The organism is Eximiradius sp., from assembly GCA_937127445.1.
Lineage (GTDB): Bacteria > Bacteroidota > Ignavibacteria > Kapaibacteriales > UBA2268 > JAKIZO01.
Window position 1 is genome coordinate 57,672 of the sequence record CAKZLY010000021.1, and the last position, 46,561, is coordinate 104,232.

The 46,561-nt window shown below is 38.3% G+C and carries 43 protein-coding genes, 3 tRNA genes and 2 rRNA genes (1 of these 48 running past the window's edge); 18 read left to right on the forward strand and 30 right to left on the reverse strand.

Annotated elements, in window-relative coordinates; translation table 11 throughout:
• The 4 genes from AC6QZF_RS07100 to AC6QZF_RS07115 form a co-directional block, all read right to left on the reverse strand.
• Window positions 1–88: the start of a TRM11 family SAM-dependent methyltransferase gene (locus AC6QZF_RS07100; RefSeq protein WP_499799184.1), read on the reverse strand. The gene continues 524 nt to the left of window position 1, outside the view; only the first 88 of its 612 coding nucleotides appear in the window; it begins with the start codon at window positions 86–88; its stop codon lies off the left edge, out of view.
• Complete coding sequence (locus tag AC6QZF_RS07105; protein WP_499799185.1) at window positions 82–624, reverse strand: hypothetical protein; 543 nt, start codon at window positions 622–624, stop codon at window positions 82–84. The genes AC6QZF_RS07100 and AC6QZF_RS07105 overlap by 7 nt, the downstream gene beginning before the upstream one ends.
• Window positions 625–776: 152 nt before the next feature.
• Entirely contained in the window at window positions 777–3,710 is a 2,934-nt protein-coding gene (locus AC6QZF_RS07110; protein WP_499799187.1) for an FtsK/SpoIIIE family DNA translocase, read from the reverse strand.
• A complete protein-coding gene (locus AC6QZF_RS07115) occupies window positions 3,703–4,464 on the reverse strand; it encodes a 2-phosphosulfolactate phosphatase (RefSeq protein WP_499799188.1) in 762 nt (253 codons plus the stop codon). Before AC6QZF_RS07115 ends, AC6QZF_RS07110 begins: the two co-directional genes overlap by 8 nt.
• Window positions 4,465–4,813: 349 nt before the next feature.
• Here AC6QZF_RS07115 and AC6QZF_RS07120 point away from each other — a divergent pair, with 349 nt between their 5' ends.
• Window positions 4,814–5,221 carry a bacteriohemerythrin gene (locus tag AC6QZF_RS07120; protein WP_499799189.1) on the forward strand — a complete coding sequence of 136 codons (408 nt, stop codon included), beginning with the start codon at window positions 4,814–4,816 and terminating at the stop codon, window positions 5,219–5,221.
• A gap of 79 nt (window positions 5,222–5,300) precedes the next feature.
• Here the strand turns inward: AC6QZF_RS07120 and AC6QZF_RS07125 are convergent, their stop codons facing one another.
• Window positions 5,301–6,677, reverse strand: a complete 1,377-nt coding sequence (locus AC6QZF_RS07125) for an NAD-dependent succinate-semialdehyde dehydrogenase (protein WP_499799190.1) — start codon at window positions 6,675–6,677, stop codon at window positions 5,301–5,303.
• 75 nt (window positions 6,678–6,752) lie between these two features.
• Here AC6QZF_RS07125 and AC6QZF_RS07130 point away from each other — a divergent pair, with 75 nt between their 5' ends.
• Window positions 6,753–7,187 carry a hypothetical protein gene (locus AC6QZF_RS07130; RefSeq protein WP_499799191.1) on the forward strand — a complete coding sequence of 145 codons (435 nt, stop codon included), beginning with the start codon at window positions 6,753–6,755 and terminating at the stop codon, window positions 7,185–7,187.
• Window positions 7,188–7,243: 56 nt separating this feature from the next.
• On the opposite strand, the gene dapA is transcribed toward AC6QZF_RS07130, so the two are convergent.
• On the reverse strand, window positions 7,244–8,137 hold the full coding sequence (gene dapA / locus AC6QZF_RS07135; RefSeq protein ID WP_499799192.1) for a 4-hydroxy-tetrahydrodipicolinate synthase: 894 nt from the start codon (window positions 8,135–8,137) through the stop codon (window positions 7,244–7,246).
• A gap of 115 nt (window positions 8,138–8,252) precedes the next feature.
• On the opposite strand from dapA, the gene rsgA reads away from it, so the two are divergent.
• Window positions 8,253–9,275: a ribosome small subunit-dependent GTPase A gene (gene rsgA, locus AC6QZF_RS07140; RefSeq protein ID WP_499799193.1), complete on the forward strand. Its 1,023-nt coding sequence runs from the start codon at window positions 8,253–8,255 to the stop codon at window positions 9,273–9,275.
• Here rsgA and AC6QZF_RS07145 read toward each other — a convergent pair.
• From AC6QZF_RS07145 to AC6QZF_RS07160, 4 genes are all read right to left on the reverse strand, one after another.
• A tRNA-Gln gene (locus tag AC6QZF_RS07145) sits at window positions 9,276–9,348 on the reverse strand.
• A gap of 47 nt (window positions 9,349–9,395) precedes the next feature.
• Window positions 9,396–10,037, reverse strand: a complete 642-nt coding sequence (locus tag AC6QZF_RS07150) for a S24 family peptidase (RefSeq protein WP_499799194.1) — start codon at window positions 10,035–10,037, stop codon at window positions 9,396–9,398.
• On the reverse strand, window positions 10,003–10,395 hold the full coding sequence (locus AC6QZF_RS07155; protein ID WP_499799195.1) for a helix-turn-helix domain-containing protein: 393 nt from the start codon (window positions 10,393–10,395) through the stop codon (window positions 10,003–10,005). Before AC6QZF_RS07155 ends, AC6QZF_RS07150 begins: the two co-directional genes overlap by 35 nt.
• Before the next feature lie 17 nt (window positions 10,396–10,412).
• Entirely contained in the window at window positions 10,413–10,718 is a 306-nt protein-coding gene (locus AC6QZF_RS07160; protein ID WP_499799196.1) for a hypothetical protein, read from the reverse strand.
• Between the two features lie 150 nt (window positions 10,719–10,868).
• On the opposite strand from AC6QZF_RS07160, the gene AC6QZF_RS07165 reads away from it, so the two are divergent.
• From AC6QZF_RS07165 to yidC, 7 genes are all read left to right on the forward strand, one after another.
• Entirely contained in the window at window positions 10,869–11,048 is a 180-nt protein-coding gene (locus tag AC6QZF_RS07165; protein ID WP_499799197.1) for a hypothetical protein, read from the forward strand.
• A gap of 85 nt (window positions 11,049–11,133) precedes the next feature.
• Complete coding sequence (gene rlmN / locus AC6QZF_RS07170; protein WP_499799198.1) at window positions 11,134–12,240, forward strand: dual-specificity RNA methyltransferase RlmN; 1,107 nt, start codon at window positions 11,134–11,136, stop codon at window positions 12,238–12,240.
• Window positions 12,185–12,802, forward strand: a complete 618-nt coding sequence (locus AC6QZF_RS07175; protein WP_499799199.1) for a hypothetical protein — start codon at window positions 12,185–12,187, stop codon at window positions 12,800–12,802. The genes rlmN and AC6QZF_RS07175 overlap by 56 nt, the downstream gene beginning before the upstream one ends.
• A gap of 236 nt (window positions 12,803–13,038) precedes the next feature.
• The gene (gene rpmH / locus AC6QZF_RS07180; RefSeq protein WP_499799200.1) at window positions 13,039–13,185 is read left to right on the forward strand and encodes a 50S ribosomal protein L34; all 147 of its coding nucleotides are present in this window, start codon (window positions 13,039–13,041) and stop codon (window positions 13,183–13,185) included.
• A 71-nt stretch (window positions 13,186–13,256) separates the two neighbouring features.
• Window positions 13,257–13,670 carry a ribonuclease P protein component gene (rnpA, locus tag AC6QZF_RS07185; protein WP_499799201.1) on the forward strand — a complete coding sequence of 138 codons (414 nt, stop codon included), beginning with the start codon at window positions 13,257–13,259 and terminating at the stop codon, window positions 13,668–13,670.
• Window positions 13,642–13,878, forward strand: a complete 237-nt coding sequence (gene yidD / locus AC6QZF_RS07190) for a membrane protein insertion efficiency factor YidD (protein ID WP_499799202.1) — start codon at window positions 13,642–13,644, stop codon at window positions 13,876–13,878. The genes rnpA and yidD overlap by 29 nt, the downstream gene beginning before the upstream one ends.
• Before the next feature lie 16 nt (window positions 13,879–13,894).
• Window positions 13,895–15,754 carry a membrane protein insertase YidC gene (yidC, locus tag AC6QZF_RS07195; RefSeq protein ID WP_499799203.1) on the forward strand — a complete coding sequence of 620 codons (1,860 nt, stop codon included), beginning with the start codon at window positions 13,895–13,897 and terminating at the stop codon, window positions 15,752–15,754.
• A 205-nt stretch (window positions 15,755–15,959) separates the two neighbouring features.
• On the opposite strand, the gene AC6QZF_RS07200 is transcribed toward yidC, so the two are convergent.
• The gene (locus tag AC6QZF_RS07200; protein WP_499799204.1) at window positions 15,960–16,298 is read right to left on the reverse strand and encodes an STAS domain-containing protein; all 339 of its coding nucleotides are present in this window, start codon (window positions 16,296–16,298) and stop codon (window positions 15,960–15,962) included.
• Window positions 16,299–16,426: 128 nt separating this feature from the next.
• Here AC6QZF_RS07200 and AC6QZF_RS07205 point away from each other — a divergent pair, with 128 nt between their 5' ends.
• From AC6QZF_RS07205 to AC6QZF_RS07215, 3 genes are read left to right on the forward strand one after another with little or no spacing between them, the layout of a single operon-like run.
• Window positions 16,427–17,899 carry a lipopolysaccharide biosynthesis protein gene (locus tag AC6QZF_RS07205; protein WP_499799205.1) on the forward strand — a complete coding sequence of 491 codons (1,473 nt, stop codon included), beginning with the start codon at window positions 16,427–16,429 and terminating at the stop codon, window positions 17,897–17,899.
• Window positions 17,900–17,902: 3 nt separating this feature from the next.
• A complete protein-coding gene (locus AC6QZF_RS07210; RefSeq protein ID WP_499799206.1) occupies window positions 17,903–18,643 on the forward strand; it encodes a M50 family metallopeptidase in 741 nt (246 codons plus the stop codon).
• The gene (locus AC6QZF_RS07215; RefSeq protein ID WP_499799207.1) at window positions 18,640–19,746 is read left to right on the forward strand and encodes a mannose-1-phosphate guanylyltransferase; all 1,107 of its coding nucleotides are present in this window, start codon (window positions 18,640–18,642) and stop codon (window positions 19,744–19,746) included. Before AC6QZF_RS07210 ends, AC6QZF_RS07215 begins: the two co-directional genes overlap by 4 nt.
• 101 nt (window positions 19,747–19,847) lie before the next feature.
• Here the strand turns inward: AC6QZF_RS07215 and AC6QZF_RS07220 are convergent.
• Window positions 19,848–19,934, reverse strand: a tRNA-Ser gene (locus AC6QZF_RS07220).
• A gap of 85 nt (window positions 19,935–20,019) precedes the next feature.
• Here AC6QZF_RS07220 and AC6QZF_RS07225 point away from each other — a divergent pair.
• Together AC6QZF_RS07225 and AC6QZF_RS07230 are read left to right on the forward strand one after the other, a co-directional pair.
• Window positions 20,020–20,094, forward strand: a tRNA-Lys gene (locus AC6QZF_RS07225).
• Between the two features lie 101 nt (window positions 20,095–20,195).
• Window positions 20,196–20,633, forward strand: coding sequence for a nucleoside deaminase (locus tag AC6QZF_RS07230; RefSeq protein ID WP_499799208.1), 438 nt, complete (start codon window positions 20,196–20,198; stop codon window positions 20,631–20,633).
• Window positions 20,634–20,674: 41 nt separating this feature from the next.
• Here the strand turns inward: AC6QZF_RS07230 and AC6QZF_RS07235 are convergent, their stop codons facing one another.
• From AC6QZF_RS07235 to AC6QZF_RS07250, 4 genes are all read right to left on the reverse strand, one after another.
• The gene (locus AC6QZF_RS07235) at window positions 20,675–22,072 is read right to left on the reverse strand and encodes a sigma-54-dependent transcriptional regulator (protein ID WP_499799209.1); all 1,398 of its coding nucleotides are present in this window, start codon (window positions 22,070–22,072) and stop codon (window positions 20,675–20,677) included.
• A 1-nt stretch (window position 22,073) separates the two neighbouring features.
• Entirely contained in the window at window positions 22,074–24,413 is a 2,340-nt protein-coding gene (locus AC6QZF_RS07240; RefSeq protein ID WP_499799210.1) for a PAS domain S-box protein, read from the reverse strand.
• Window positions 24,414–24,615: 202 nt separating this feature from the next.
• On the reverse strand, window positions 24,616–26,262 hold the full coding sequence (lnt, locus tag AC6QZF_RS07245) for an apolipoprotein N-acyltransferase (RefSeq protein WP_499799211.1): 1,647 nt from the start codon (window positions 26,260–26,262) through the stop codon (window positions 24,616–24,618).
• Window positions 26,255–27,040, reverse strand: a complete 786-nt coding sequence (locus AC6QZF_RS07250; protein WP_499799212.1) for a ribonuclease H-like domain-containing protein — start codon at window positions 27,038–27,040, stop codon at window positions 26,255–26,257. Before AC6QZF_RS07250 ends, lnt begins: the two co-directional genes overlap by 8 nt.
• A gap of 80 nt (window positions 27,041–27,120) precedes the next feature.
• On the opposite strand from AC6QZF_RS07250, the gene AC6QZF_RS07255 reads away from it, so the two are divergent.
• The gene (locus tag AC6QZF_RS07255) at window positions 27,121–27,813 is read left to right on the forward strand and encodes a DNA alkylation repair protein (protein WP_499799213.1); all 693 of its coding nucleotides are present in this window, start codon (window positions 27,121–27,123) and stop codon (window positions 27,811–27,813) included.
• 34 nt (window positions 27,814–27,847) lie between these two features.
• Here the strand turns inward: AC6QZF_RS07255 and AC6QZF_RS07260 are convergent, their stop codons facing one another.
• The 3 genes from AC6QZF_RS07260 to AC6QZF_RS07270 all read right to left on the reverse strand — a co-directional run bounded on the left by AC6QZF_RS07260 (window position 27,848) and on the right by AC6QZF_RS07270 (window position 32,331).
• Window positions 27,848–30,397, reverse strand: coding sequence for a peptide-N-glycosidase F-related protein (locus tag AC6QZF_RS07260; RefSeq protein ID WP_499799214.1), 2,550 nt, complete (start codon window positions 30,395–30,397; stop codon window positions 27,848–27,850).
• Window positions 30,398–30,560: 163 nt separating this feature from the next.
• Window positions 30,561–31,499, reverse strand: a complete 939-nt coding sequence (mdh, locus tag AC6QZF_RS07265) for a malate dehydrogenase (protein WP_499799215.1) — start codon at window positions 31,497–31,499, stop codon at window positions 30,561–30,563.
• 97 nt (window positions 31,500–31,596) lie between these two features.
• Window positions 31,597–32,331: a DUF5714 domain-containing protein gene (locus tag AC6QZF_RS07270; protein WP_499799216.1), complete on the reverse strand. Its 735-nt coding sequence runs from the start codon at window positions 32,329–32,331 to the stop codon at window positions 31,597–31,599.
• Window positions 32,332–32,486: 155 nt separating this feature from the next.
• Here AC6QZF_RS07270 and AC6QZF_RS07275 point away from each other — a divergent pair, with 155 nt between their 5' ends.
• Entirely contained in the window at window positions 32,487–32,882 is a 396-nt protein-coding gene (locus AC6QZF_RS07275) for an OsmC family protein (protein WP_499799217.1), read from the forward strand.
• Between the two features lie 171 nt (window positions 32,883–33,053).
• Here the strand turns inward: AC6QZF_RS07275 and AC6QZF_RS07280 are convergent, their stop codons facing one another.
• Together AC6QZF_RS07280 and AC6QZF_RS07285 are read right to left on the reverse strand one after the other, a co-directional pair.
• A complete protein-coding gene (locus tag AC6QZF_RS07280; protein WP_499799218.1) occupies window positions 33,054–35,120 on the reverse strand; it encodes an agmatine deiminase family protein in 2,067 nt (688 codons plus the stop codon).
• A gap of 190 nt (window positions 35,121–35,310) precedes the next feature.
• The gene (locus AC6QZF_RS07285) at window positions 35,311–37,251 is read right to left on the reverse strand and encodes a S9 family peptidase (protein ID WP_499799219.1); all 1,941 of its coding nucleotides are present in this window, start codon (window positions 37,249–37,251) and stop codon (window positions 35,311–35,313) included.
• A gap of 93 nt (window positions 37,252–37,344) precedes the next feature.
• Between AC6QZF_RS07285 and def the strand changes: the two genes are divergently transcribed.
• Window positions 37,345–37,911: a peptide deformylase gene (gene def / locus AC6QZF_RS07290; RefSeq protein WP_499799220.1), complete on the forward strand. Its 567-nt coding sequence runs from the start codon at window positions 37,345–37,347 to the stop codon at window positions 37,909–37,911.
• 105 nt (window positions 37,912–38,016) lie between these two features.
• Here the strand turns inward: def and AC6QZF_RS07295 are convergent, their stop codons facing one another.
• The 9 genes from AC6QZF_RS07295 to AC6QZF_RS07335 all read right to left on the reverse strand — a co-directional run.
• Complete coding sequence (locus tag AC6QZF_RS07295) at window positions 38,017–41,559, reverse strand: vitamin B12-dependent ribonucleotide reductase (RefSeq protein ID WP_499799221.1); 3,543 nt, start codon at window positions 41,557–41,559, stop codon at window positions 38,017–38,019.
• Window positions 41,560–41,597: 38 nt separating this feature from the next.
• Window positions 41,598–42,335, reverse strand: a complete 738-nt coding sequence (locus tag AC6QZF_RS07300; protein ID WP_499799222.1) for an SIMPL domain-containing protein — start codon at window positions 42,333–42,335, stop codon at window positions 41,598–41,600.
• Window positions 42,336–42,435: 100 nt separating this feature from the next.
• Entirely contained in the window at window positions 42,436–42,960 is a 525-nt protein-coding gene (locus tag AC6QZF_RS07305; protein ID WP_499799223.1) for a hypothetical protein, read from the reverse strand.
• An 84-nt stretch (window positions 42,961–43,044) separates the two neighbouring features.
• On the reverse strand, window positions 43,045–44,166 hold the full coding sequence (locus AC6QZF_RS07310; RefSeq protein ID WP_499799224.1) for an FIST N-terminal domain-containing protein: 1,122 nt from the start codon (window positions 44,164–44,166) through the stop codon (window positions 43,045–43,047).
• 300 nt (window positions 44,167–44,466) lie between these two features.
• The gene (locus tag AC6QZF_RS07315) at window positions 44,467–44,889 is read right to left on the reverse strand and encodes a hypothetical protein (RefSeq protein ID WP_499799225.1); all 423 of its coding nucleotides are present in this window, start codon (window positions 44,887–44,889) and stop codon (window positions 44,467–44,469) included.
• Window positions 44,890–44,926: 37 nt separating this feature from the next.
• Window positions 44,927–45,445: a hypothetical protein gene (locus tag AC6QZF_RS07320; protein WP_499799226.1), complete on the reverse strand. Its 519-nt coding sequence runs from the start codon at window positions 45,443–45,445 to the stop codon at window positions 44,927–44,929.
• Entirely contained in the window at window positions 45,432–45,821 is a 390-nt protein-coding gene (locus tag AC6QZF_RS07325; protein ID WP_499799227.1) for a hypothetical protein, read from the reverse strand. The genes AC6QZF_RS07320 and AC6QZF_RS07325 overlap by 14 nt, the downstream gene beginning before the upstream one ends.
• A 223-nt stretch (window positions 45,822–46,044) precedes the next feature.
• Window positions 46,045–46,153 (reverse strand): 5S ribosomal RNA (gene rrf, locus AC6QZF_RS07330).
• A gap of 61 nt (window positions 46,154–46,214) precedes the next feature.
• Window positions 46,215–46,561, reverse strand: a 23S ribosomal RNA gene (locus tag AC6QZF_RS07335); the annotation flags it as partial.

The window sequence follows — 46,561 nt, forward strand, 5'->3', positions numbered from 1 at the left end:
TTTGTTGAAGTTCTACTCCAATTCCATTTCTCCCTAATCTTCTACACTCAATTAGCGTCGTTCCACTACCCAAAAATGGATCTAACACCCATTCTCACCTTGTTTAGTATATCTTCGTAAAAATTGATTAGGGATTTGTGGTATAAAATTGCCCCAATACCCAGCATTGTGCGCACCAGAATTATCCCTATTTTCTAATATCCATAAGCTATCTGTAATTATATCATCATATTCTTTCCATCGATTTAAGTTTATATCATTAATTTTACTTGTTTTAATCTCTATTAGACTTTTTTTAAGGCGAGATATATAATACTTCGCTCTTTCAACGGTTTGAGCTTCGACAATTTGGCTTAAATCTTCAAGCAGCGTATTTCTTTTTATTTTCAGAATATCCCCGTCAATTGAAATCTTCAGTAGTTCTAATTCATCCTTTCTTATATTTTTTACAATTTCTAATACTTTTTGAACTTCTAACTTAATTTTACTTGTCTCGTGTAATGTTTCAATATTCGACAAAACTTCAAGAAAGATCTTCTTATTGATAATTAAATCTATTTTATTATCAAACTTTTTATAAGAATCATCACTAAATTCAAATAAAGTAAAATTTTCGTTTTTCATTGCAACCGCAATAATTAGAAAAATGCAAAATATATTAACATAAAAAATAATTTTGTCTATTGCAAAAATTTTGATTTTTTTTACAATAGCACTTTTTTACCAAAATTACCTTCTGCTCAGAAAATTCATATACAGCATTTATTAGTTTGCTCTTACAATATTCTTTCTAAATCTGCTTCGCTTTCTAATAGAACTGTTCGGGCTTTGCTGCCTTCGTTCGGACCGACTATTCCCGCATCTTCTAATTCATCGATAATACGACCCGCACGAGCATAACCGACTTTCAAACGCCTCTGGATTAACGACACAGAAGCCTGTTGCAGTTGCACAACAAGACGCGCCGCTTCCTCGAAAAGCGGATCGCGGTCCTCCGCTGCAATGCTTCCCGACGACGATTTTTCTTCCAGAAAGCTCGGAAGCATATACGGCTTGCTGTATCCAGACTGCTTCCCTATAAAATTGCATACATTTTCAACTTCATCTGTCGAAATGAAGGCGTTCTGTATTCTTATTGGTTTTGGCGAACCGCTCGGCAAAAACAACATATCACCGTTGCCAAGCAATTGCTCTGCACCTGAAATATCAAGTATTGTTCGGCTATCAATCTTCGATGCAACAAGATAAGCAATACGCGCAGGGAAATTCGCTTTGATTATACCTGTAATTACATCTACTGACGGTCTTTGTGTTGCAATAATTAGATGAATACCAACAGCACGAGCCATCTGTGCCAAACGAATTATAGGTTCTTCGACTTCACGCGATGCTGTTAGCATCAAGTCTGCTAATTCATCAACTACCACAACAATATACGGCATTGGCCTGTGGTCAAATTCTTTGATATGCTTGTAAGCACCCGCCCTAACTTTAGCATTATAGTCAGCAATGTTTCGTTGCCCAACCATCGCCAAAATATTATATCTATTTTCCATTTCTAAAACTGTTGATTTGAGTATAGCAACTGCATCTTGCGGATTTGTTACAATTGCATCTTGTATATCAGGCGACATCGCAAGAAAATGATAACGTAATCGGCTATATTGCTGTAATTCCACTTTCTTTGGGTCTATAATCACAAATTTCAAGTCTCGCGGATGCATCCTGAAAAGCAAAGAATTAATTATTGTGTTTATCCCAACAGATTTTCCCGACCCAGTTGAACCAGCAATTAGCAAGTGCGGAGCTTTTGTAAGGTCGGCAACAACAACTTCGCCCGAAATCGTCTTGCCCAAAGCGATTGGTAAGTGTGCCTTCGATTCGTAAAATTTTGCAGTATTCACAACATTGCTGAACCGAACAATTGATGGATGTTGGTTCGGTATCTCCACTCCGATTGTCCCGCGTCCGGGAATTGGAGCGATAATTCTGATGCCACGAGCCTTTAATGCCATTGCAAGATCATCGGCAAGGCTCTCTATGCGACTAATTTTTATACCAGCAGCGGGCACAAATTCATATTGAGTTACGACAGGTCCGGGTGTTACAGTAAGATTTTCTATATAAATTTTGAATGTTTCAAGTTTTTCTTGCAAAATTCTGGCGTTCATCCTCAATTCTTCGTCGCTTACTCTAATTTCCTCGGCGCTGGTATCGAGCAGATTAACACTTGGCGGAGTGTAGAGAATATCCTCGTCGTGAATTGCCACACCGAGCGGAGTGTTGAGGACGGGTTCGTCTTCTGGTGCAGGCTCTTCGACTTCTATGATTAAAGGTTTTGGTCTATCCGTCTCAGACGGTTTAATTTCAATTGGTTTTGGGCGAATAACTGCTTCATCTATTCCCTCTTTAATTGGCTGTGTTGGCTTCGGCTTCACAATTAGGGCTTCGTCGATTTCTGGGATTTCAGAGTTATCCTCAACTGGGAAATATTCATTAGTCGGGCTTTCTTGCTGCTTTATTTCAAGTTTTGTCTCCGTTCTTTCAGTTGCAATTTTCTGCGAAATAGTATAATCTTTCTGCTCTTGCTTTTCAGCTTTGGTAAATTCTTCATTCTGTTGAATTATCTCATTTCCCAGATTATGTTCATTTTGTTCAGATTGTATATTAAGCTCGCTTTCCTCACTTTGCTTGATTTTCGAAATTGATTTATCAACAAACTGACTTTCAACGTCAATTTTACGCAATCCAAGCGGTGCAATTGGTGGTGCTTGCTCTTTGAACGGGTTTTTTATGTTGATTTTCAGCTCAGGCTGTCTGGGTTGCTCTTGCTTGCTTTCGGTTGCAACAAGATTCTCCTGAACTGTTGCTTGTTCGATATTTTTGTTTTCTCGGATACTTTCGTTAGATAATTCGTCGCTTTGTTGCTGAATGTCTTGTGGTAATTCCTCCGAAAGCAGTTCTTTGTTGATTTTTTCAAAATCTTTTACTTTCACAAATAGAAATTTGAAAAGGGCAATGCTTTTTTTGTAAATTAAAAGCAAAATCTCCCAAATTTTAGCAAAAATTGGCTTCCAATTTATATTTGTCCCGAAATACACAAGCAAAAACAAAGCAATCAGGAAAAACAAAGTCGCACCGAACGGACTAAGCAATTTCGACATCACCGAACCAGCAAACAAACCAATTGCCCCGAGCCATTCTTTATCTATTTTGCTAAACGCTTCAAAATTTCTCAATGAGCCAAGCAAGGATGAAAACGAAATCCCAAACAGTAAGTAAATAATTGTGTTGCGTATAAGTCGGTCAGGGATTTCGAATGATTTGTAAACATTCAATCCCCAGACAAATAGAAACACAGGCAAGAAAACAATTATGTAACCGATGGTGCCATTTATCATCAGGTCCGAAAGCACCGCCCCCGTAAGCCCAAGCCAATTTTGCGTTGTTTCTGCTTTTATTCGTATCATTGAATCCGACGAAAATATCGTCAGCAGCTCTGAAAGCGTAATTTTAGCATTTAATTCATCTTTTTGCGTGTATGAAACAATCGAAAGGAACAACAAAATAGAAAAAATCATCAGCAGCACAGCAAAAATTCTGGAATAAAGCGAAAAATTCATCTCTTTGGGCGATTTGTCGGGTTTGCTTTTGGGTTGCTCTTTTTTGCTGCTGCGTTTAATCACTATTTCGTCGTTGCTTTCAGCCATTTTTTACCTCGGTTGCTTTGAGCATTTTGATACTATTGCCCTCAATATACGGAATAATTGGATAAAGGTCAATTGTCGAGGCAATTTGAATATCACTATCAAATCCCAAGCTTTCAAGCAATTTAGCATGTTCGGTGGTTCTTATGAAGTCTGTGATATTGCCTTTGTACATCTCGTAGATAGATTTAGCTAAATGAGCAGCATCGGTGAGTTTGCAGTTTAGTTCATTGTGGAAATGTCTCACAAACGCCCCCGCTGCAAGAGTATCCTCGTAGGATATTCTTCCTTTGTTGCCCGCAGCGAACAAAATTATTGAATGCACCGCCGGGTCGTTCTTAACACGGTTTAGCACATACTCGCAAACAGCGGACAAATTCACAAACGAAGCAACTATACGACAGGGCGATTCTTTCGCACGGGTAAATATTTGCGTGCCGTTCGTTGTTGTGAGAATAACGATTTTACTCTCGACTTTTTCTTTTGTAAATTCGGTGGGTGAGTTGCCTGCACCGAACCCATCGGGTTTCATTCCATTGCGTTCGCCGGCAAGAATAGCATTTTGTTTATCTATTGTGTTGTAGAGCTTTACTGCTTTTTCGGTTGTATCGGTGATAATGATTTCGCGGGCATTGTTGCTAAGTGCGGTAACTATCGTTGTGCTTGCCCTCAGAACATCAATCATAATCACAACAGAATTCGAAAAATAGGTGTTCTCGTCTATTGCAGTTGGCACCAAAAATGCATCAATAATCATAAACAATTCGAACCATTATATTTTACACATTATTTAAATTTAAGTAATTTTTTTGAATTATGTAAATTTTGATAATTATATTTTTAATAAATGCGTTTGGGTATGGAATTTTTGTAAGGGCACAGAATGACTTGCCCCCACCCTATATTTCTAAGCATTTCGAAGGTTAAAGTTATCATTATCCCATTTATGTAAATACATCTAAGTTGTGGCATATTCTAATATGCGACTATCCCTTCTTCACCTTTACACATTTGTAATTTCATTAATTTTTTTTAATTATTTTGTATTTTTAAATTCACGGTAAAACTGATATTTTTACAATGTAAAATTTTCAAAAAGGGGAAAAATGGCATTTATTAACTGGAACGATGGCCTAAAAGTGAACGTAAATACCATCGACGTTCAGCACCAGAAGCTCATTGATATTGTTAATTCTTTGTTCGATGCGATGAGCGAAGGCAAAGGTAACGATGTACTGAACGATGTTTTCAACGGTTTGCTAAATTATACTGTAGAGCATTTTTCAACAGAAGAAAAATTAATGGAGCAACACAATTATCCCAAAACTGAATTTCACAAAGTTGAGCATTCCGATCTTACTCGCCAAGCAAAAGATCTTTACGACAAATTTAAATCTGGACAGGCAACTATTAGTGTTCCAACTCTTAATTTTCTACGTTCATGGCTGAATAACCATATTTTGTCGTCCGATAAGCAATTTGGTGACTACTTAAATAATATTGGAGTTAAATAATCCAACTTTCAAAAATCAAAAGGCTGCCACATTGATATGAGGCAGCCTTTATTTTCGTATTCAAAATAATCAATTCAAACTATTCTACAACAACAGTTTTGATATTTACAAACTCTTTGATACCCTCCTCGGAAAGTTCTCTGCCGTAGCCCGATTCTTTGATACCACCAAATGGCAACCGTGGATCGCTTTTCACTTGTCCGTTAACATGAACAGTTCCTGCATTGAGCACATTTTTAGCTAAATATTCTGCTTTTTCCATATCTTCGGTAAATACAGCAGCGCCGAGCCCATAATTAGTGAAGTTGCAAAGCGAAATAGCAAGATCTTCACGTTCAGCACGAGTAACCGCCGCAACAGGTCCGAAAGTTTCTTGGTCGAAAATTGGCATTCCCGGCATTACCCCCGTAACTATTGTAGCAGGATAATAGAATCCCGCACCGTCGGGAATTTCTCCGCCAAGGTGCAGTTTTGCACCAAAATCAAGCGCTCTCTCCACCAGTGAATGCAATTCATCGCGCAAGTCAGCTCTTGCTTGCGGGCCAATGTCAGTATCTTTTTCAAGTGGATTGCCCATTTTGTATGATTGCATTTCGTGGGTAAATTTTTCGAGGAATTCGTCGTAAACTTCTGCTTCGACGATAAATCTTTTTGCAGCGATGCAGCTTTGACCGCTATTTACAAGGCGAGCAGCCGCGCAAACCTTTGCAGCTTTATCGATGTTTGCGTCTTTTAGCACTAAATATGGATCGCTGCCGCCAAGTTCCATAACACATTTTTTCATATATTTCCCAGCAACAGTAGTAACACGTCGTCCAACTTCCGTGCTCCCTGTTAGCGAGACAGCAGCAACATTGATATTACCAATCAATTCTTCTACTTCGTTGCCCGAAATAACAAGCGAAGTAAAGACGTTTTCCGGCAGTCCTGCATCGAGCAAAAGATATTCGATTGCCAGCGAACAACCCATAACATTGCTTGAATGTTTGAGCAGAACAGCATTGCCTGCCATCAATGTAGGGACGGCAAATCTAAACACTTGCCAGAATGGAAAGTTCCACGGCATAATTCCCAATATTATTCCGAGTGGATTGTATGTTACGTATGATTTCTTTGCTTCTGTTTCGATCGTCTTATCCGAAAGGAAACGCTCCGAATTTTCTACGTAGTATTTGCAAACTTTTGCACATTTTTCGATTTCAGCAAGTCCCTGTGAAATTGGCTTACCCATTTCTTCTGCCATCAATTTTGCATATTGTTCCCTACGTTTCATTAATAAATCTGCAACAGTAAGAAACATTTCTGCACGAGCCGAAAACGGGCGCCGCGCCCATTCAATTTGTCGTTTTGTGGTAGTTGAAATAATTCGCTCAATTTCGTTGTGAGTGTGCTTGTTATACTCCTTGATAACTTCCCCATTATGAGGATTAACAGTTGTTATTTTGTCGCTGCTCATAAAATTTCCTTTAATTATTTTATATATTTGTTTTATTTACGTTTTGCATTTGTAATAATTTTAAAGTGTAAAATTATGAAAATATTCATTACAAAAATACTCGACTCCAAAATATTTTCTATAATCGCAGCACTTCTGATTATCTCTTTCGGTCTATACAAATGGAGTAATTTTTCTCATAAAGTTGATGAAATTGGTGCAAGTGCTCTTCGAAAAAGTACCGTTAAAACAATTTCTATTTCATCAGGCATATCAAGCAACGATTTTCAAAAATTTCTCACAAATTATTACAACGAAAATGTGTATGAATTCAAGAAATATTCGGGCTATTATCAGTCGCGGGAATTTTCCGAAAGCGATAGCCTTTCCTACTTTTTCTCTGTTGCGGACGAACCAAACAAGCCACTTACCCTGCAAGTGAACTACACAAAATTGCCCAACAACTTCGACATCAAATCACACTCAGCAAATTGCCTTACAGCAGTTGAAAGAATAATTTACAATAAATAAAAACTGCTTGCATTTTTGCAAGCAGTTGCTAAATATCTAATCAAGATAAAATTATCTTACTTCACCATCTTATGTTTTTTCAGTGCTTTTTGCAGCAATTTCTTGTTTTCGGGACGCATCGGAATAAGCGGCAATCTGTAATACTCCTCAATCATTCCCATAAGAACAAGGGCGGCTTTGACGGGAATCGGATTTGTCTCGATAAAGTTCAATGCAAACAAATCGAGCAAATCATAATGAATATTCATTGCACTTTCATAGTCGCCATCAAGAGCTAAATTTACCATTTGTGAGAAAATTTTCGGAGCATAGTTTGAAATCACCGAAACCACGCCTTTCCCACCAAACAAAATTGTTGGCACAGCAAGAGAGTCGTCGCCCGCAAGCACAATAAATTTGCTCGGCGAATACTTGATAATCTCAGATATTTGGTCTAAATCGCCCGATGCTTCTTTGGTGGCAACTATATTTTTGTAGCTTTTTGCAAGTTTAATTTGTGTTTCGGCAGAAATATTGACACCTGCACGTGATGGTACATTATAGATAATCAGTGGCAAATCAACATTTTCAGCAATTGTAGCGTAATGCTGGTAGAGCCCTTCCTGGCTTGGCTTGTTATAATATGGAGCAACAAGCAAGGCTGCATCGGCTCCTGCTTCTTTCGCCAAAATTGTCAAATCAATTGTCGCACGAGTATCGTTACTGCCTGTCCCAGCAATAATAGTTGCGTCTTTTCCAACGTGTTCGACCGCTGCTACAATCAAAGACACTTTTTCTTTTGCCGTCATTGTTGCCGATTCGCCTGTCGAACCACAAACGCAAATGTTTTTCACTCCATTTTTCAACTGAAAATCAAGCAACCGCTTAAATGCGTCGTAATCAATCGTTAAGTCGCTTTTGAATGGAGTTACTATTGCCGTTGTTGTGCCACTTAGGAAATTTTTTTCCATATACTTCCCTTTATTTATTTGCAGGTTGTTTATTTATTTGCTAACTTGTAATTATTAATAATACTTTGACTATTACAAAATAAAACATAAATTTTGAAAATAAAAAGTTTTTTTTATGAGAAACAAGCAAAATTTTGACGAACCCAAAAAAGAATACATCAGAAAAAGCAAAACTTTTAGAAAAACTTTAATCAAAGATGTCCCCAAAAACATTAATAATTTCCTGCAAGGTCGTGTAATTGAGGTTAAACCCAAATATTACGTCGTCGAGCAACTGCAAACGAAATCACTTTATTCGTGTTTTGTTGCGGGACGAATTTCTTCGCCGCATAAATATTCCAATCTCATTGCCTGCGGTGATTACGTTAATTTCACAATTGATGACAATTCTTCGAACGAACAAAGCGGGTTGATTTTTCAAGTTGAGGAACGCAAAACTAAACTTTCCCGCCGCGACCCTGCCAATCCAAATCGTGAACAAGTTATTTCATCAAACAATTCTCATTTGCTTATCTTTATGTCTATTGATGAGCCAATAATTAATCTGCGCCTCATTGATAGAATTCTTGTTGCCGCCGAACTCGGCAAATTAGATCCTATTATTTGCATAAACAAGATTGATTTAGTTGATTTCGACGAAATTTTCGACATGTTCGACACATACAAAGCGTTGAAAATTCCGTTTTTCCCTGTATCAGTAGCCGAGGAGTTAGGTCTGGACTTTCTTTATTCTTTTATAAAAGGCAAGGACATTGTAATCGTTGGAATGAGCGGAGTCGGTAAATCATCTCTAATCAATAAAATTTTCGGCTATGAAGTACAGCGAATTGCTGATGTGAGCGAATGGAGCGGCAAAGGTCGCCACACAACAAGCATTGTCCGGCGATTCGAACTTCCTTTCGGTGGCTACTTGACAGACACGCCTGGACTGCGTGAATTTGCACTGTGGGACGTTTCAAAAGATGAGCTTTGCTTGCTTTTCCCGGATTTCCGCCAGTATATAAATGATTGCAAATTTGCTGCCTGCACTCACACTCACGAACCCGGTTGCAGCGTAAAATGGGCTGTCGAAAAAAATAAAATTAGCTTTGAAAGATATCAAAGCTACTTGAATATTTACTATACTTTGAATGATTAGCTGCCCCGCCAGGGCTCGAACCTGGACTTTTCTGATCCAGAGTCAGACGTGTTGCCAATTACACCACAGGGCAATCTCGCTACAAAACTAATAATTAATTCTCGAACTTGCAAGGAAAATTTAAACTGAACGCATAATTCTTTTGACAACCCCGAAAATCTCGAACGAGTAATCTTCGCTTACTTTAATTGGCTCGAATGCAGGATTGTCCGAATGCAACCACACAGTCCCATTTTCCTGCACAAAACGTTTAACAAGCAGATTCCCATCGATATTGACAACCACAATTTTGTTGTTTGTAGGTTTTTCGGCTGTATCAACAAAAATCATATCCCCAGACTCGATTACACCCGTCATCGAAGCACCATCAACAGAGCAAATAATCAAGTTCTCGCTGGAAATTCCAACAATATCCAGCAGTGTTCGTTTCTCGATAAGTTCGTCCGAAACCACAGGTTGCTTGCGAGCAGCCCCAATTTTCTGAATTAACTCATTAATTTCATCGGCAGACATCAAATCGATGCGTTTGATGTCTGCTACAAACAGTTCTCTCATACCATATCTCATTGAATTAATTGTCCACAAAGCATCTTTCAGTGCAAACGAAACAATACGCTTGTCTCGCAATGAAGCCGTGTCAAAAATCAGGTCGCGATTTTTGTAAGGCTTTTTCTTGAAATATTCGTAAACAGTGCATTTGCGAACAAGCAAATAAAGTTCGTAGTTGCTAAGAGCCTCTATTTTTGATTTTTCCTGCCGCAACTTTAAGCACCTTCACTTCTTTATGTTCTTCGAATTCCACCAATGCCATTTGTTTGATTCCGTTCAGGTCGATGTTGTGTTCTTTCAGCAGTTTTCGTCTTTGTTTGCCCTGGGAATTATTTGCAAAAATATCGCCGTCGCCGGTAAGCACCCAGGTTGGATTAATCCCACGCCTGTAAAGTTCGATTAGCACTCTTGCAGGAACAGAGGCACGAGCAAGCTCGTAGTTTGCAATATTATCTCGACTTTCGCCAAGCAGGTGTGCAAACTGTTCTGTGCTAAGCTTCTTCCCTTCATTAAAAATGCTTCTTACCAGCCGAAGCCGTCGCCCGATATTTTTCAAATAATCGTTTCCCATCAAATAAAAATAATAAATTATACACATTTTGACAATTTCTTTTCGGCACGCCGCTCTTCGATAATTTTTTTTCGCATTCGTCGCACGTGAACCAGCGACACATTCAAATCTTTTGCCAATTCGCTTGTGGGTTTCTCCCAATTTTCCTTTATATATCGCTCAACAAACTTATCAAGATGAGAAATGCGAGGTACATAGAACATTCCACCGTTGAGGTTTAGCAGCATATTTTGCACAGCATCGAGCCCACAGTATTCTGCAAGCATACTCAAATTATCGGGAAGCTCATCTAATCGAATTTGTCGAACAACTTCCTCTTTCATACTTACCTCCAAAAAAATCAATGTTCGCAATCAAATTTACGTAACATTTACATAATTAACAAGTAAATTTTACTTGAATTTTAATTATCTCAAAAATACAATATAAGTATATTTTAATCATCGGTAGGTTAAGAAATTAACATCGCCAGCGTGGACAAAGCTTTTCTGCCCTTCACTATCGAAGAATTAAAGGATGTGGATTTTTTCATTCATTTCTTTGTAATAATCACAAAATTAATTTTCATCTCTATTGTTTGTTTTTTACCTCCATTTACTTCTCAGATGCCTCCGTCATCGTATGGTAATTTAGCACCTTCGGCAAATGCGTGACCCCACCGAATAATTTTCTCTTACAACTTCATAACTATTAATAATTTCTTCACTTATTCGTTATAAAAAATAAAATGGAAACAATATGTTTGAATATCCTGAAAATAGATTTCAAATTAAGCCCTCAACAAAAAAGCAAATAAAAAGCATCTCTTACGATGAGCTTATTGATTATTTGCGTGCGGCGGGCGAGGAAAAATATCGTGCCGACCAAATTCTATATGAGATATTTGTCAATCGGGCAAGCGATTTCAACCAAATGACGCAGATACCGAAGCATTTGCGTAAAATGCTTGCCGATGTTTTCGATATTACTTCAATTTCATTGGAAGAAAAACGTGTTTCTGCTGATGGTTCAATTAAATTTTTGTTTTCACTTGCCGACCGCCAATTCATCGAAGCAGTTTATATGCCCTGGGCAAACGATGAGGGTGAAGTGGAACGCTCAACCTTGTGCATTTCCACAATGTCTGGCTGCCCTGTTGGGTGTGCATTTTGTGCTACTGGAACTCTCGGATTTAAGAAAAACTTAACACCTTCGGAAATAATAGACCAAATCTTCATTGTCGAACAGGAGTTAGGCAAAAAAACAAATAACATTGTTCTAATGGGAATGGGCGAGCCGTTACTTAATTTCGAAAACGTTGCACGTGCTATATCCTTGCTTGTCGATGAAAAAACTAAAGTTATCAGCCGTAGGAAAATCACTTTATCAACTTCGGGAATAGTTCCTCGCATTCGTCAGCTTGCCCACACTGAATATCCGCCAAAGCTTGCAATCTCGCTTCATGCTACAACAAACGGCACACGTAACAAAATCATGCCAATTTCTCAATCTTTTGATTTATCGTCACTTATGGATGCTGTAGAATATTATTACCGACAAACCAAAATGAAAATCACATATGAATATATCCCATTCGACGGAATAAACGACACGATGGAAGATGCCGAGCGGCTACGCAAAATTGCTCAAAGAGTGCCCTCGCGCGTTAATTTCATTCCCTTCAACGATATTTCATTCACTAAGCCGCAAGGGATATCGCTCGAATTAAAGCCTTCGCCTCCCGAAAGAGTTGCCCAAATTGTCGAATACCTGCGTTCGCATAAAATCGCAGTGATTGTGCGGAACTCATTTGGATGGGACATCGAAGCGGCTTGCGGTCAGCTTGCACTATCGCGAGAACACTGAGATGGGAAAGTTTTTTCTTCTCTCGTTTCTCCTGCTTCTACCGCAAATTTCTTTGGCTGATTTTGGTCGTCTTGCTTATGTCAAAACTAAAAGCGACACCCTTTGTTACGGTGAAATTATCACTGCTCGTGATAGCTTTATTGTGCTGTCAAAAATCCCGTTTGCAGACGATAGACAAATTTTCAGGCAATTCGACAGCCTGCTTCTGGTTCGATGCAACGAAATTGACTACGTAAAAATCCTTGAAAGACCTGCAAATTTTTCTCAACGCATTAAGTTTTCGACCATTGGTGCTCTTATTGGCGGTGGACTTGTGGCTGCTCAATACAAGCAAAATAGCAAAATCAACTCTTCCGATTGGTTGCTTGTGCCACTTTCCATTGCTCTGGGCTATTTATTAGGCGCTTATTTCGATATTTCCAACTACAAAGATAAAATTATTGTTTTCCCCGAATGTTCAAATAAATTTTATTCTGTTTTTTCTGAGCATTCCCGCTATAAAAATGCCGAACCAAAAAGTTTCACCCGAAAATTAACCCAACTGATTGAAAACAAAAATTAATAAGTATTGAGGAAGCGAACCCTTTTCCAAATGCAGATACAATATGTACAAATCCAAAATATTTGCCTGTGATTTTTCCAACGTACGCATTACGTTTTTCGTCTTTACTGTAACAATATAATTTCTTTTTATTCATTCAGATAAATAATTTTATAAATCTAAAAAAATTCTTATATTTGTAGTTCATTTTTTCGTAAAACTATAATTTATAATAAATTATCGGATCAAGGTGATTTATGAAAAGAACGTATCAGCCAAGTCGTCGTAAAAGAGTTAACAAGCACGGTTTCCGTGCACGTATGGCAACAAAAAATGGCCGCAAAGTGCTTTCTAACCGCCGAGCAAAAGGCCGCTATCGCTTAACCGTTAGCGACGAAAGATAGTACATTGATAATATGCATAGACTTTGAGCAACGAGGCTCACTGTTATGCAAATAAATTCAAGAGGTCGAAAATGCCGTGCAGTCGGCTTGCCACAATCAAAAAACAAAAGCGTTTCCAAGAAGTTTTCGCAAATGGCAAAAAATTTTCGACTTCTAATTTATTTGTAGTAATCGAATGCAACGAAACAAATTCTAATGCTATTGAATATGCAGTTGTTACAAGTAAAAAAGTTTCGAAACGGGCCGTTGTCCGAAACCGTATTAAACGTTTGCTGAGAGAAGTTCTTCGTCAATATGTTCATTTGTTGCTGGTGGGCTGCCCACACATATCAGCAATAATACTTTTCTGGCGGACACCCGTTGCAAAGCCGTCGCTTATAAGGCTGACCGATGTTTTCGCTGAGTTTATGATAATTGTCGAAAAATTTCGTAACTCTTGTATCAAAAGGCAAGTTGATGAAGAAAATCCTGATAATATTGATTAAATTCTACAAATTTGCTATATCGCCGATTTTCCCGTCGTCCTGCCGTTTCTACCCAACTTGCTCTCAATACGCAATTGAAGCAATCGAAAAGCACGGCTCACTACTTGGAACTTTTTTAGCAATAAAACGTATTATCCGTTGCAACCCATTTTCAAAAGGTGGGTTCGACCCAGTCCCCGATTTTTTGTTAAAAAAAAAAGATTATTAATTAATTGAAGTTGAATATGGATCGAAATTCATTTATCGGAATGACCTTAATTATGTTGCTCATCTTTGGCTGGCTCTTCTATATGTCAGTTACGGAAGCGCCACCTCCGCCAAAAGACAAAGCAGCGGACACAACAGCTCATCAATTGCCCGAGAAAGTTCAGGATAGCCTTGCATCCGTAAAAACAATTGCTGATACTCTACAAACTCAGCAACGCTATGGTATTTTTTCACAATTCGCTTCGCGAAACGAAACAATTTACACAATTGAAAATGATCTTTTCGTTGCTGAAATTTCCTCCCGAGGCGCTGCTCTTAAATCCTGGAAACTTAAAAACTACAAGAAATGGGATAAAACACCTGTCCAGCTCGTTCGACACGGCAATGGCGAACTTTATATGAATTTTGTTTCTCTGGAAGCTAAAAAAATAGACACCCGCGATCTGAATTTTTCGCTTGCCAATCAATCCCCAACTAACATAAAAATTCAAGGTAATCAATCTGCCAACCTTGTTTTTGAGCTTGATTTAGGGAACAATCGCAAAATTAAGAAAGTCATTAAGTTCTTCGGCGATAAGTACCATATAGAACAGAACATCACTGTTTCTAATTTAGAGGACATTCTTCCATCGCGTGGTTATAATTTAGTATGGGAAAAGGGATTGCCACCTCAAGAATATAATAGCGTTGACGAAGCAAACGATGCTATGGCAGTTGTCCAGATGAATGGTGAAGTTGAAGAAGTAAATGCAACCGAAACCAAACCAACCGAAAAGAGCTTTACAGGTATAATAGATTATGCTGCAATCAAAACAAAGTATTTCGCTACTTCGATTATGCCGCAGCCGTGGCAGAGCTACGATGGTACAGTTGATATTTCGGGGTTCGTTCGCCACCACGCCAACAATGGAATTACCGAAACTTATTCTATAAACTATCGTATACCGTACAAAGGCGGCGAGCAGGTGAACAGCTTCAAAGTGTTCATCGGTCCGCTCGAATACAATATAGTTCGTTCATATGGAATGAATGCTTTGATTAATTTCGGCTGGCGTTTCTTAATTCGCCCGATTGGTGAATACTTTATGCTACCAATATTCCAGTTTGTACATAAATTTGTACCAAACTACGGTATAGCAATTTTAATTTTCTCTCTGATAATCAAGCTTTTGCTGCATCCGCTATCGATTACTCAAATGCGTTCAGCTCAAAAGATGCAACTTCTTTCGCCTGAAATGGAAAAAATCCGCACCAAATATAAAGACGACCAACAAACTCAACAAAAGGAAATAATGAAACTTTATTCCGAATATGGAATAAATCCAGCAAGCGGATGCTTGCCGTTGCTGCTACAAATGCCAATTTTATTTGCATTGTGGGCTGTACTGCGTTCGGCAATAGAGCTTCGTCAAGAACCATTTATTTGGTGGATTACCGATTTATCGATGCCCGACAAAATTTTGAGTTTCGGTTTTTCGTTCCTTGGAATTAGCCATCTATCAGGCTTAGCGCTGCTAATGGGTGCAACTATGTTCATTCAGCAGAAGATGACCATTACGGACCCACGTCAGAAAGCAATGGTTTATATGATGCCGGTAATGTTTATTTTCTTGTTCTCGAATTTCCCATCAGGTCTGAATTTATATTATTTCTTCTTTAATTTGCTGTCGATTGGACAACAAATCTATATAAACAAGTTTTCTAAAAAACGCTTAACACTCGAAGACTTAAAGAAAATGCCCAAAAAAGAAGGCTGGCTGCAACGCAAAATGCGGGAAGCTCAGGAATTAGCTGAAGCCCAAGGGCGCACTCTACCCGGAGTAAAAACACATCATAACAACAAGCCAAACCAAAACCGCCCAAAACGTAAAAAGTAGAATATTTTATAATATAAAACAAAGGTTGCTTCGATGAGTAACCTTTGTTTTATATAATCAAACTTGTTTGCAATTAAACTTTATTTTACGACTTGCGAAATAATTGAAACACTTTTTGAAATAATGCGTATTTACAATTAAGAATGCCTCCTATAACAAACTTAGCGTAAAATTTCTGACTATCCACAAGCAAGGATAGTCTTTTTTATTTCACCTGCTCCATTGCCTCTTCCATCGTTATTGTAATCCGCAAAATGGACGAGACCTTTGTGATTTTGAATACATCTTGAAGTGTCTTATTCACATTCGTTAGTATCAAACGTGAATCCTTCAAGTTGTATTCGTAATTGAGCTTTATCAACTTACCGATGCTTATCGAACTAAAATACAGCACATCTTTGAAATCCATTACAAGATTTTTGCAGCCGTCCGCAAGGGCACCCATAGCAAGATTGAAAAATTCATCTGTTTCGTCCCCACCCACAAATTGTCCATCCAGCTTCATCAGACAATAGTTCTCGAATTTTTCAAGTTTTGTTTTCATAAATGAATTTTTAATAATTTTACAAATATTACTTATTGAAGTTTTATTTATAATTTTATTGAGAAAAAATCTTTACTTTTTATGTTAACATTTAATTAATTTTACATTTTAATTTTTGTCGTCATTGTATGCGTGATAAAATTAAGTCGCTGGCAAGCGACACAATTATATATGGTGTATTTCAAGTACTCGGTCGGTTCCTCTCTTTTTTGCTTACACCGCTCTACACTAACTACCTTACAAAAACTGAACTTGCTGAAATTACTTTTATTTACTCCATTCTTGCTTTTTTGAATATAATTTTCTCTTTCGGTCTGGAAACGTCTTACTTCCGTTTCTATCAAAAGGATAATCCTGAGCAGTGCCGCAAAGTGTTTTCAAATGCAATGTTTGTAATTGCCAGCATTGCTGCTTCCTTCGCCTTGGTTGTAATCCTAACTGCCGATTATTTTGCTTACGATTTGATAGATTTACCACGAGCCGCCACAATAGTCCGAATTTCAATACTTATTCCATTATTCGATAGCTTAATTCTAATTCCTTACGCCTATCTGCGTATGACACGTCAAGCAAGAAAATTTGCTCAAACAAGACTATTGTTGATAATCATCGCTGTTGCAAATAATTTGATTTTGGTTGTGTCGCTCGGCTGGGGTGCAATGGGTGTTATGATTTCGCAACTTATTGCGTCATCACTCGGAATTATGATAGTACACAAAGAAGTAAGAACAAACTTTGTCAAGTATTTTGATTGGACGCTAATCAAAGATATGTTCAAATTTGGGCTGCCCACTCTTCCCGCAAATTTATCGGCAATGATACTACAAGTGGCAGACCGCCCGTTTCTCAAAGCGCTTGCCTCGACAAACGATTTAGCAATTTATGCAGTTAATTTCCGCCTTGCTATTCCGATGATGATAGTTGTTACAGTTTTCGATTATGCCTGGAAACCATTTTATTTGAGCCGCTACAACGAAGAAGGAGCAAAAGAACTTTTTGCTCGAATCTTTACTTATTATGTGCTATTTTGCTCGGGAGTTTTCCTTGCAACTTCGCTATATATTGAATACGTAGTTCAATTACCATTCATCGGCGGGCGATTCATCGAACCTTCTTACTGGACAGGGCTTGCGATCGTCCCAGTTATTTTGCTTGCATTTTTCATAAATGGCAGCCAATCGCATTTTGCTGCAGGTTTTCTTATTACAAAGAACACACGTTATGTTGGTATTTCCGTCGGACTTGGTGCGGCTGTCAGCCTAATTCTCAATTTAGTTCTAATTCCGCATATTTCCTATTGGGGATCGGCTATCGCAATTGTAGCAGGCTATCTGGTAGGTGCAAGCAATTTATACATATATCAGCGAAAGATTTACCACATTACTTACGAATGGCGACGTGTTTGGATAATTATTTTCTCAACCGCTATTGTCTATTTCATAGCAAAAGAAGCTACTTTGTCCCTCGAAATGAAATGGGCATTATTAGTCAGGACGGTTGCTTTTGCCTCTTTTATTTTTATTCTATATTTGCTTAAATTTTTTACTCCCTCGGAATTAAACCATATTCGCAATCTCTTGAAATTGAACAAAAAGGCTTAAAATATGACTGTCCCGCAAAAAATTTCAGAAAAGCACTTCAATAAATACTCGCCGTGGTACTTCTCGGGTTTTTCCGTTCTCATTATTATTATCTGGAATATTCCCGACGGCTTCTATTACCTTTACCCGCTAACAATTCTGGCAACATATTTTCACGAGATGGGACACGGGCTTGCTGCGTTGTTGCTTGGTGGCAATTTTCATTATCTGCTGGTGCATCCCGACGGCTCGGGCGTGGCGGTTCATTCAGGTGTGCAATTTCTTGGCTCAATTGGACAAGCGACTGTCGCCATTGGCGGTCCGCTCGGTCCTACTTTCGTTGGTACGCTCTTCATTTATGCTTCTGCATCAGTCAAAGCAACTAAAAGGTTGCTTGTAATTGTAGGTGCGTTGATTATTATCACTGTTCTAATTTGGGTGCGTTCTGTATTTGGCGTGTTGTTTTTGATAGCGGTTGGTGGATTACTAATGTATATTGGAACAAAATCGTCGGATCGAACCAAGCAACTGGTGCTTCAATTGCTTGGGGTTTCCTCTATGCTTAGTTTATACCAAAACATTGGATATTTCTTTATTGATAAAGTTGAAATGGATGGGCAAATAATGTATTCCGATACGGGTTATTTGCAGAAATATTTATTTCTTCCATACTGGATGTGGGCAGTTATTATTTTGGGAATTTCGTTGTTTGCATTTTATAAAAGTTTTGCATATTTATATAAAAAAAATAAGGGACTACAATGAAAAGAGTTGCATTAATTATGGCAGGTGGTTCGGGCGAACGATTTTGGCCACTGAGCCGTCGTAAAAAACCGAAACAACTGCTAAAATTAGTTTCTAATGACAAAACTATGCTCGAAGAATCAGTTGAACGCATTGCCCCGCTTATCGATAAGCAAGATGTGTATATAATCACAAGCGAACTGCTTGCGCCAATTATGCGTGATATGCTTACAGATTTCCCTCCTGAGAATATTATTCCCGAACCATATAAACGCAACACTGCGTCCTGCCTTGCACTTGGCGCCGCCGTGCTGCTTGCAAAATATCCTAATGAGCAGGATTTATCGGTGGCAGTGCTTACCGCCGACCAGCATATTTACCCATCGGACGCTTTCGTTGCAACAGTGGACGAAGCAATGAAATATGCCGAACGAAATGAGAAGATACTAACTATCGGTATTCCACCAACTCGTCCAGAAACTGGCTATGGATATATAGAACTTGGCAAAAAGGTTGACAACTGGAACTTGATTTTTGGTGTATTGAGTTTTCGCGAAAAGCCTTCTTCTGATGCTGCAATGCATTACCTTGCCTCGGGCAATTTCCTGTGGAATAGTGGAATGTTTTTCTACAAACTTTCAACTTTTATTTCTGAATTGAAGCAATACCTCCCTGAAATTGGGGATCAAATTCAACTTATGGCAAAAAATTTAAATCTTTCAATAAATGAACCAGCCAATTCATTATCAAATCACATTGGTAATATTTTTAAAGAATTCCCTAATATTTCTATTGACTATGGACTAATGGAAAAGACGCCAAATGTTGCTGTTGCTCGTGCTCTCTTCAACTGGGACGATGTGGGAGCGATAGACGCGCTGCGGCGAACACGTTCGGCAGACGCAAGGGGGAATATTTCCATAGGTCGAGCGTCACTAATTGATACAAGCAATTCTATTGTTATCAATGAAAGCGAAAGGGCTGTTGTATCTGTTCTGGGAATGGAAAGCGTTGCCGTGGTTGTAACAGACGATGCAGTGCTTGTTTGTCCAGTGGAGATGGTGCAACAAGTGCGTCAAAGCGTAGAAGACGTAAAAAATAAGTTCGGTGAAGAATATATTTGACGAGGAAATATTAAATTGCAAAGATGTGTTGCACCTGCGAAGGTGTGGCACATCTATTATATCCAATCATATCGTTTGAAATTTCAGTTCGATGGTCTTTGCGGAAAGGGAGGGATTCGAACCCTCGGTACCGTTTCCGGTACACACGCTTTCCAGGCGTGCCAGTTAAGCCACTCCTGCACCTTTCCCCATAAATAAGATTACAAAAATAAGGAAAATAACTCAATATAAAAAAGATTTTTATATGTGATTTTTTTTTTATAGTTTTGCAACGCTCCCTTAGCTCAGTTTGGCCAGAGCAACTGACTCTTAATCAGTGGGTCGCGGGTTCGAGTCCCGCAGGGAGCACAAAGAAATAGCCTACATAATTTCCTTCAAACAAAGATATTAGTAGTTATAAGTCATTTACTTTATTAATTTCTCATTCCTCTAACATATTAGGGTGTAAAATGGATGAATTCTTCTACGAAGCTCTCAATCAAGCACGAAAAAGTTACAACGAAGGTGGAATCCCAATTGGTTCTGTGTTAGTATATGAGAACAAAATCATTGGGAAAGGGCATAATCAGCGTGTACAAAAAAGTAGTGCCATTTTGCACGGCGAAATGGACGCCATCGAGAACGCAGGTCGCCAACCCGTCTACGTTTACAAAAATTCCGTGCTTTATACAACGCTATCGCCTTGCCCAATGTGCACAGGCACAATTTTGCTTTATGGTATTCCCAAAGTGATTATCGGTGAAAATCAAACCTTCCTTGGTTCAGAGGATTTGCTCCGCCAACACGGTGTCGAAGTTGTCGTTCTCAACTCTCAGGAATGTATTGATTTAATGAAAAAATTCATCGAGGAAAAACCTCACGTTTGGGACGAAGATATTGGAGTGTAGTTATTCAGTAGTATTTTAAACTATTGAAATAAAATAAAAACTTACTTTTTCAGACGACTGCGTAGAGCACTCGTTGTAAGCCCAAGATAACGAGCGGTTTGAGTTTTATTGCCGTTAAACTTAGCAAGCGCTTTTTGAACTATCTCATAATTAAGTTCTTCCAGATTAATTTCTTCGTCTGGAAGCACAAAACTGCCTGGACGCAAGACAAATTTATCTGCATCTCCCAATTGACTGTATTCTTCGAGAAATGAAATATGATTAGAACGAAGTTCATAGTCGTCGTAGAGCAACACAACCCGTTCGATAGCATTTTTCAGTTCTCTTACATTTCCATACCAGGGATGTTCCTGCAATATCTTTACAGCATATTTATCAATAAGCCTGAATTTTTTATCACGTTCAATTGCGAAATTCGTCACAAACATTTGAGCCATCGGAGCAATTGCCTCTTTCTGCTGTCGCAGCGAAGGCAGCACCAGATGAGCAGCACACAAGCGATAATACAAATCTATTCTAAAACGGTTGCTCTCAACCATATCTTTCAGATTTTTATTTGTCGAAGCAATTATTCTTACATTCAAAGGGATTTTCTCCACTCCACCGACACGGTAAAACGCCTTTTCTTCGAGAACACGCAGCAATTTAGCCTGCAGCTCGTTCGGTATTTCGCCAATTTCATCAAGCAGAAGAGTACCACCCTGAGCAATATCGAGTTTCCCACGTTTACCACCGCTTTTGCCACCGGTAAATGACCCTTCGTCGTAACCAAAGAGTTCGCTTTCGAATAAACTGGGTGTAATAGCGGCACAATTTATTGTAACAAATGGTTTTTTATTCCCTTTTTCGCCGTGATGAATAAGCGATGCAATTATTTCCTTGCCGGTTCCGCTTTCGCCTTCGATTAGCACGGGCAGATTGTCCTGGCTAAGTTTTAGAGCTGTTTCGACAATTTTCTGCATTTGATCGGAAAAAACGCCTATTTTCCCGATAACAGGATGTTCAAAACACGAATAATGCAGCATTTGTTTTTTTTCGTCTTTTTCATTTGCAGTATCATTTATTTGGTTCTTCTCGGATAAAATTCTACTAATCACATCGGCAACGTAGCTGATTTCAATAGGTTTCACTAAATAATCATATGCACCCTGTCGAATTGCTTCAATACAAGTATCTAAATTTGCAAATCCAGTAACAAGAATCACCTTAGTATTTTTGATATTTTTCGACGATTTAATTTCACGAAGCAACTGCATCCCGTTCATTCCTGGCATACGAATGTCAGTGATAACAATCGGAGTATTGTGTTGTCCCAAATATTCAAGAGCATCGTAAGCTGAAGAAAATTGCGAAACTTGTATAGACAAGAAATCTCTGATGTATACCGCAAGCATCTCACGGCTACTATCGTCGTCATCTACTATTACAACGCTACTCATACTACTCACCTCTATAAATAGGGAAGTTTATAATAAAAGTAGCACCGCCATCTTCGTTGTTCATTGGCTGAACAGTTCCTTTGTATTTATCGACAAACATTTTAACAATTGCGAGCCCCAACCCCGTCCCACCAACGCTTTGCCGTGTAGAAAAGAATGGATCGAAAAGCTTTTCTTCCTTCACATCAGGCAGCCCGATACCGTTATCGTATACTATTAAATATGCGTATCCACCAGTTGATTTTGTTGCAATTCGAATAGTTTTATTTGGCTTTTCGCAACTGTCCAAAGCATTAACTGAATTAGTAATTAAATTATTCACAATAAGTTCGATATGAATTTTGTTAGCTTTAATAGGTAATTTTTCTTCAGTAAAAGATGTTTCGAACAATATTTCGTGAGACTGCACTCTCATTTTTGTAAGGTTAATAGCAGATTTTATACAGTTGTTCAAATCAACAATTTCGATCATTTCGGAGTTTGAATTCAGCCAGAGCGAACGCATATGCTGAATTATATCGTCAATACGAAGCGTTGCTTTGGATATCCCCTGAATCATATTAATTATTGCACCGGGTAATGGGTTTTTATTTGCTTTATCCCACGTAAGAATGCTTTCCGCCCCAATTCTGATAGCATTAAGCGGCTGGGAAATTTCGTGAATTATACCACCGGCGACCACCCCAATCGAAGCAAGGCGTGCCGAGTTGTGAATTATTTCAAGTGCTTCGCTGCGTGCTTTTGCCGCCTCGATTGTTGCGCGAAGTGCCTGTTCGCGAATGCGTTCAGTTTGCTTGCGAGCGCCAATATCAATAACACTTGTAATAATAGATTGCGGGTTGCCTAATCTATCGTATATTAGCGACGCATTTATTTCAACTTCAATTACTTTCCCATTAATCGGCTTTGATTCTATCTCAAAATTCCTAATATAACCCTGCCTTAAAGTAATATTCAACGCTTCTTTTAATTTGTCATAATCGCTTTCATTTATTAAGTCGAAAACACTTTTGATAGTGCTAAAATCAACATCAAGCTGTGCAAAATAATTATAGGCATCATCGTTTGCATATAAGATGTTCCCATTTAAATCAAGCAGATAAACCGAAATTGGTAGCGTCTTTATCAATCCTTCATATAATTCCTTTTGCTTAATGAGTTCGCTTGTTATATTCTTAATATCTGTTACATCCGTTAAAATACTGCAAACTAATACGCCTTGCGAACTATTGATTAGCAACCTTGTTAGGTTTACATAAGCACTTTTGCCGTCCTTTTTCCTTATGATTAGTTCATCTTCTCTTTGCTTAAATGAAGGGTTTTGTTTTAACAGCATTAAATTCTGCTTAAATTTCTTCTCGCTATTTTTAAAATTCTCATTGAGCATTACTTTGTTAGAAAAATCCCATATTTTTTTGCCAACCAATTCATAAGATTCATAGCCAGTTATATTCTCTACTGCTCGATTTACATCAATAATAGTTCCCGTTTGGTCAATAAGGAAAATACCATCGTTAATATTATGAAATACAAGACGAAATTTTTCTTCATTTTCGCGTAATTTCCTTTCGCTTTCGATTCTTGCTGAAATATCGCGGAAATATGTGAATAACAAAATTCGCTTCCGATAAGGGATTGCTGTTAGCGAAACATCGACAAAAATATTTCTTCCGTCACCGGTAGTATGTACCCAATCGAATCTTTTGTAGCCATTGGAATAAGCTTCTCTAATGTATTCCAAAGCCTTGTCCTTCGAACTTACATTGTCTGGCTGCATTGGCGGAGAAATTTCATAGGGACTGCGTCCAATTATCTCACTTTTATCTTTCAAACCAAGCATTTTCAACGCTGCCTCATTGCAATCAACCCATTTATCGCCATCAATAAGCAGAATTGGGTCATCCGATCGTTCGAAAAGCAAGCGGTATTTCTCTTCGCTTTCAGCGAGCGCATCCTGAACAACCTTGAACTTCGTAATGTCAGTTAGAATTCCTTCTACAAATTCGATTTCGCCTCTACCGTTGTATATTGCACGGGCAGATTCAATTGTATGAAGGGTTTTGCCATTAGTAAGCGTTACTGTCGCTGTAAAATCATCTATTAACCCACATTTAGAAACTAATTCAAAGAAATCTTTTCGGTTGTAAGAAAGTTCTTTTGTAGTAATAACATTACCTCTTATTTCAAATAAATCTCTAAAATATTTATTCACATAAACAATAGAACCATCTAAACGCGAACGATAAATACCAACCGGGATTCGATTTAGTAGGTCGTCAATTTCAGACGTCTCGACTTTTAGTTCCTCAATCAGAGCCGTAAGATGATCACTCGCTTCCATAGTTCATTTCTTCATAATACCCTGTTGATTAAAATATAATGAATAGAAAATTAATAACATAGGAAAAATTTAAGAAAATTAATTAATAAAAATAAATTAATATTGTTTTCATTATTTATTAACCTTTAAAGTAAAAATAAATACTTCAATCATTCGCATATGAATGATTAAGTAGGGCAAATTAAATGATTAATAATCTGGTTTATCGCTTTCTGTTAAAAATCACAGCTAATAACAAAATAAAAGCAACACCAAGAGACACCATTGGCAATACATCGGGCAATTGCACGTAAGGAGATTTCTCGTTCATCAGTGGAACCGTTGTTGCCACTGCTGTTGCTGTGTATTGTGGCGCTTCTAGAATAGATTTGCCAATCGGACTAATGAAACCTGTAACACCCGAGTTCGCACACCGAGCAATATACCGACGGGTTTCAATAGCACGAGCCGCTGCAATCAGATAATGCTGACGAGGACCATAAGTAAAGTCGTACCACGAATCGTTTGTAATCACAGAAAGCAGATGCGCACCGTCTCGAACAAACCGCGTAACAAATTCGGGATATATCGATTCAATGCAAATTATCGTCCCAATTTGTGCAAACTTATCCTTGTTCTGTACCTTCATTGCATATTGCTTCCTCCCAATGCCCCACGAGGATATACCTACGCCCCAACGCAACCAGTTTTGTGCGAATGGAATTAAGTCCACATAAGGAAAACGCTCGCCGAATGGTGTAAGCCGCGATTTTCTGTAAATTTGCGGATTATCTGCTTCATAAGGTTTCGGATTAAGCAGCAATGCAGTGTTGAACGGCTCATAACGTTCGTTTGTATCTAAAAGCCACTGCCGTGCGGTTACCGGTGCCTTGTTCGCATCTGAATAGAGGTAGTATTCAGTAAAACCCGTGAGAAGCGATATTTGCTTTTGATTCAGTTCGTCTGTGATAAACGGGTAGAAATGCCCCCAGTTGACAGCTAAGCTAACTGTTGGTATTGCGGTTTCGCTCCACACAGCAAGGTCAATTTTCCCATGGTACGCTTTGAAGATAGAATCTTGCAGGTTCAGATGATAATAAATTTGTTCAATAGGATTGCCATCCCATTTTCGCCAAGGATTAATATTCGGCTGAATTAGAGCAATGTTTATTTTCGGGCTTCGCTCAAGCAGATTTGCGTGATGATATTTCCAATACGAGTAAGCACCATAAATATAAGGCAAAAGCAATATCGCCAAAAAATAGATTGTATATTTTCTCTGCGGAAGTTCCCATAAATTTCGCAAACGGACACGTTTTGGGAACTTTTGCAAATGCTCCACAAGTTTCAAACACAATACATTTGCATATAAAGTTAGAAGAGAGGCACCCCAAATTCCCGTTATATCAATAAACTGCACCCACATTGTGTTTTGTATCTGCGTATATCCAAGAGTTAGCCACGGATACGATGCTTCGCCCAGCGAATGCAAATACTCGAATGCTAAAAAAACGACAGGAAAAGACCACAAAGCAATATTCTTGCCTAATTTTTTCTTAATTGTAAAATAGAACCAGAACGGAACTAAAAAAAACAGTGGGTGAATAAAACATAAAGCAATACCGCTCCCGAGCAAAAATGGATCTGTCTCCCTCTGAAAACTTGCTATCCACCAATTTGCAATTGTATGATAAAAAAAGAATGTTATATATACATATAAATATTTGTGCTTGATTTGATCATTTTCTCCGAGCATCCACAGTAGCGGCACAAACGCAATGAAAGCAAGCAAAAACAAAGGTATCGGCGGAAACGCAAGCCCAAGCATAACCCCCGACAGTGTTGTAAAATATGCTTTTCGCTTATCCATTTTTCCCGAAATTTAAATATTCGTTCCAGATTTTAAATAGTTCAAATGTTGCAGCAACATCTCTCATACAATATTTTGCTATCGAATATATTTTCCCTGAACGAAAATATTCTGATACTTTCGATCCGTCTATCCCTTCGGCTTTTGGAGAAACAAGCCCAAAAGCACGTGCATAGAAATCAAAATTAAATCTGCGGGTTGCCCCATACGGCGAACCATTGTAGAAAGTGAGTTCATCGAGCAAATCCACGTGCCGCGAATAATTAAAGCGCGTCCCATCCATCAAGTTCCTGCTTGGTCGCAACCCAAGCAGTGCCGATCGCAACATCAAAAAAGGTGCGTCAAAATTCCTCCCGTTAAACGAAATTAATGTTGCATCACGATATTTACTCAATACACTCCAAAATTTTTCCACAACCCATTTCTCCTCAGAAAGGAAAAAGACAGTTTCGTCGTGTTCATATACTTTGAAATTTCCTTTGTCGCTCTGAACAAACAAATTGATCTCGCCGCTCTCAATTGGCTTGTCGTTTGTCGGATGTGAACATAATGCAATTCTGCTCTCCGTTTTGAATTCGCTTGCAGCCGCTTCTGACGAAATGCGAACCATCCCTATACAAACGACCTGAGCAGTAAGCGGCGAAAGCCCCATTTCTGCTTTTTTTCGTTCCACTTCCTCATCGTCTTTTGCATAGCGAAGAAGGTATTCCTGCTGACTTTCCGAGAAACTATCGAATGGAAGCGATGAAGTCTCAATATCGAAAACTATATATTGCATATTTTACCAAAAATATTCTATCCAAAAATACGAAAAGTTGTATATTAAAATAATTAATTTTACACTATTATAATTTTTCTATGAATGCAAAGGAAATAATCGAACTTCTTCGTTCACTCGAAAACCCCGAAAATAAGTTGGGTATGGCTCGCTTCGGAATTAATACCGAATGCGCCTTTGGAATTTCTATGAAAACTCTCGAACCAGTAGCTCGAAAAATCAAGAAAAATCATGAACTCGCGCTCGAACTATGGGAAACGGGCTACCACGAAGCTCGCATATTAGCCATTCTAATAGCTGATCCGAAAAAAAACACGCCAGAAATGATGGACAAATGGACGAACGACTTTAATTCTTGGGATATCTGCGACCAAGCAGCATTGAAGCTCTATTGCAAAACTCCATTCGCATGGCAAAAGGTTTTTGAGTGGGCTGCCAGCGAACAAGGGTTTGTTAGGCGTGCTGCTTTTGCGACTCTCGCTGCATTGTGCTTGCATTATAAAGAAAAAAATAATGAGCCATTCCAAAAAGCGTTGAAATTAATCGTTCAGTATTCCACCGATGAACGCAACTTTGTTAAAAAGGCCGTCAACTGGGCTCTTCGGCAAATTGGGAAACGCAACTTAGAACTAAATAGCAAAGCAATCGAAACTGCTGAAACTATCTTGCAAACATATCCAGATTCGCCTTCTGCTCGCTGGATAGCACGCGACGCTCTACGCGAACTTCGCAACGAAAAAACTATCCAAAGAATTATGAACAAGCAAAAATAAAAAAGCACCGAAACATTGTTCGGTGCTTTCAATTTTATCTCGAAACTACAATGACAGGTTTCGATATTATTCCTTCTTTGCTTGCAATTTTAACTATATAGACACCGTTGGCAATATTACTCCCGCATCTCATTAATTCAACTTTGCCATCGGCTAATATTTCGCCGGAGTAATGCAATAAGTCACCTAAGATTGAGTATATTTCAATACTTTGTATGTGCATAAATCCATTTCTAATATTAAGCAAAATAGCATTCGATGATTTATCGAAGTAAATATCAACATTTTTATCTTCAGGTGTTGAACTAACATCATCAGGATTTATACCGTAACCTACAATTGGAATATTGATAGTTCCTTTTTTCCTGTCGTTTGTGCTAAAAGAGAGCGAACTCGTCGTTTTCCCCACTTTATTTGGAGTAAACGAAATTTTGATAATCAGCGAATCACCTTCACCCAGAAATGCTTCTCCATTTTTATTGAGTTCAGGTATGATTGTTTCTATCTTCAACCCCTTGGTTGCCCCCATGATTATTTGAGGATTTGCTAAAGTAATTCCTTTATTATTTGCTGGCTTCACAATCATTGAAATAGTTTTATTATTTCCAACCAACACATTCCCAAAGAGCAAAGAATCAGGCGCATACAAAGCAGTAGACTGATTATCAACGATAAAACTATGGCGAATTTCGCTACCAAAATCTACCGGGAACTGATACATCAGCAAATCGTCACTTTTTATATTTAAATTGCCATTGTTAAGCTGATAGTAATATTGATAGTACCAAAAACCAAGTCCACAATTTAGAGAGTTTTCAAAAATCACTTCGTAACCGCCATTTTCTAAATTTACAGTATCGCTATACTGTGTGCTTGGCTGATAGTCATTCCTTGATAACACTTCATTCCCTGCTGCATCCAGAAGTCTTAATTTATAAGGCTTATATCCATTATAATTTGAGAACAAAACATTAAAGTTATTAGTCAATAAATTGAAAGATAAATTTTGATAATATGAAGCAGGTATATCGTATTCGGAAACAGAAATATTATTTTGCGTATATTCATCAATGACATCATTTACTTTAATAATTTTAGCAACAAATTTTTTCGACGATGATGCCCAATCAGTATAATCAATTGGTGGAAGAGCAATCTCAACAGCTTCAAGTGATTTAATGCTCCCCTCCCAAGTGTACGTGTAAACATTAGAGCCTTCAATTCCGTATTCAAATTCTATTTTACTAATTGTCTCAGATCCACGATTGCGAACAATTAATATTGGGCTTGTTGCAGATGGATTATATCTCAAATATATGTCTTTTTTACTTGGACGCATAATATCTGCAATTTCAGCATCCATTGTAAAGTTCAAACTGTCGTAAACCACTAAATATGATGTAATTACCCAATAGCCAACTGTATTGCTACCGCTTTGATACGGCTTGTTGTAAAACTCCATATCGTAGTCAAGTTTAAAATTACTGCCCGAAATAAATGGTGTAATTTCAAAATCATACGGGTACACAACTGCACCCGGACACCAATTTGTTCGGTCAAGCAACCAAGTCCCTCCTTGTGGGAATAGAGCATTATCCGAACACTTTCTCCATACCTCTTGTGTATATTTAATCTCATCATCTACTTTGACAAACGCTTTCTTTCGGCAAAACTCGCAGCAATTATCTTCGTTCCCACCGAATCCGTGCCCTGTCTGAACAACCTTGAGCCTTACCATTTTTTCGTCCGGCATAAGGGAAATTTCCCGAGCAGAAAGCTTTTCTTCTGTATCCTTATTATATACCAAATACGGATATACCCAAATTCTTTCTAATCTCTTAATATTCCTCTCTGGAACTCCTTTAATAAAATCAAATGTAATATTTATTTCTTGCTGTTGGTTTGGTGCATCAATGTAGACTTTGCCAGTAAGCAATGGCAGAAAATCACTCGCATCAATTACCCAGGTAAAACCATCATTTCCAACATTCAGCCCTATTCCGTATGGTGTGATAAATCGCATTATCTCGTATGTTTCTGCAATAGTAATATCATCGTTGTAATATACTCGCTCCTTCTGCAAATAAATAGTTTCATCGCCTCCAATATATACAGAATCCACCTCCCCATTCGAATTTACAAAGTATTGATAATATGGAAGCCAAACATATTTGGTTTGCTTGACAATAGTTTTTTCGCCGTCTGTTTCATAAAAATTTATCGCAAGTGGGTTCACTGGTAACGAATCGATTTTGTAATTTCCCCCCTCCCATGTTACAACGTAGCGCCAGGAAGTGTCATTTCTAAATACAAGGCTATCGACTACATCCCCTTCAACACGAAAACTTGGTAAATAGAATTGTTTTACATATACATTTGCAATATAATCCCACTCACCACACGGGCATTTAATTGTGTAGTTCATCAATATCTTTTCAAACGACACGTTAGCATCGGGAAACTCGAACCAACCGTATTTTGGCTTGTTGTAATCGATTGCCGGGACAACTATTGTGTCTGACGCAAGTAAACTTAATGACGAAACCACCAAAATCAATAATTGCGTAATAATAAATTTTCTCATATTAATCCTATTTTTATTACTAATTAATATTAATTAACAAATTATTATTTTATTTTCATTTTATCAAAAATATTTAAAATTCAATTAATTTTTTAATTAAAATTTAAAAAAAATGGGGCATATTAATATGCCCCAAAATTTCAACTTTCTATATTGTCTTCTTCTACTTTATTCCCATCATTTCCATACACTCAACAATGTTTTTATGCACAAAATCAGATGATTTTTTGAGCATTTCTTTTTCCTCATCGTTCAATTTCAGTTCAATAATTTTCTCCAATCCATCTTTCCCAAGCACAACTGGCACTCCAACAACAGTATCTGTAATTCCGTATTCGCCCTCAAGCAGAACCGAACAAGGAAGAATCCGCTTCTGGTCTTTAACAATTGCTTCAACCATCTGCACAGTTGCCGACGCAGGGGCATAATATGCGCTGCCAGTCTTCAAGTAGCCTACTATTTCAGCACCGCCCGATGCAGTTCGCTTGATAATTGCGTCTAATTTTTCATCATCAATCAAATCGGTAATTGGAATACCCGAAACAGTTGTAAAGCGTTTTAATGGCACCATTGTGTCGCCGTGACCGCCCAAAACCAGCGCCTGAATATCTTGCATCGAAACCCCAAGCTCCATCGAAAGAAAAGCGCGGTAGCGAGCAGTGTCCAGTATTCCAGCCATACCAATAACCTTATGCTTAGGCAGTCCTGTAACTTTCATTGCAAGATATGTCATCACATCAAGCGGATTAGAAACGATTATGAAAATTGCGTTTGGCGACTTCTCGAAAGCATTTTTTGCGCAAGTGCTTACTATTTCAGCATTTTTTGCGAGCAAATCCTCGCGGCTCATTCCTGGCTTGCGAGCAAGCCCAGCTGTGATTATCACTATGTCGGAATTCGCTGTTTCATCGTACGTATTCGTTCCGAAAATCTTGCTGTCGCTCGAAAGAATTGGCATAGATTGATACATATCAAGCCCTTTGCCCTGCGGAATTCCTTCAAGTACATCAACCAAATAAATTTCGCTTGCAAGCTCTTGATTTGCAAGCAGTTGTGCAACTGTTGCACCGACATTGCCAGCACCGATAACTGTAATTTTCATTTTTTCTCCAAATAATTTATGAACACTCTTAATGACAAAAGTATCAAGATCAAATTGCATTATGGGAACTATTTATCGGTAAATTATAAAATAATCTCTACACCAAAGAATTACTCAAATTGTAAAATTGACATTCTTCGTGCTTACAAGTGCGATTACGCAGCGAAAAAGTACATTTCGCTTCCGCATAAGGCAAATTTACTGCAAAATGCTCTTTCAGAAATTCAATTGCTGCTTGAAGAGAAAGATAAGTGTCTCGCTTGCAACATCGTGGAGCACCTGCATCAGCAATTTTTTTCAACGCAACTGCCGTAATTTGGTTCGAAAGCGACCATTCGTCCTCGTCGATAAGTTCGCGGTTTAAATAAGTGCTCAAGAACACACCCAGCCCGATAGCCGCACCGCAAGTGTTAATATCGAACGAGCAAACGCGAGGTGTTTCTTCGGTCGCACGTCGCTCAATTGCATTTAGTTTTGCGTTCAGGCTTTCTTCTGACTTGTGGTAATTATGCAAGCAAGTAGTAAGCACTGCCGGAACAATCATATGATGTTCGGCTCCGTGCATACGAATTACAGGTGAGTTCATTATCTCTACCGCAAGTTCAATCGGACTTATTCCTTTATATTTCAAACATCTATCAATTACAAATTCTTCGGGGGTCTTAGCAAGGCAATCCGAACAGATACAATGCGAATTATCGCAAACCATAGGAACTGTTTTCACTTGCCCGCAGAAATCGCAAATTCTATCCTCCATTTTATCTACTCGGTGCAATTCTTCCCCACATAGTATGCAAGTAGTGCGTTCTGAATGTTGATTTAATTCTATCATAATATGCTCACGAGAATTTTTGAAATAATAGATTAAGAGTATTTAACAGTAAAAATATTGTAACTTTCTCAGTTGTTATTCATAATAAAATATTTTTTTATTACAAACGACTATATGAACAAAATGGAATATTGTTTATAAAAAGAGGTTTTAAAATGAGAATTTACTTTGCAGGAAACAAAAAAGTATATGCTGAATTCAATGATTTCACCGTTCAGACGGACCAACCAATCGAAGGTGGCGGCGACGCAACAGCACCCGCACCCTATGATTTATTCCTTGCTTCGCTTGGCACTTGCGCCGGTATTTACGTAAAAGGATTTTGCGATAGTCGCGGATTGTCCGCAGAAGGAATAGAGATTATTCAAGATATTGAATACGATTTTATAAATCGTAAAGTTGGGAAAATCACTCTTGATATACGAGTGCCATCGAGCTTCCCCGAAAAATATCTACCTGCATTGATAGCAGCCGCAAATCATTGCGCTGTTAAGAAAACCATACAGGACCCACCCGAGTTCGATGTTCAAACCACAGTAGTTGAGCAATAGCAAATTTTTCAGGAAAGAAGTAAAACAAGCACACATGAACATATTGAGCAAATTTGCGGAGACGCGAAATTGAGAGCGACTCCGTAAAATATTTTTTTACACCTTACAATTGCTAATAAATAAAAAAGGCTACCCAATTAGAGTAGCCTAAAATTATCATGGAAAATGTTATTACCTTACCACACTCAATTTTCGAATTATCGAACTGCCTTCGTCAAACGAAATATTCAAATAATAGAGACCAACAGGTAATTTCGATGTGTTGATTGTAATTACATCATACTGCGAGAGCAAATCCACTGTATTTACATAAATTTGCACTCCTGTTGAATTGATGATGCTAATCTTTGCTTTACCTGATTTAATGTTTCTAAACTCAATAGAAGCAAATTCACTTGCAGGATTTGGGAATACCTCGCTTACTTCATCATTACTAACATAATTGTCTCTAACCGAAACGTAGCTTACAACAAACTTATAGTTGCCTTCGGGTGCAACGATTGGCTTGGTTATTGCTTTCCCATTGTTCGATTCGGCAAAGATATAGTATTCAACTGTGTCGCCTTCGTTGAGAACGGTATTTGGTATAAATCCTGAAAATTTGTTGCCATCGGCATGCTGCAACATTACTTCGTTCCAGTTCATATCGTAGGTGCGTTTCCAATAAACTTTTGCATTTTTTATTCCGCTTTTGTTGGTAATTTCGGCATCTACTCTGTAACCGTCTTCAAATAAGTCTGTCGCAGAAACTGAGTAGTGGAAAATACGTAGCGGGTTTTCTGCAGGTATCTGTTTAGTTATGCAATGGATGGCACCGCCTGAACCATCAAAAGAACGAACATCAATTGGGACAATTTTGTAGCCGGGATAGGCTTTTTTCAATTCAGTCATTGCTACTTCGAAATCTGATTTGCTTCCTCCAACCCCTTCGGTATAGAACACCGGCTGAATTATTGTCTTGTTTACATACAAATGGTTAGAATATGTTCTCGTGTATTGCTCGTATTCTTGCGAACTTTTATACCAATTGCCATCATCTTTTCGTGGTAGTGGAATACTGCGACTCATATATTTTTTACCATTCCTCGAAGTAAGCGTAAGCAGTGTATCAATATTTTTCGATAAAAGTTTTGCATCAAAGAACGATGAGAGCTCGGTCGGATATTTTGTAAAAACAAAAGTGTTTTCGTCGTAGAAATCTGCATACAAATCAATATGACCTGTCCCACCATCATATTGAAGTTTGTCGAGTATTTTTATTCTTTTCAGGTTCATAAGATATGCCAAACTATCTCTCACCTGAGCAAGAGTAAGCACAGGCTTTTCCTCTACGTTAAATCCAAGCGGGCTTGTTTCGTCCAAATACAAGCGCCCTTCGCCATCAGCATTGGCATCGGCAATTGCATTGCTTGTAAACAATGTTCCATCACCATCTACTAATATATTGCCACCTTCGAATTCTATTGTAGTCGAATATACAGGCATACCAAGTTCATTGCCAATTTTCATAGGAATTTCATCATCGAGCGGACGCCCACCATAGTATTCGAAATCTAAAAATGCAATACTATCCTGGTCGCCATAATAGAACGCAACCGGCCCACAATCGCGATACCAGAACGAATTCCCTGGATTTACAAAAAATCTATAGTTGTAGAGTGGTTTGCCAACCTTTGCTGTATATTCAAGAATATCAGTTGTATCTTCTGCATCCCATACATTAATCCATACTTGCGCTTCTTTCTGGATAGCATCAGCAAGACTTGCATAAATATACGCATATTCGCTGTCGTCAAAAACATCAGGAACATTTACAACATCTATCAATTTATATCCCTGAGTTAAATAATCATAATACAATGCTTTGCCCTCGAAAAGTTGTTCAAGCGGATATTGTATCTTCATTTCTTTGTCGAATGAATAATAGGGCCAGCCAATCAGTATCGCTTGCACTTCCTCGAACTCAGCTGGGAAATACCGCTCGGCAGGTAATTCCATTTGAACTCTTTTCTGTGTTGTGATATTTTCTTTTGAACTGCCAGAAAATTGTCTTTTCCGAACTATAGACTTAATATTTTCGTCCAGTGCTTTATATTTTTTGTGGGAAGAGAAAAAATTGCGAAAATCATTTTTGTTTAATTGTTCCAATCTCTTTTTTATCTCGGACTTGTCTGCAGAAAACATAATGTTCGGCAGAAGTAATAATCCAATTAAAACAGCAATACATAAATTTTTCATAAAACACCAATAAATTTTACAAAATATAATTATTTAGTAACATATATACACTTAAACAATCACTTCTGTTACTATTTAATTTGAATAATTTCCAAATATTTCAAATAAAAATGAACAATTCAGTAAAATAAACACGGGCTCGCCCGTTCCGCAGGCAAGCCCGTCCAAAATTTATTTCATCACTTACATATTATTTTAATCTAAACACCTCTTTCAAAAACAATGCAATCGCTGCATTGTAATAATCGCGGTTCGACTTTTTGCGGAAGCCGTGCCCCTCGTCTTTTGCAAGCAAATACCACACGTCCCCTCCATTCTGACGAACTTTCTCAACAATTTGTTCGGCTTCGGATGCAGGCACTCTTGGGTCGTTCAATCCCTGAATAACAAATAATGGCTTTGAAATCTTATGCGCGTTATTCAGCGGCGAAATCATCTGAAGGAAGTGCCTCATCTCAGGATCGCGTTCGTCTCCATATTCCACACGGCGAAGGTCGCGACGATATTCGCTTGTGTTCTCCAAAAATGTAACAAAATTGGAAATCCCAACTACATCTATCCCCGCAGCAAGACGGTCGTTGTAGTGCGTCATCATTGCAAGCACCATATAGCCACCATATGAACCACCATATACGCAAATGCGTTTTGCATCTAGCTCTGGCTGTTTTGCAATCCAATCGAGTAATGCACCACCATCTTTCACTGAATTCTCACGCAAATACCCATTGTCTAAATCAAGAAACGTCTTGCCGTAACCATCGCTTCCGCGAACGTTCGGCGCAATTACGGCAACTCCAAGTTCATTTAACAGAAACTGAAAATATGAGGCAAACCCCGGACGAAACTGCCCTTCGGGACCGCCGTGGAAATTAATAATAACCGGAAACGGTCCATTCCCCTTTGGTTTATAGTAATATGCTGGTATCATTCTTGGTTTTCCATCTACCGAATCGTACGTAGGATACTGAATTAGCACCGGTTCAATAAATTTTGATGTGTTTAGCCCACCAACTTCGCTAAATGTCCATTGTTCTGCTTTTTGCTCTTTCAACGAATAAACAAACACATCGCCCGGAGAAAATGAAGAATTCATTGTAAATGCAAATTTTTTGTTATCTGGCGAAAAACCAAAACTCCCTATTTCTCCTTTTGGCAAATTCTTCGGCTCGGAATACTTAAATGTTTTTGTGTTCATTATATACACTTTGCTCGAACCATTTGCATTTACCGAAAAAGCAAGATTAGCTCCATCTTTCGATATTGTAATGCCTTCGACATCCCAATCAATTGCATCGGTTATTGGTGTAGTTTTTTTCGTCTTCAAATCAATATAGAACAATTTCTTGAATTCACTCCCATAATTTGAAAGGAAGAAAACACCTTTGCCGTCTTTTGAAAATTCAGCATCGCCCATTGCCACTTTTTCTTTGTAATCAACTAATTTCTCATACTTCCTCGTTCCTAAATCAAGCAAATAAACTGAACTTTCGTTTATTGAAATATAATTGTAAATCAAGGCTTGCTTTGCATCAGGCGAAAAATCTAAAAAACTCCATTGCCCTTTTGCCTCAAAAACAAGTTCTGATTTGCCTTTTTTGAAATCATAAATATAAATATCAAAGTCTCGGTTGTTTCGTTCATTCGAAGTATAAGCAAATTTTTCCCCATCAGACGACCAACGGAAACTTCCATAACGCGATTTCCCATCGCTCAACATTCGTATGCTCCCGTTCTCCTCGTTAAAATAATATATCTGATATTGCTCGTTGCCACCTATATCTTTGCTGAAAAGAAAACCACGCTCTTTTGATGGGCGTACAGCAATCCCAGCAATTGGCTCTTTGTAAAATGTTAATTGACGACGAGCTCCGCCCGCTTGCCCAACAAAATGCACCTGAGCTGTTTCCGCAAAGCGTGTAATTATATATACTCCTTTGCTGTCGTTGGCCCAGCCAGCAAATCCAGCTGAACGCACATTCTGGTATTGTTCTAATCGCTCTTGCAAGCTTGCCGGTATTTCCGGGATATTCTCAATTACAAGATTGCCTATTTCTTTGCGTTGAATTTCTGCCGAAGTAAATGCCGTCGCCAGCAACAACACGATTATTGTTAATAAATTTAATTTTTTCATTTGTCCCTCCAAGCATTATTGAACTATGATTATCTAAATGATAGCAATATAAACAATTTTTTATCGTTTTTAAACATTTAATTATGGTGAAAAATGGCGGTTGTTCCAGTATATAATTGCTTCCATCCTGTGATGAAACAAAAAACGCAGGATGTTGTTGATTTCAACGATGAAATAAAAAAAATTGCCGATAATTTAATCGATACTATGATAAATACCGGCAATGGTGTTGGACTTGCAGCAAACCAGATTGGAGAAACTAAATCCATTTTCGTTATCGATACAAATTTGAACAAAGAAGAAAAACCGAACCCAATTGTTATTATCAATCCAAAAATCATCGCCTTCTCGGACGAAACTGAAATCCAAACGGAAGGATGCCTGAGTGTTCCCGAATTGTGGGAAGATGTTGAACGCCCACTTGAAATTGAAGTTCAGTATAATGATCTGAATATGAAAGAATATAAAACCACTTTTAGTAGTTTTCTTGCACGCGTATTTCAGCACGAATTCGACCACCTGCAAGGCATCATCTTCTTTGAACGCATTGCACCGCTTCGCCGTATGCTTATAAGAAACAAACTAAAAAAAATAGAAAAAGGGCAAATCCTACCCGACTACCCGATGGTGCTTCCAAATGGTCAAATTGTTGATAAATAAGCAATTATTATTTCCAGTGAAAGATTTTTTAGAAATCAGTATATCAACAAAAAAGGCTGCTGAACAAATCACAACAGCTTTTTTTGTTAATGCATAAAAACCATCTTATGAGCAACCACTTGTAGAACCGCAATCTTCGCAAACAGTACAACTGCCATTTCTTTTCACCTTCATTGAGCCACAATTGACACAATATTCTCCGGTATATCCCATAGAACGTGCTTCGGCAGAAGTTTTCAATGCGTTTGCAGTTGCCGCCCCATTAGATTTCGGATTTGCTACAACTTCTTCGGGAATAAGCTCGCCATCTTCGTTTATCTTGATATTGCTAATGGTTTCGTCGGGTGTTGAGTTACCTGGCTCGTTTGAAATATTTTTGTTCTCTTCGGTGGCTGGTTCGTCGGTTTTGTATTCATTGCCGTTTTTGCCATTACCGTTTCCGGGCACTTCGTCCACAGCCTTAACGTGGACAAAGTCTGTGCGGTTAAGATAATCATAGCCAAGCGAACGGAATACAAAATCAAGGACAGATGTAGCAAATTTTATTGCTTCGTGCCCTTCGACCGGACCCGACGGCTCGAAACGAGTAAAAGTGAATGTATCAACAAGGTCTTCGAGCGGTACACCATATTGCAAAGCTTTGGAAGTAAGAATTGCAAAGCTATTCATCAATGCACGGAACGAAGCCCCTTCTTTGTACATATCGATAAAGATTTCTCCAAGCGACCCGTCTTCGTACTCGCCAGTGCGAAGGAACACTTTGTGCCCGCCGATAAGCGCTTCGCGAATGTGACCGCGGCGTTTTTTCGGAAGTTTATGGCGAACAAGTTTGTAGTGAATTCTATCGGCTATAATTTCCTGCACTTCGCGTGGTCCTTTGGTTTCGTCCAATGTGTTTTCGTCGCCAAGAGTAACTACTTCGTCGATATTAGCTAAATTAGATGAATTGAGCGGTTGGGAAAGTTTCGAACCGTCGCGATATAAGGCAATTGCTTTGAGCATATACTTCCAAGAAGTCAAGTAAATGTCGCCAATATCTGCAACAGTTGAATTTGCCGGCAAATTAACCGTTTTCGAAATAGCGCCAGAAATAAACGGCTGCGCAGCTGCCATAATTCTAATATGCGCCATCGGACTGATGAAACGTTGACCTCGCTTCCCGCATTTGTTTGCAGTATCGAATATCGGTAAATCTTCTTCTTTCAAGTGTGGAGCACCTTCAATCATCATTGTTCCACAAACATAATCATTTGCTTGCTCGATTTCTTCTTCTTTATAGCCCAAACGCTTCAACAAATCAAAGTTCGGCGAGTCGAGTTCCTCTTGCGAAATCCCAAGTTTCAGCAAGAAATCTTCGCCAAGCGTCCATTTATTGAAAGCAAAACGTATATCGAACACATTCGATAATTCTTTTTCTATAACGTCGATTTTTTCTTGTGTAAATCCTTTTGCTTTGAGTGATTGCTTGTTAATATGCGGGCAGCCGGAAAGAGTGCCGTGTCCGATAGTGTATTTTTCGATTTCATCGATTTGCTTTTTGCTGTATCCAAGCTTAGTAAGCGCTTTTCTGATAGATTGGTTGATAATTTTGAAATAGCCGCCGCCAGCAAGCTTTTTGTATTTTACAACTGCGAAGTCAGGTTCGATACCGGTTGTATCGCAATCCATCAGCAATCCAATAGTGCCAGTAGGAGCAATTACAGTAACCTGTGCGTTGCGATAGCCATATTCTTCTCCTCTTTGCAAAGCGATATCCCACACCTCGCGAGCTGCATTAAGCAAATATTCTGGACAATAGCGAGGATTAATTCCCATCGGCTTAATTGTTAGGTTTTCGTACTCAGCAGATATTGCATTGTATGCAGCGCGACGATGGTTGCGAATTACTCGTAGCATATCTTCGCGGTTAGCTTTGAATGCGGGAAACGCCCCTAATTCGCCCGCCATTTCGGCAGATGTTGCATATGCTTCGCCGGTCATTATTGCCGAAATTGCCCCAGTCCAAGCAAGTGCTTCAGGTGAATCATACGGAATGCCGTGAACCATCAGCAATGCTCCAAGATTTGCGTACCCCAAACCCAATGTACGAAAGTCGTAGCTCAATTTTGCAATGCGACGCGATGGAAATTGAGCCATCAGAACAGATATTTCCAGCACAACAGTCCATATTCTAACTGCGTGGCGAAATTCATCTATTTTGAAAACGTGTTCGTTCTCATCATAAAATTTCAACAAATTCAAACTTGCGAGATTACAAGCGGTATCGTCGAGAAACATATATTCGCTGCAAGGGTTCGAAGCATTAATTCTGCCCGAGGCGTGGCAGGTGTGCCATTCGTTAATTGTAGTATCGAACTGCAACCCCGGATCAGCAGATTTCCAAGCAGCAAGATTAATTCTATTCCATAAATCACGAGCGCGAACAGTTTTCTTCACAGTTTTAGTTGTTCGCCATTTGAGTTCCCACATTTCATCATTTTCTACTGCACGCATAAACTCGTTTGTTACGCGAACACTATTGTTTGAGTTCTGCCCACTAACTGTAATATATGCCTCGCCTTCGTAGTGAGTATCCATCACCGGAAATTCAAGCGAGGTGAAACCTTGGTCGACAAGTTCCAATACGCGGTTGATGTGATTGAGTGGTATCCCACGATTTACAGCCTTTTGCACAAGCACACGCAAAGCCTTGTTCTTGTTTATGTCAGTCCCATTATGAACCGCTTCTTCTAAAATAGCATTGAGGAAAACATTTGCGATACGCGAGCCAGCAACAAGAGCCGCAACTTTTTCTTCTTCTCGTGCTTTCCAATCGATGAATTCTTCAATATCGGGGTGGTCGATATCCACAATAACCATTTTGGCAGCTCGGCGAGTAGTCCCACCTGATTTTATCGCTCCTGCGGCGCGGTCGAATATTTTAAGAAAACTCATAAGCCCCGAAGAGTAGCCGCCGCCAGATAATTGCTCACGCTCACCACGAAGCGAAGAAAAGTTTGTGCCAGTACCACTACCGAATTTAAAAATGCGTGCCTCGCGCATAGCAAGGTCGAATATTCCACCTTCGTTCAGCAGATCATCTTCTACCGATTGGATAAAGCAAGCGTGAGGCTGCGGACGAGTATATGCATCCTGCGATTTTGTAATTTCGCCTGTTTCTGGATCAACGTAATAATGTCCCTGGGGCGTTCCTTTTATCCCATAAGCATAAGCAAGCCCGGTGTTGAACCATTGAGGAGAGTTCGGAGCACACATTTGATTGAGTAGCATATAAACTAATTCGTCGTAGAAAATACTTGCGTCTTCGGGTGTATAGAAATAATTATACTGTTCGCCCCAATGCTTCCAGGTAGCTGCCAGACGATGCACCACCTGTTTGACTGAATTTTCGCTGCCAAGCACCTGGTTGCCGTGTTCGTCCAGAACCGGACTGCCATCGCTATTGTATTGTGGTACTCCAGTTTTGCGGAAATATTTTTGTGCTAAAATATCGGTTGCAAGTTGAGACCAGTGAGTAGGTACTTCAACATTATTCATTTCGAAAACCACCGAACCGTCTGGATTTCGTAGAATGGATTTTCGAAGAGTATAGTTAAACATCTCGTAGGGACTGCCTCCCCCACGAGTAAAAATTCGTGTAAACTTCATTGTAAAACCAAAATAATATTATATAAACAAATCTATTTTTATTTAGTATAAAATTCTATGCTAACCACGCACTTAATAGATTTCTCGACCGATTTTGTATCGAAGATACCCCAATCGGACACTTCCATAGAATGCTTATCAGTAACCTGGAAAATACCTTGCGAAGCAGATTTAAGCCCAGAAACTTTTGTCCCGGCAACTTTTGCAAGTTCTTCAGCACGACGCAAGGCATCCTTTGTAGCAATCCCTAATAGTTCAATTTTCTCATTTTCTAATCCGTTATAGAAATAATCTGGCGACTCAGAAATAAGTTCTACGCCCTGACTTAATATTTCAGAAGCTTCCTGAGAAATCCGTGATATTTTTTGCACATCTTTCGACTCTACACGAAATTTCTGAACCAACAGATAGCCTGTCTTCCGAGCAACATTATCTTCAAAGCCATGCTTTTCGTAGGTAATCGTGTTTTCGAGGCTAACCAGAGTAATTTCGTCTTTGGGGATACCTTTCGAAATCAAAAAATTGTAAAACTTATCAGCATCTTGCTTAATTTTCGTATAGGCTTCACTTAAATTTGCCGACCAAGCTTGCACTTGCGGCTCCCATACTGCAATATTTGAAACAATTGTCTTCTCTGCCGCCCCTTTGACATATATCGAATTATAGTTTCTTGACTTAATTGCCTGTGCCATAATAAATGACGAAATGATTATCCCAATTGCAAGCGCAACTCCTAATAACATATAGCCATTACGTTTAATATTTTGCTCAGACATTTTAGCACCAAAATAATATTGTGAATGTGATTATTTAGTAACTTAAAACTAATTTTTTCTTTTCTAATAATCAAAAAATATAATTTAAAGTTTTCAACATCTACGACCCAATTTCTTCTAATATTAAGTTCCTCAAATCAAACAGAGCATTTTTAATTTTTTCGTTATCGAAGACTGTTTCAATTAAATCAATTTCCTGGTTATCAGTTTCTTGCAAAAATTCTTTGATTTTTAGAAAATCTTGCAAGTTTTTCAAAATTAAAGAGATTTGTTTAGAAAAGACATCTATATCTATCTCTTGATTATTGCTAATAATATTCGATAAACTCCTGCTCATCAAGTGTATTGCATCGGCAAAAATCCACGAAAAATTTTTGAATTCTGCCATAAGTTTGCTATTAAGTGCGTCGAGTGTTATTTCTGTTTCTGATTTCCTTTGAGAGTTGAAATCGATCGCTCTTATACGTTCGTCCCACCGCCATTTTTCGTAATATCGGCGAATTTCCTGCAAATGTTTATTGTCGTTCGCAAGCAATTCCAAATTTCGGGGCTTTGGCAATTTCAAAAATTTTTGGAACTCGTCGAATGCTTTTTGGGGTTCACCTTTTAATCTTTCAATTCCCATAATTTCACCTATTTATGTGCTGTCCGGACACATAAATAGAAAATATCAGAGTTCAATCAAAAAAATTTAGTTATAAAGTAGAGCTTACAAAGCGAAAGCAATTCCTGTAAGTGTTTGATTTATATGCATACCCATAAATTGTTCGCCATAGGTGTGAAACCCAACAACATTTTGAAGTCTGAATAAATTATTGACCTCGTCATCAATTCCTTCTTGTTCAGCAATATAGCGACGGTGTATGCAATCGAAAGCAATGAAAAAGTAGTTTTCGCCTAATTCATTTCTCAAATTGTCAAATAATTTTTTATAGTCTTGCACAATATCAGTAGGTTCGGCAACTCTCACCACAAGCCCAATATCAATTGCACTTAACACAGATAGACTATAATCAGGGTTCATTTTCTCGAATGATCTAACATAAAGATTATTACCAATTTGCAGGATAAACGGGTGCTTGGCAAAGGTATATGGATTCAAATCCTCGACGGGAATATTTAGAATACTTGCATATTCAATTGCAGCACGCTCACCATTTATTTCATAGACAATTCTTTGACGTGGACTTGCGTCGGTGATGACAATTTTATCGCTCATCGGCTTGAAAAATTGAGTTTTGAATACTCGGAAAGGTGTTTCGCAGCGAAGTAATACAAACGATGCAGCATTCGAACTAAGCTCGCCATTATTGAAAATGTTCGTTTCAACAAAGTGCATATCGTCACCCGCAGATCCACCAACAATTTTTATCGGCATAAACACTTTGTAAAGCAGTGCTATGACTTTATCTTCAAGCATCGATTTCCCGTCAATTAGCAATATACCGACGTATTTATCCGCGTCGTTGATATTAAAATTGAATTCGTTTTCAAAATCTCGACGAATTGCCAAAGCTTCGTTAATATTAAATTTAGTTAAATCTTCAATTTCATACTTTTTAAACTTGACTATTTTGCTGCTGATGGACCCTCCAACAGCTGAGTATCTAGTAAATCCAGCAGGAGAAATTTCGCCCGCGGTCGAGCAAGCCATTACATTCTTACCAAGCGTCCTGCTCAATGCATTCTGCATTCTCAATTTATTGTAATTCGAACTGAAAAACACAAATTTCAAAGCATCATCAGAAGTATCTATCGAAGAAGCAATTTCGTTTATTGCATCGTCCGAAATTAGTTCCTTTGAGTGCGATATTTTAATATCTTCCGACATAATTTTCTTCTCACTTTTATTTATACTTACGAAACACACTAATTTTTGTTTTAAAATTTTAAAAAATTTGGAGATATAAAATTGTGAATATGCTGCTTTGTCATAACCTTTGGAAGCTTTTCGATCTGCATCTTTGTAATTTTGGATGCAAACACAATTTACTTCTCTCTAAAAGAGTGGGGAATTTTTGGGGTGTTTCCCTCTCATAGAGGGGTCGGGGGTGTCCACCAGCCAGGTGAATTTCACAACAACACATAAATAGGGGGACGTCAAACCGTCCCCCACAAATGATTATGCTTTTTACTTGCTTACCTTGATTTTTTTATTTACAATTTCAATCGTAAATATCAGAAAACCAAAAAACATATTTATATCGATAGCTCGAATAAAATACAAATTGACTAAAGAAATAATTAAAATTAATGTGAAATATAAATTGTTTTTTAAAATTTTTTCTAAATATAGTTTATCGCAGACATAATAAGTAAAATATGTTATAGGTATTGCTTTAAGTAAGTTCAAACCAAATACATACACTTCGAATCTGAAAGAAATCACAAACATCAAATACATTAATATTAGTAGAATAGTGTCGAATACTTTTAGAGATTCACTATCAAATAATCTAATTAGTTTATGGTATCGAGAGAGATTTGTTTCGATTGCAGCCTTATCGTATTTTTTTGATAGTTCATCTATCATTTCATTTTCAGTCGTTTTCATAAATCAAATTCCCTCCAAATAATAAATAATCTATTGACTATAATGAACCAAATGCGATTTGCCAGGCAATACAACCAGCAGATGCTACAATTGCACCTTTAATTCCATATTGAAGAGCCCCGCCTGCAGCACCAAGTATCGCGGCTGGAACTGCTGCTAATCCGCCAGAATTTAGAGCACCTACTATTGCACTTCTAACAGCAATAACAGCAATTTTTGCAGCATTATTTTTTACTGCATTACAAAATCCTACAAAGTCAGCGTATCCTACTGCATTCCAGTTAATGTCACATACCTTTTGTTGATCATCTATACCAACTATAATATTTGTATTTTTATTAATATCTGAATTTATTTTGTTTGAATATAATGAATTCAACTTATTTATCCATAATTGCCCTTTACTGCTTGTCCAATATTGAATAGAATTACGAGCAACTGCAACTGCCGACCATAAAAATATCTTTTCATCATCATCGTTCAAGGAATCAATAATATGAACAATGCTATCCAATTGCATAATAGCTATCGAAGGATTGTTATTAAAAAAAAACATTTTTAATTTGAGAAAAAACCATCAATTGATTCTGTGTTAAATATGTCTCAATTTCGTTCACCAAAGACTCTGTATTTTTATAGCTTTTTAAAATATCCTCTGTAATAAGTATATCAGAAGAAATTGGGGATGTAGGATAATTATCATTAACGTATTGAACACTCAATTCTATTATAGTTTGCTCATATTCAGTTACTGTAGGCAGCTCATTAATATTATTAACATAATTATAAAAAATAAAATCTAATCCCATATTATGAGCCTCCCCAACAAACCAAAAGTCACTGGATGATAATTTATATTCATCCTCTAAAATTGATTTTTCTGCAGGATTAACAGAAAAAGATACTACCTTATCCTCTGCACATGAAATCAAAAAGAATAGGATAAGATAAGATAAGATAAGATAAAGACTTTCTCATAATGACCTCCAAAAATAGTAAAAAAAATAAAAGTAAATATTAAATACGATGCAGATCTGCATATAAGATATAAAAAATATATATATATACAAATAAAAAAAATACTTTAAAGTATTACCCCCTCAAAAAAAAAAAGCCCCCAATCAGTTAGATTGGGGGCTTCTTTTTTACGGATGAGCTTGGCGACAACCTACTTTCCCACCGTAGCAGTATCATCGGCGCGTTAGGGCTTAACTTCTCTGTTCGGAATGGGAAGAGGTGTTTCCCCTACGCTATGGTCACCAAGCGAAAAGAGCTATTGTGTAAGAGGAGAGAGCAATAGGAGTGCAAGTATAACAACACACGAGAGAGGTAAGTCGACGGACTATTAGTACTTCTCGGCTGAACGTATTACTACGCTTACACCTGAAGCCTATCAACCAGGTCGTCTACCTGGGTCCTTAAGAGATACCTAATCTTGGGGTAGGTTTCGTGCTTGAGATGCTTTCAGCACTTATCCTTTCCGGACATGGCTACTCTGCTGTGCCATTGGCATGACAACAGATGCACCGTCGGTCCGGGCGCTCCGGTCCTCTCGTACTAAGAGCGGGTCCCCTCAAGTATCTTGCGCCCACACTGGATAGGGACCGAACTGTCTCACGACGTTCTGAACCCAGCTCACGTACCGCTTTAATTGGCGAACAGCCAAACCCTT

What these genes read in the sequence shown, in the direction of transcription:
- AC6QZF_RS07105 (WP_499799185.1), bottom strand. Translation starts at nt 624, where the DNA reads ATGAAAAACGAAAATTTTACTTTATTTGAATTTAGTGATGATTCTTAT.
- AC6QZF_RS07110 (WP_499799187.1), bottom strand. Translation starts at nt 3,710, where the DNA reads ATGGCTGAAAGCAACGACGAAATAGTGATTAAACGCAGCAGCAAAAAA.
- AC6QZF_RS07115 (WP_499799188.1), bottom strand. Translation starts at nt 4,464, where the DNA reads ATGATTATTGATGCATTTTTGGTGCCAACTGCAATAGACGAGAACACC.
- AC6QZF_RS07120 (WP_499799189.1), top strand. Translation starts at nt 4,814, where the DNA reads ATGGCATTTATTAACTGGAACGATGGCCTAAAAGTGAACGTAAATACC.
- AC6QZF_RS07125 (WP_499799190.1), bottom strand. Translation starts at nt 6,677, where the DNA reads ATGAGCAGCGACAAAATAACAACTGTTAATCCTCATAATGGGGAAGTT.
- AC6QZF_RS07130 (WP_499799191.1), top strand. Translation starts at nt 6,753, where the DNA reads ATGAAAATATTCATTACAAAAATACTCGACTCCAAAATATTTTCTATA.
- dapA (WP_499799192.1), bottom strand. Translation starts at nt 8,137, where the DNA reads ATGGAAAAAAATTTCCTAAGTGGCACAACAACGGCAATAGTAACTCCA.
- rsgA (WP_499799193.1), top strand. Translation starts at nt 8,253, where the DNA reads ATGAGAAACAAGCAAAATTTTGACGAACCCAAAAAAGAATACATCAGA.
- AC6QZF_RS07155 (WP_499799195.1), bottom strand. Translation starts at nt 10,395, where the DNA reads ATGGGAAACGATTATTTGAAAAATATCGGGCGACGGCTTCGGCTGGTA.
- AC6QZF_RS07160 (WP_499799196.1), bottom strand. Translation starts at nt 10,718, where the DNA reads ATGAAAGAGGAAGTTGTTCGACAAATTCGATTAGATGAGCTTCCCGAT.
- rlmN (WP_499799198.1), top strand. Translation starts at nt 11,134, where the DNA reads ATGTTTGAATATCCTGAAAATAGATTTCAAATTAAGCCCTCAACAAAA.
- rpmH (WP_499799200.1), top strand. Translation starts at nt 13,039, where the DNA reads ATGAAAAGAACGTATCAGCCAAGTCGTCGTAAAAGAGTTAACAAGCAC.
- rnpA (WP_499799201.1), top strand. Translation starts at nt 13,257, where the DNA reads ATGCCGTGCAGTCGGCTTGCCACAATCAAAAAACAAAAGCGTTTCCAA.
- yidD (WP_499799202.1), top strand. Translation starts at nt 13,642, where the DNA reads ATGAAGAAAATCCTGATAATATTGATTAAATTCTACAAATTTGCTATA.
- yidC (WP_499799203.1), top strand. Translation starts at nt 13,895, where the DNA reads ATGGATCGAAATTCATTTATCGGAATGACCTTAATTATGTTGCTCATC.
- AC6QZF_RS07200 (WP_499799204.1), bottom strand. Translation starts at nt 16,298, where the DNA reads ATGAAAACAAAACTTGAAAAATTCGAGAACTATTGTCTGATGAAGCTG.
- AC6QZF_RS07205 (WP_499799205.1), top strand. Translation starts at nt 16,427, where the DNA reads ATGCGTGATAAAATTAAGTCGCTGGCAAGCGACACAATTATATATGGT.
- AC6QZF_RS07210 (WP_499799206.1), top strand. Translation starts at nt 17,903, where the DNA reads ATGACTGTCCCGCAAAAAATTTCAGAAAAGCACTTCAATAAATACTCG.
- AC6QZF_RS07215 (WP_499799207.1), top strand. Translation starts at nt 18,640, where the DNA reads ATGAAAAGAGTTGCATTAATTATGGCAGGTGGTTCGGGCGAACGATTT.
- AC6QZF_RS07230 (WP_499799208.1), top strand. Translation starts at nt 20,196, where the DNA reads ATGGATGAATTCTTCTACGAAGCTCTCAATCAAGCACGAAAAAGTTAC.
- AC6QZF_RS07235 (WP_499799209.1), bottom strand. Translation starts at nt 22,072, where the DNA reads ATGAGTAGCGTTGTAATAGTAGATGACGACGATAGTAGCCGTGAGATG.
- AC6QZF_RS07240 (WP_499799210.1), bottom strand. Translation starts at nt 24,413, where the DNA reads ATGGAAGCGAGTGATCATCTTACGGCTCTGATTGAGGAACTAAAAGTC.
- lnt (WP_499799211.1), bottom strand. Translation starts at nt 26,262, where the DNA reads ATGGATAAGCGAAAAGCATATTTTACAACACTGTCGGGGGTTATGCTT.
- AC6QZF_RS07250 (WP_499799212.1), bottom strand. Translation starts at nt 27,040, where the DNA reads ATGCAATATATAGTTTTCGATATTGAGACTTCATCGCTTCCATTCGAT.
- AC6QZF_RS07255 (WP_499799213.1), top strand. Translation starts at nt 27,121, where the DNA reads ATGAATGCAAAGGAAATAATCGAACTTCTTCGTTCACTCGAAAACCCC.
- AC6QZF_RS07260 (WP_499799214.1), bottom strand. Translation starts at nt 30,397, where the DNA reads ATGAGAAAATTTATTATTACGCAATTATTGATTTTGGTGGTTTCGTCA.
- mdh (WP_499799215.1), bottom strand. Translation starts at nt 31,499, where the DNA reads ATGAAAATTACAGTTATCGGTGCTGGCAATGTCGGTGCAACAGTTGCA.
- AC6QZF_RS07270 (WP_499799216.1), bottom strand. Translation starts at nt 32,331, where the DNA reads ATGATAGAATTAAATCAACATTCAGAACGCACTACTTGCATACTATGT.
- AC6QZF_RS07275 (WP_499799217.1), top strand. Translation starts at nt 32,487, where the DNA reads ATGAGAATTTACTTTGCAGGAAACAAAAAAGTATATGCTGAATTCAAT.
- AC6QZF_RS07280 (WP_499799218.1), bottom strand. Translation starts at nt 35,120, where the DNA reads ATGAAAAATTTATGTATTGCTGTTTTAATTGGATTATTACTTCTGCCG.
- AC6QZF_RS07285 (WP_499799219.1), bottom strand. Translation starts at nt 37,251, where the DNA reads ATGAAAAAATTAAATTTATTAACAATAATCGTGTTGTTGCTGGCGACG.
- def (WP_499799220.1), top strand. Translation starts at nt 37,345, where the DNA reads ATGGCGGTTGTTCCAGTATATAATTGCTTCCATCCTGTGATGAAACAA.
- AC6QZF_RS07295 (WP_499799221.1), bottom strand. Translation starts at nt 41,559, where the DNA reads ATGAAGTTTACACGAATTTTTACTCGTGGGGGAGGCAGTCCCTACGAG.
- AC6QZF_RS07300 (WP_499799222.1), bottom strand. Translation starts at nt 42,335, where the DNA reads ATGTCTGAGCAAAATATTAAACGTAATGGCTATATGTTATTAGGAGTT.
- AC6QZF_RS07305 (WP_499799223.1), bottom strand. Translation starts at nt 42,960, where the DNA reads ATGGGAATTGAAAGATTAAAAGGTGAACCCCAAAAAGCATTCGACGAG.
- AC6QZF_RS07310 (WP_499799224.1), bottom strand. Translation starts at nt 44,166, where the DNA reads ATGTCGGAAGATATTAAAATATCGCACTCAAAGGAACTAATTTCGGAC.
- AC6QZF_RS07315 (WP_499799225.1), bottom strand. Translation starts at nt 44,889, where the DNA reads ATGAAAACGACTGAAAATGAAATGATAGATGAACTATCAAAAAAATAC.
- AC6QZF_RS07320 (WP_499799226.1), bottom strand. Translation starts at nt 45,445, where the DNA reads ATGTTTTTTTTTAATAACAATCCTTCGATAGCTATTATGCAATTGGAT.